This is a genomic window from Chryseobacterium sp. NG-CE01, assembly GCF_055695505.1.
In genome coordinates, this window is record NZ_CM146369.1 from 748,401 (window position 1) to 802,352 (window position 53,952).

70 protein-coding genes and 3 tRNA genes (2 of these 73 running past the window's edge) are annotated in these 53,952 nt (G+C 36.7%); 19 read left to right on the forward strand and 54 right to left on the reverse strand.

Annotated elements, in window-relative coordinates; all coding sequences use genetic code 11:
• The 3 genes in view from ACYT6F_RS03620 to ACYT6F_RS03630 are tightly spaced (at most 5 nt apart) and all read right to left on the reverse strand, a layout consistent with a single transcriptional unit that may run on beyond the window.
• Nucleotides 1–549: the 5' portion of a hypothetical protein gene (locus ACYT6F_RS03620; protein ID WP_472599935.1), read on the reverse strand. 96 nt of this gene lie to the left of the window's left edge; only the first 549 of its 645 coding nucleotides appear in the window; the start codon lies at nucleotides 547–549; the stop codon falls past the left edge of the window.
• A gap of 4 nt (nucleotides 550–553) precedes the next feature.
• Complete coding sequence (locus ACYT6F_RS03625) at nucleotides 554–1,309, reverse strand: hypothetical protein (RefSeq protein WP_472599936.1); 756 nt, start codon at nucleotides 1,307–1,309, stop codon at nucleotides 554–556.
• 5 nt (nucleotides 1,310–1,314) lie between these two features.
• Nucleotides 1,315–1,947, reverse strand: coding sequence for a response regulator (locus ACYT6F_RS03630; protein WP_472599937.1), 633 nt, complete (start codon nucleotides 1,945–1,947; stop codon nucleotides 1,315–1,317).
• Nucleotides 1,948–2,130: 183 nt separating this feature from the next.
• On the opposite strand from ACYT6F_RS03630, the gene ACYT6F_RS03635 reads away from it, so the two are divergent.
• On the forward strand, nucleotides 2,131–2,550 hold the full coding sequence (locus tag ACYT6F_RS03635; RefSeq protein ID WP_472599938.1) for a hypothetical protein: 420 nt from the start codon (nucleotides 2,131–2,133) through the stop codon (nucleotides 2,548–2,550).
• 54 nt (nucleotides 2,551–2,604) lie between these two features.
• On the opposite strand, the gene rplQ is transcribed toward ACYT6F_RS03635, so the two are convergent.
• From rplQ to rplC, 28 genes are all read right to left on the reverse strand, one after another.
• A complete protein-coding gene (gene rplQ, locus ACYT6F_RS03640) occupies nucleotides 2,605–3,129 on the reverse strand; it encodes a 50S ribosomal protein L17 (RefSeq protein WP_169231315.1) in 525 nt (174 codons plus the stop codon).
• A 6-nt stretch (nucleotides 3,130–3,135) separates the two neighbouring features.
• Nucleotides 3,136–4,131, reverse strand: coding sequence for a DNA-directed RNA polymerase subunit alpha (locus ACYT6F_RS03645; protein WP_169231316.1), 996 nt, complete (start codon nucleotides 4,129–4,131; stop codon nucleotides 3,136–3,138).
• Nucleotides 4,132–4,164: 33 nt separating this feature from the next.
• Entirely contained in the window at nucleotides 4,165–4,773 is a 609-nt protein-coding gene (gene rpsD, locus ACYT6F_RS03650) for a 30S ribosomal protein S4 (protein ID WP_169231317.1), read from the reverse strand.
• 19 nt (nucleotides 4,774–4,792) lie between these two features.
• Entirely contained in the window at nucleotides 4,793–5,182 is a 390-nt protein-coding gene (gene rpsK, locus ACYT6F_RS03655; RefSeq protein WP_002983263.1) for a 30S ribosomal protein S11, read from the reverse strand.
• A 12-nt stretch (nucleotides 5,183–5,194) separates the two neighbouring features.
• Complete coding sequence (gene rpsM, locus ACYT6F_RS03660) at nucleotides 5,195–5,572, reverse strand: 30S ribosomal protein S13 (RefSeq protein WP_027381318.1); 378 nt, start codon at nucleotides 5,570–5,572, stop codon at nucleotides 5,195–5,197.
• A gap of 9 nt (nucleotides 5,573–5,581) precedes the next feature.
• Nucleotides 5,582–5,698, reverse strand: coding sequence for a 50S ribosomal protein L36 (gene rpmJ, locus ACYT6F_RS03665; RefSeq protein ID WP_007839480.1), 117 nt, complete (start codon nucleotides 5,696–5,698; stop codon nucleotides 5,582–5,584).
• Between the two features lie 110 nt (nucleotides 5,699–5,808).
• Entirely contained in the window at nucleotides 5,809–6,024 is a 216-nt protein-coding gene (gene infA, locus ACYT6F_RS03670; protein WP_029297754.1) for a translation initiation factor IF-1, read from the reverse strand.
• Between the two features lie 3 nt (nucleotides 6,025–6,027).
• The gene (gene secY, locus ACYT6F_RS03675; RefSeq protein WP_066434454.1) at nucleotides 6,028–7,407 is read right to left on the reverse strand and encodes a preprotein translocase subunit SecY; all 1,380 of its coding nucleotides are present in this window, start codon (nucleotides 7,405–7,407) and stop codon (nucleotides 6,028–6,030) included.
• A gap of 9 nt (nucleotides 7,408–7,416) precedes the next feature.
• A complete protein-coding gene (gene rplO, locus ACYT6F_RS03680; protein ID WP_169231318.1) occupies nucleotides 7,417–7,866 on the reverse strand; it encodes a 50S ribosomal protein L15 in 450 nt (149 codons plus the stop codon).
• Between the two features lie 94 nt (nucleotides 7,867–7,960).
• Complete coding sequence (rpmD, locus tag ACYT6F_RS03685; protein WP_029297759.1) at nucleotides 7,961–8,137, reverse strand: 50S ribosomal protein L30; 177 nt, start codon at nucleotides 8,135–8,137, stop codon at nucleotides 7,961–7,963.
• 11 nt (nucleotides 8,138–8,148) lie between these two features.
• Entirely contained in the window at nucleotides 8,149–8,670 is a 522-nt protein-coding gene (gene rpsE, locus ACYT6F_RS03690; RefSeq protein ID WP_034712988.1) for a 30S ribosomal protein S5, read from the reverse strand.
• Nucleotides 8,671–8,688: 18 nt separating this feature from the next.
• Nucleotides 8,689–9,042 (reverse strand): 50S ribosomal protein L18, encoded by a 354-nt coding sequence (gene rplR, locus ACYT6F_RS03695; protein WP_169231319.1) that lies wholly within the window; start codon nucleotides 9,040–9,042, stop codon nucleotides 8,689–8,691.
• 15 nt (nucleotides 9,043–9,057) lie between these two features.
• On the reverse strand, nucleotides 9,058–9,603 hold the full coding sequence (rplF, locus tag ACYT6F_RS03700) for a 50S ribosomal protein L6 (RefSeq protein WP_169231320.1): 546 nt from the start codon (nucleotides 9,601–9,603) through the stop codon (nucleotides 9,058–9,060).
• Between the two features lie 17 nt (nucleotides 9,604–9,620).
• The gene (gene rpsH / locus ACYT6F_RS03705; RefSeq protein ID WP_029297768.1) at nucleotides 9,621–10,019 is read right to left on the reverse strand and encodes a 30S ribosomal protein S8; all 399 of its coding nucleotides are present in this window, start codon (nucleotides 10,017–10,019) and stop codon (nucleotides 9,621–9,623) included.
• 147 nt (nucleotides 10,020–10,166) lie between these two features.
• On the reverse strand, nucleotides 10,167–10,436 hold the full coding sequence (rpsN, locus tag ACYT6F_RS03710; RefSeq protein WP_029297771.1) for a 30S ribosomal protein S14: 270 nt from the start codon (nucleotides 10,434–10,436) through the stop codon (nucleotides 10,167–10,169).
• Nucleotides 10,437–10,439: 3 nt separating this feature from the next.
• Entirely contained in the window at nucleotides 10,440–10,991 is a 552-nt protein-coding gene (rplE, locus tag ACYT6F_RS03715) for a 50S ribosomal protein L5 (RefSeq protein WP_072883928.1), read from the reverse strand.
• A 13-nt stretch (nucleotides 10,992–11,004) separates the two neighbouring features.
• Nucleotides 11,005–11,331: a 50S ribosomal protein L24 gene (rplX, locus tag ACYT6F_RS03720; RefSeq protein WP_123852737.1), complete on the reverse strand. Its 327-nt coding sequence runs from the start codon at nucleotides 11,329–11,331 to the stop codon at nucleotides 11,005–11,007.
• Nucleotides 11,332–11,351: 20 nt separating this feature from the next.
• On the reverse strand, nucleotides 11,352–11,720 hold the full coding sequence (gene rplN / locus ACYT6F_RS03725) for a 50S ribosomal protein L14 (RefSeq protein WP_007839504.1): 369 nt from the start codon (nucleotides 11,718–11,720) through the stop codon (nucleotides 11,352–11,354).
• 2 nt (nucleotides 11,721–11,722) lie between these two features.
• On the reverse strand, nucleotides 11,723–11,977 hold the full coding sequence (rpsQ, locus tag ACYT6F_RS03730; RefSeq protein ID WP_029297775.1) for a 30S ribosomal protein S17: 255 nt from the start codon (nucleotides 11,975–11,977) through the stop codon (nucleotides 11,723–11,725).
• Nucleotides 11,978–11,989: 12 nt separating this feature from the next.
• Complete coding sequence (gene rpmC, locus ACYT6F_RS03735; protein ID WP_089999869.1) at nucleotides 11,990–12,175, reverse strand: 50S ribosomal protein L29; 186 nt, start codon at nucleotides 12,173–12,175, stop codon at nucleotides 11,990–11,992.
• A 12-nt stretch (nucleotides 12,176–12,187) separates the two neighbouring features.
• Complete coding sequence (rplP, locus tag ACYT6F_RS03740; protein WP_002983219.1) at nucleotides 12,188–12,613, reverse strand: 50S ribosomal protein L16; 426 nt, start codon at nucleotides 12,611–12,613, stop codon at nucleotides 12,188–12,190.
• Between the two features lie 97 nt (nucleotides 12,614–12,710).
• Nucleotides 12,711–13,463, reverse strand: coding sequence for a 30S ribosomal protein S3 (rpsC, locus tag ACYT6F_RS03745; protein ID WP_169231321.1), 753 nt, complete (start codon nucleotides 13,461–13,463; stop codon nucleotides 12,711–12,713).
• Nucleotides 13,464–13,470: 7 nt separating this feature from the next.
• Nucleotides 13,471–13,869 (reverse strand): 50S ribosomal protein L22, encoded by a 399-nt coding sequence (gene rplV / locus ACYT6F_RS03750; RefSeq protein WP_029297778.1) that lies wholly within the window; start codon nucleotides 13,867–13,869, stop codon nucleotides 13,471–13,473.
• Between the two features lie 2 nt (nucleotides 13,870–13,871).
• Entirely contained in the window at nucleotides 13,872–14,150 is a 279-nt protein-coding gene (rpsS, locus tag ACYT6F_RS03755; protein WP_002983209.1) for a 30S ribosomal protein S19, read from the reverse strand.
• A 2-nt stretch (nucleotides 14,151–14,152) separates the two neighbouring features.
• A complete protein-coding gene (gene rplB, locus ACYT6F_RS03760) occupies nucleotides 14,153–14,974 on the reverse strand; it encodes a 50S ribosomal protein L2 (protein ID WP_029297782.1) in 822 nt (273 codons plus the stop codon).
• A 21-nt stretch (nucleotides 14,975–14,995) separates the two neighbouring features.
• Nucleotides 14,996–15,286: a 50S ribosomal protein L23 gene (gene rplW, locus ACYT6F_RS03765; protein ID WP_472599940.1), complete on the reverse strand. Its 291-nt coding sequence runs from the start codon at nucleotides 15,284–15,286 to the stop codon at nucleotides 14,996–14,998.
• Nucleotides 15,287–15,289: 3 nt separating this feature from the next.
• Nucleotides 15,290–15,919 (reverse strand): 50S ribosomal protein L4, encoded by a 630-nt coding sequence (gene rplD / locus ACYT6F_RS03770; protein WP_029297786.1) that lies wholly within the window; start codon nucleotides 15,917–15,919, stop codon nucleotides 15,290–15,292.
• Nucleotides 15,910–16,536 (reverse strand): 50S ribosomal protein L3, encoded by a 627-nt coding sequence (gene rplC, locus ACYT6F_RS03775; protein ID WP_169231322.1) that lies wholly within the window; start codon nucleotides 16,534–16,536, stop codon nucleotides 15,910–15,912. The genes rplD and rplC overlap by 10 nt, the downstream gene beginning before the upstream one ends.
• A gap of 318 nt (nucleotides 16,537–16,854) precedes the next feature.
• Here rplC and ACYT6F_RS03780 point away from each other — a divergent pair, with 318 nt between their 5' ends.
• From ACYT6F_RS03780 to ACYT6F_RS03790, 3 genes are read left to right on the forward strand one after another with little or no spacing between them, the layout of a single operon-like run.
• Entirely contained in the window at nucleotides 16,855–16,995 is a 141-nt protein-coding gene (locus ACYT6F_RS03780; RefSeq protein ID WP_472599941.1) for a hypothetical protein, read from the forward strand.
• Nucleotides 16,995–17,972: a hypothetical protein gene (locus ACYT6F_RS03785; RefSeq protein ID WP_472599942.1), complete on the forward strand. Its 978-nt coding sequence runs from the start codon at nucleotides 16,995–16,997 to the stop codon at nucleotides 17,970–17,972. Before ACYT6F_RS03780 ends, ACYT6F_RS03785 begins: the two co-directional genes overlap by 1 nt.
• Nucleotides 17,973–18,011: 39 nt before the next feature.
• Nucleotides 18,012–20,717, forward strand: coding sequence for a hypothetical protein (locus ACYT6F_RS03790; RefSeq protein ID WP_472599943.1), 2,706 nt, complete (start codon nucleotides 18,012–18,014; stop codon nucleotides 20,715–20,717).
• Nucleotides 20,718–20,750: 33 nt separating this feature from the next.
• Here ACYT6F_RS03790 and ACYT6F_RS03795 read toward each other — a convergent pair whose 3' ends face one another.
• The 7 genes from ACYT6F_RS03795 to ACYT6F_RS03825 all read right to left on the reverse strand — a co-directional run bounded on the left by ACYT6F_RS03795 (nucleotide 20,751) and on the right by ACYT6F_RS03825 (nucleotide 27,443).
• On the reverse strand, nucleotides 20,751–21,254 hold the full coding sequence (locus tag ACYT6F_RS03795) for a low affinity iron permease family protein (RefSeq protein WP_472599944.1): 504 nt from the start codon (nucleotides 21,252–21,254) through the stop codon (nucleotides 20,751–20,753).
• 84 nt (nucleotides 21,255–21,338) lie between these two features.
• Nucleotides 21,339–22,166 (reverse strand): GLPGLI family protein, encoded by an 828-nt coding sequence (locus ACYT6F_RS03800; protein WP_472599945.1) that lies wholly within the window; start codon nucleotides 22,164–22,166, stop codon nucleotides 21,339–21,341.
• A 218-nt stretch (nucleotides 22,167–22,384) separates the two neighbouring features.
• Nucleotides 22,385–22,690 carry a 30S ribosomal protein S10 gene (rpsJ, locus tag ACYT6F_RS03805; RefSeq protein ID WP_002661363.1) on the reverse strand — a complete coding sequence of 102 codons (306 nt, stop codon included), beginning with the start codon at nucleotides 22,688–22,690 and terminating at the stop codon, nucleotides 22,385–22,387.
• Between the two features lie 17 nt (nucleotides 22,691–22,707).
• Complete coding sequence (fusA, locus tag ACYT6F_RS03810; RefSeq protein WP_248390145.1) at nucleotides 22,708–24,825, reverse strand: elongation factor G; 2,118 nt, start codon at nucleotides 24,823–24,825, stop codon at nucleotides 22,708–22,710.
• 6 nt (nucleotides 24,826–24,831) lie between these two features.
• On the reverse strand, nucleotides 24,832–25,308 hold the full coding sequence (gene rpsG / locus ACYT6F_RS03815) for a 30S ribosomal protein S7 (RefSeq protein WP_169231334.1): 477 nt from the start codon (nucleotides 25,306–25,308) through the stop codon (nucleotides 24,832–24,834).
• 22 nt (nucleotides 25,309–25,330) lie between these two features.
• Nucleotides 25,331–25,744 (reverse strand): 30S ribosomal protein S12, encoded by a 414-nt coding sequence (gene rpsL, locus ACYT6F_RS03820; protein ID WP_027381287.1) that lies wholly within the window; start codon nucleotides 25,742–25,744, stop codon nucleotides 25,331–25,333.
• A 103-nt stretch (nucleotides 25,745–25,847) separates the two neighbouring features.
• Nucleotides 25,848–27,443 (reverse strand): hypothetical protein, encoded by a 1,596-nt coding sequence (locus tag ACYT6F_RS03825; protein ID WP_472599946.1) that lies wholly within the window; start codon nucleotides 27,441–27,443, stop codon nucleotides 25,848–25,850.
• A 106-nt stretch (nucleotides 27,444–27,549) separates the two neighbouring features.
• On the opposite strand from ACYT6F_RS03825, the gene ACYT6F_RS03830 reads away from it, so the two are divergent.
• The 4 genes from ACYT6F_RS03830 to ACYT6F_RS03845 all read left to right on the forward strand — a co-directional run bounded on the left by ACYT6F_RS03830 (nucleotide 27,550) and on the right by ACYT6F_RS03845 (nucleotide 30,405).
• Nucleotides 27,550–28,026, forward strand: coding sequence for a Dps family protein (locus ACYT6F_RS03830; protein WP_472599947.1), 477 nt, complete (start codon nucleotides 27,550–27,552; stop codon nucleotides 28,024–28,026).
• Nucleotides 28,027–28,113: 87 nt separating this feature from the next.
• On the forward strand, nucleotides 28,114–29,292 hold the full coding sequence (gene pncB / locus ACYT6F_RS03835; RefSeq protein ID WP_472599948.1) for a nicotinate phosphoribosyltransferase: 1,179 nt from the start codon (nucleotides 28,114–28,116) through the stop codon (nucleotides 29,290–29,292).
• A 5-nt stretch (nucleotides 29,293–29,297) separates the two neighbouring features.
• A complete protein-coding gene (locus ACYT6F_RS03840; protein WP_472599949.1) occupies nucleotides 29,298–29,810 on the forward strand; it encodes a YciI family protein in 513 nt (170 codons plus the stop codon).
• Between the two features lie 4 nt (nucleotides 29,811–29,814).
• Complete coding sequence (locus ACYT6F_RS03845) at nucleotides 29,815–30,405, forward strand: hypothetical protein (RefSeq protein ID WP_472599950.1); 591 nt, start codon at nucleotides 29,815–29,817, stop codon at nucleotides 30,403–30,405.
• 32 nt (nucleotides 30,406–30,437) lie between these two features.
• Here ACYT6F_RS03845 and ACYT6F_RS03850 read toward each other — a convergent pair whose 3' ends face one another.
• Complete coding sequence (locus ACYT6F_RS03850; RefSeq protein WP_472599951.1) at nucleotides 30,438–31,097, reverse strand: SGNH/GDSL hydrolase family protein; 660 nt, start codon at nucleotides 31,095–31,097, stop codon at nucleotides 30,438–30,440.
• A gap of 170 nt (nucleotides 31,098–31,267) precedes the next feature.
• Between ACYT6F_RS03850 and ACYT6F_RS03855 the strand changes: the two genes are divergently transcribed.
• Complete coding sequence (locus ACYT6F_RS03855) at nucleotides 31,268–32,776, forward strand: DNA recombination protein RmuC (protein ID WP_472599952.1); 1,509 nt, start codon at nucleotides 31,268–31,270, stop codon at nucleotides 32,774–32,776.
• A gap of 101 nt (nucleotides 32,777–32,877) precedes the next feature.
• Nucleotides 32,878–33,642, forward strand: coding sequence for a TrmH family RNA methyltransferase (locus ACYT6F_RS03860; RefSeq protein WP_472599953.1), 765 nt, complete (start codon nucleotides 32,878–32,880; stop codon nucleotides 33,640–33,642).
• Between the two features lie 80 nt (nucleotides 33,643–33,722).
• Here the strand turns inward: ACYT6F_RS03860 and ACYT6F_RS03865 are convergent, their stop codons facing one another.
• Nucleotides 33,723–33,977, reverse strand: coding sequence for a hypothetical protein (locus tag ACYT6F_RS03865; protein ID WP_472599954.1), 255 nt, complete (start codon nucleotides 33,975–33,977; stop codon nucleotides 33,723–33,725).
• Nucleotides 33,978–34,161: 184 nt separating this feature from the next.
• Between ACYT6F_RS03865 and ACYT6F_RS03870 the strand changes: the two genes are divergently transcribed.
• Together ACYT6F_RS03870 and ACYT6F_RS03875 are read left to right on the forward strand one after the other, a co-directional pair.
• Complete coding sequence (locus ACYT6F_RS03870) at nucleotides 34,162–35,325, forward strand: hypothetical protein (protein ID WP_472599955.1); 1,164 nt, start codon at nucleotides 34,162–34,164, stop codon at nucleotides 35,323–35,325.
• Nucleotides 35,309–35,893 carry a hypothetical protein gene (locus ACYT6F_RS03875; protein WP_472599956.1) on the forward strand — a complete coding sequence of 195 codons (585 nt, stop codon included), beginning with the start codon at nucleotides 35,309–35,311 and terminating at the stop codon, nucleotides 35,891–35,893. The genes ACYT6F_RS03870 and ACYT6F_RS03875 overlap by 17 nt, the downstream gene beginning before the upstream one ends.
• Here the strand turns inward: ACYT6F_RS03875 and ACYT6F_RS03880 are convergent.
• Complete coding sequence (locus ACYT6F_RS03880; RefSeq protein ID WP_472599957.1) at nucleotides 35,839–36,417, reverse strand: 5-formyltetrahydrofolate cyclo-ligase; 579 nt, start codon at nucleotides 36,415–36,417, stop codon at nucleotides 35,839–35,841. The two genes, ACYT6F_RS03875 and ACYT6F_RS03880, sit on opposite strands and share 55 nt — an antisense overlap.
• Before the next feature lie 101 nt (nucleotides 36,418–36,518).
• The gene (gene trhO / locus ACYT6F_RS03885) at nucleotides 36,519–37,883 is read right to left on the reverse strand and encodes an oxygen-dependent tRNA uridine(34) hydroxylase TrhO (RefSeq protein WP_472599958.1); all 1,365 of its coding nucleotides are present in this window, start codon (nucleotides 37,881–37,883) and stop codon (nucleotides 36,519–36,521) included.
• A 359-nt stretch (nucleotides 37,884–38,242) separates the two neighbouring features.
• Between trhO and ACYT6F_RS03890 the strand changes: the two genes are divergently transcribed.
• A complete protein-coding gene (locus tag ACYT6F_RS03890) occupies nucleotides 38,243–39,775 on the forward strand; it encodes a trypsin-like peptidase domain-containing protein (protein WP_472599959.1) in 1,533 nt (510 codons plus the stop codon).
• Between the two features lie 46 nt (nucleotides 39,776–39,821).
• Here the strand turns inward: ACYT6F_RS03890 and ACYT6F_RS03895 are convergent, their stop codons facing one another.
• From ACYT6F_RS03895 to ACYT6F_RS03905, 3 genes are all read right to left on the reverse strand, one after another.
• The gene (locus ACYT6F_RS03895; protein WP_169231350.1) at nucleotides 39,822–40,274 is read right to left on the reverse strand and encodes a hypothetical protein; all 453 of its coding nucleotides are present in this window, start codon (nucleotides 40,272–40,274) and stop codon (nucleotides 39,822–39,824) included.
• Nucleotides 40,274–40,654: a RidA family protein gene (locus tag ACYT6F_RS03900; protein WP_374458624.1), complete on the reverse strand. Its 381-nt coding sequence runs from the start codon at nucleotides 40,652–40,654 to the stop codon at nucleotides 40,274–40,276. The genes ACYT6F_RS03895 and ACYT6F_RS03900 overlap by 1 nt, the downstream gene beginning before the upstream one ends.
• A 68-nt stretch (nucleotides 40,655–40,722) precedes the next feature.
• Nucleotides 40,723–43,311: a putative LPS assembly protein LptD gene (locus tag ACYT6F_RS03905; RefSeq protein WP_472599960.1), complete on the reverse strand. Its 2,589-nt coding sequence runs from the start codon at nucleotides 43,309–43,311 to the stop codon at nucleotides 40,723–40,725.
• Between the two features lie 66 nt (nucleotides 43,312–43,377).
• Between ACYT6F_RS03905 and ACYT6F_RS03910 the strand changes: the two genes are divergently transcribed.
• The 6 genes from ACYT6F_RS03910 (at nucleotide 43,378) to ACYT6F_RS03935 (ending at nucleotide 45,948) form a co-directional block, all read left to right on the forward strand.
• Complete coding sequence (locus tag ACYT6F_RS03910) at nucleotides 43,378–44,664, forward strand: N-acetylmuramoyl-L-alanine amidase family protein (protein WP_472599961.1); 1,287 nt, start codon at nucleotides 43,378–43,380, stop codon at nucleotides 44,662–44,664.
• Between the two features lie 56 nt (nucleotides 44,665–44,720).
• Nucleotides 44,721–44,792: transfer RNA gene (locus tag ACYT6F_RS03915), tRNA-Glu, on the forward strand.
• 264 nt (nucleotides 44,793–45,056) lie between these two features.
• A complete protein-coding gene (locus ACYT6F_RS03920) occupies nucleotides 45,057–45,377 on the forward strand; it encodes a hypothetical protein (RefSeq protein ID WP_472599962.1) in 321 nt (106 codons plus the stop codon).
• 67 nt (nucleotides 45,378–45,444) lie between these two features.
• The gene (gene rpsT, locus ACYT6F_RS03925) at nucleotides 45,445–45,699 is read left to right on the forward strand and encodes a 30S ribosomal protein S20 (protein ID WP_072883895.1); all 255 of its coding nucleotides are present in this window, start codon (nucleotides 45,445–45,447) and stop codon (nucleotides 45,697–45,699) included.
• Between the two features lie 11 nt (nucleotides 45,700–45,710).
• Nucleotides 45,711–45,782: transfer RNA gene (locus tag ACYT6F_RS03930), tRNA-Glu, on the forward strand.
• 94 nt (nucleotides 45,783–45,876) lie between these two features.
• A tRNA-Glu gene (locus ACYT6F_RS03935) sits at nucleotides 45,877–45,948 on the forward strand.
• Nucleotides 45,949–46,082: 134 nt separating this feature from the next.
• On the opposite strand, the gene ACYT6F_RS03940 is transcribed toward ACYT6F_RS03935, so the two are convergent.
• From ACYT6F_RS03940 to ACYT6F_RS03980, 9 genes are all read right to left on the reverse strand, one after another.
• Complete coding sequence (locus ACYT6F_RS03940) at nucleotides 46,083–47,024, reverse strand: transporter (protein WP_472599963.1); 942 nt, start codon at nucleotides 47,022–47,024, stop codon at nucleotides 46,083–46,085.
• A 6-nt stretch (nucleotides 47,025–47,030) separates the two neighbouring features.
• A complete protein-coding gene (locus tag ACYT6F_RS03945; protein ID WP_472599964.1) occupies nucleotides 47,031–48,029 on the reverse strand; it encodes a cytochrome-c peroxidase in 999 nt (332 codons plus the stop codon).
• Between the two features lie 73 nt (nucleotides 48,030–48,102).
• Nucleotides 48,103–48,930 (reverse strand): MbnP family protein, encoded by an 828-nt coding sequence (locus ACYT6F_RS03950; protein ID WP_472599965.1) that lies wholly within the window; start codon nucleotides 48,928–48,930, stop codon nucleotides 48,103–48,105.
• A 179-nt stretch (nucleotides 48,931–49,109) separates the two neighbouring features.
• On the reverse strand, nucleotides 49,110–49,478 hold the full coding sequence (locus ACYT6F_RS03955; protein ID WP_472599966.1) for a hypothetical protein: 369 nt from the start codon (nucleotides 49,476–49,478) through the stop codon (nucleotides 49,110–49,112).
• A 4-nt stretch (nucleotides 49,479–49,482) separates the two neighbouring features.
• The gene (locus ACYT6F_RS03960; protein ID WP_472599967.1) at nucleotides 49,483–50,157 is read right to left on the reverse strand and encodes a superoxide dismutase; all 675 of its coding nucleotides are present in this window, start codon (nucleotides 50,155–50,157) and stop codon (nucleotides 49,483–49,485) included.
• Nucleotides 50,158–50,270: 113 nt separating this feature from the next.
• On the reverse strand, nucleotides 50,271–50,951 hold the full coding sequence (locus ACYT6F_RS03965) for an SCO family protein (RefSeq protein WP_472599968.1): 681 nt from the start codon (nucleotides 50,949–50,951) through the stop codon (nucleotides 50,271–50,273).
• The gene (locus ACYT6F_RS03970) at nucleotides 50,938–51,213 is read right to left on the reverse strand and encodes a YHS domain-containing protein (protein ID WP_472599969.1); all 276 of its coding nucleotides are present in this window, start codon (nucleotides 51,211–51,213) and stop codon (nucleotides 50,938–50,940) included. Before ACYT6F_RS03970 ends, ACYT6F_RS03965 begins: the two co-directional genes overlap by 14 nt.
• Nucleotides 51,214–51,589: 376 nt before the next feature.
• Nucleotides 51,590–51,952 carry a hypothetical protein gene (locus ACYT6F_RS03975; protein WP_472599970.1) on the reverse strand — a complete coding sequence of 121 codons (363 nt, stop codon included), beginning with the start codon at nucleotides 51,950–51,952 and terminating at the stop codon, nucleotides 51,590–51,592.
• 528 nt (nucleotides 51,953–52,480) lie between these two features.
• Nucleotides 52,481–53,952: the 3' portion of a heavy metal translocating P-type ATPase gene (locus ACYT6F_RS03980; RefSeq protein WP_472599971.1), read on the reverse strand. It continues 487 nt past the right edge of the window; 1,472 of the gene's 1,959 nt are visible here — the last part of the coding sequence; its start codon lies off the right edge, out of view; the stop codon is at nucleotides 52,481–52,483.

Sequence of the window (53,952 nt, forward strand, 5' to 3'; positions counted from 1 at the left end):
AAAATTTAAAAACTCCCCGTCTTCTTTCGCAAAATAAAACATTGGAGTTACCCTAAAAAGAAAAAAACAACTCCACATCAGCAAGGCTGTAGAAATCCAGAATGTAGGGTCTTCTGTAATTTTACGTTCATTAAAAAAAGATATTTTATAATAAAACCATAGCAGTGAGATTGCAATATAAAAAAGGGTAATGGTGATGCCTATTCTATGGTCAAAGTCTTTGTCTGAAAAATTTGTATCTGCTAAAATATATCCCAATGACGAAATTGCAGTTAGCAGTAATATTCTCTTTGCAGTTCCAGAAAATAGTTTTAAAAAGTAAAAAGGAAAAAACAAGACACAAAATATGAAATAGAGATTATACTGTAAACCTACTTTAACATTCGGATCAATAATATTTCTTATGAACGATACGCACTCATTAGTGAAGGTAATCAATAAGTAGGTAAAAAGATAATTCTGGGCAGAAAAAGAATATCTTCTACCCAGAATGTATGCTTGCACAAGCGGAACAAGTAATACGAATTTATATACAATTCCGATGACCATGGTCTTATGGTTTTAGATCCCCTGCATCATACCCTTCATCTATTGATCCACCACTGTATACGGCATGAACAGCAAAAGAAATACGGTCATATTTATTAGCATATCTATTGTATTCACTGCCATTATCATCTTTAGCCTGGCAGAAGTAGATCATTTTGAATTCCAGACCAGAAATATTGTTTTTATCTTTTATAGTAAAATAATTATTAATGTCTTGTATTTTGTATAAAACACATTCGGTTGCGGGCTTACCGTTAAATCCGGTTTGTGCTGCTAATGAAGATTGATAAGACTTAATTTTTTCCTGCAGATTCACATCACTTTGAAATGTATTATTAATCAAAACAAACTTATCATCGGAACTAATATCTTTATAGTTATTGTTGTCTGAAAAAGCTACACCCAAATTCAGTTTAGAATTATTCGAATCTTGGATAAAATAAAACTTTGCATACATGTAGTTTGTATGTTTCTCAATTAATTCTTTAAAACTTGGGTAATCTAAAGTAAATTTATCAGTCAGATTTGGATGTTTTAATGCTGCCTGAGCAAACTTTGTAGTATACTGGCTTTCAATATGAGCCGGAATCATTTCAATAAAAATCGCAGCACTGTCCGTACTCTTAGGAATGGTATCAGCCGGCGCAGAGTTCGTACTATCGATATTACTATTAGTTGTCTCAGTTTTTTCTCCTTTTTTACAGCTCAACAATGCAAAACAAAATAGTATTGCAATGAATAAAGATTTTAAGATTTTCATAATTCTTAGTTTTTAAAATGGTTAAATTTATTAATCGCCTCCACTTTATTATTGACGTGGAGTTTTCTGTACGTATTTCCAACATGCTTTTTCACAGTATCGATAGTAATACATTTTTTGTCGGCAATTTCTTTATAGAGTAAACCCTGTGACAACAACTCAAGAATTTCTTTTTCTCTTTCCGTTAATTCATCAAAACCTTTAATTTCGGGAAGTTTTCTTTCGAAATGACTTAATACTTTCCTGGCGATTGAAAAGCTCATGGGAGCTCCGCCGTTGTACACATCGCGGATGGAAGAAAGAATCTTATCCATACTTTCACCCTTTACAAGATATCCCATAGCGCCGGCCTTCAAAGAATTGAAAACTTTTTCGTCATCTTCAAAACTTGTACACATAATAAATTGCGTACCGGGAAGTTGCTTTTTTAGTTTTTCAATGATTTCGATACCCAGCATATCCTGTAACTGTATATCCATCATTACAACGTCGGGAGCAATATCGCAGAGGTTTATCAATGCATCATTACCATCAAAAAACTGGGCGACAACTTTCATGTCATCCTGATAATTGATAACTTTTTTTAGGGCATTGTTGTAATTTTTTTCGTCTTCTACAATAGCTATGGATATGCTCATGTCATTAATGTATTTCAGGACAAATTTCACCAGAAAACAAAGAAAAGTCAATTACTCTTTTGGGTAATTTTAAAAGATTGAGTCCGTTCTGTTGGTTTAGTTTTTGTTTTTACTAAATTTAGTAAAAATTTATTGTAGTTATAAATTTATTTAACAATCAACAAATTAAAAAAAATTAACATCATGAAAAAGGGACTTTTCGCAGCATCTGCAGTCATTGCACTATCATTTATAAGCTGTAAAAAAAGTGAAAGCGGCAATAAGAGTGTGCTAAAATCAGACAGCTCAGGAGTAGTATTGGCGGATAATGGCAAAGCGGACTCTACCGTTCAGTACGAAACAGATGTCAACGGAAAAAAATATCTAAAGACAGATTTTGTTTATAAGGCAACCGACGGAAGCCTGGCGAAAGTAGTTTTTAATTACGAAGAAAAGACAATGAGTGTAAGAAGCAACAATAAAACATTTATTCTTAATAAAGTGGAATCAAAAGGCAATGAAACGACCTACGAAAAGATGGACATGAAAGCTACGGTAAAAGGAGACAGCCTGATTCTGGACCAAGGCAATAATATTATCGAGCTTGTAAAGACGAAAATATAAAGCATAAAAAAACCGTTCAGAATCTGAACGGTTTTTTTGTATCTGAAATGAATATTATTCTTCAGTTTTTTCCTCTGTAGAATCAGCAGCTTCAGCAGTTGGCTCAGCAGCTTTTTCTTCTACTACAGGAGCTTCAGCTACTACAGCTTCTTTTTTAGCTGTTGCAGATCTTCTGCTTCTTCTTGTTGTTTTCTTCTCTTCAGCATTAGGGTTGTAAAGCTCGTTGAAGTCTACCAATTCGATAAGAGCAGTATCGGCAGCATCACCAGGTCTGAAACCAGTTTTGATGATTCTTGTATACCCACCGTTTCTCTCAGCGATTTTAGGTGCTACAGTTCTGAACAATTCAGCAACCGCTTCTTTATTTTGAAGATATGAAAAAACAATTCTTCTATTGTGTGTAGTATCTTCTTTTGCTTTTGTTAACAGAGGCTCAACATATACTCTTAAAGCTTTTGCTTTAGCAACAGTAGTGTTGATTCTTTTATGCTCAATTAGAGAACAAGCCATATTAGAAAGTAAAGCACTTCTGTGAGAAGCTGTTCTTCCTAAGTGATTGAATTTTTTACCGTGTCTCATTATTAATTATTTATCAGCGTCTAACTTATATTTTGCAACGTCGAAACCGAAGTTAAGACCTTTTGAATGCACTAATTCTTCTAGTTCTGTCAAAGATTTTTTACCAAAATTTCTGAATTTCATCAAATCAGACTTACTGTAAGAAACCAATTCTCCAAGAGTTTCTACTTCAGCTGCTTTCAGACAGTTAAGGGCTCTTACGGAAAGATCCATATCTGCTAATTTAGACTTAAGGAGTTGTCTTGTATGAAGAGTTTCTTCATCATATTGAATAGATGCTTTTACAGCTTCAGTTTCCAGCGTGATTCTCTCATCAGAGAACAGCATGAAGTGATAAATTAATATCTTCGAAGCTTCTGTTAAAGCATTCTGAGGACTGATAGATCCGTCAGTTTCTATATCTAATACAAGTTTTTCGTAGTCTGTTTTTTGCTCTACACGATAATTTTCAATGCTATATTGTACTTTCTTGATTGGCGTGAAAATAGAGTCGATGGCAATGGTACCTATTGGCGCATTGTTTGACTTATTTTGTTCAGAAGGAACGTATCCTCTACCTTTTTCAATATTGAAAGTAATTTCGAAAGTTACATCACTGTTTAGGTTACAGATCACCAAATCCGGGTTAAGAACCTCAAATCCGTTGATAGATTTTCCTAAATCACCAGCAGTAATAATCGTCTGACCTGAAACTTTAGCAACAACCTGCTCATTAGACTGGTTTTCTGCCGTAGATTTTAGTCTTACCTGTTTAAGGTTAAGAATAATTTCGGTAACATCTTCGATTACTCCTGGAATAGTTGAAAATTCGTGCTCTACACCTTCTATTTTGATAGATGAAATAGCATAACCTTCCAGAGAAGAAAGCAACACTCTTCTCAAAGCATTACCGATTGTAAGCCCGAAACCTGGTTCTAGTGGTCTGAATTCAAATTGACCTCTAAATTCATCAGAGTTAAGTAAAATTACTTTATCGGGTTTTATGAATTGTAAAATTGCCATATTATTGGGTTGAGCAAAAATTTGATTAAAAAATTATTTAGAGTAAAGTTCGACGATAAGCTGTTCCTTGATGTCCTCCGGAATCTGGATTCTTTCAGGAGCAGAAACGAAAGTACCTTCTTTCTTCTCATCGTTGAATTGTAACCACTCATAATTTGCTTTAGAAGCCAATGCATTGGTAACTACTTCAAGAGATTTAGACTTTTCTCTTACAGCAATTACATCACCAGCTTTTACCAAATATGAAGGAATGTTCAGGATTTCCCCGTTCACAGTGATATGTCTGTGAGAAACCAATTGTCTAGCAGCAGATCTTGTTTTAGCAAAACCTAATCTGTATACTACGTTATCCAATCTGGATTCGCAAAGTTGTAATAGAACTTCACCTGTTACCCCTTTACTTCTGTGTGCTTTGTCGAATAAGTTAGCAAACTGTCTTTCTAAGATACCGTAAGTATATTTAGCCTTTTGTTTTTCAGCTAACTGAACTGCGTATTCAGATTTTTTAGCACCTCTTCTTTTGTTAGGACCATGTTGTCCCGGTGGTTGGTTTTTTCTTTTCTCGAAGTTTTTGTCATCTCCGTAGATTGCAGCACCAAACTTTCTCGCAATCTTAGTTTTTGGACCAATATATCTTGCCATAATGGATAAATTCTAAAAATTAAACTCTTCTTCTTTTTGGTGGTCTACATCCATTGTGTGGCATAGGAGTCACATCAATGATTTCGCTAACTTCAATTCCTGAATTGTGGATAGATCTGATGGCAGATTCTCTACCTGCACCAGGACCTTTCACAAACACCTTTACTCTTCTTAATCCAGCTTCGTGAGCTACAGCAGAGCAATTTTCAGCTGCCATCTGAGCAGCAAATGGAGTATTCTTTTTAGAACCTCTGAAACCCATTTTACCGGCAGAAGCCCAAGAGATAACCTCTCCGTTTTTATTTGTTAAAGAAATGATGATGTTATTGAAAGAAGCCTGAATATGCGCTTCCCCAATAGCCTCAACTTTTACTTTTCTTTTCTTAACTACTTTAGTTTGTTTTGCCATAATTCCTAACGATTATTTACTAGCTTTTTTCTTGTTAGCAACAGTTTTTCTCTTTCCTTTACGGGTTCTAGAGTTGTTTTTCGTTCTCTGGCCTCTTAAAGGTAATCCAAGTCTGTGACGTATTCCTCGTTGGCATCCTATGTCCATTAATCGCTTAATGTTCAATTGCACTTCAGATCTTAATTCTCCTTCTACTTTAATGTTTTCGGAGATATAGTTTCTGATTGCGGCCAATTCATCGTCATTCCATTCGTTGACTTTCTTGTCTTCGCTGATACCGGCAGCTTTAAGGATTTCTGAAGATGTACTTCTTCCAATTCCGTAGATGTAAGTTAAACCGATAACACCTCTTTTGTTTTTTGGTAAATCAATACCTGAAATTCTCGCCATAATTTAATTTTAGCCTTGTCTTTGTTTAAATTTTGGGTTCTTCTTGTTGATTACGAACAGTACACCTTTTCTGCGTACGATTTTGCAATCAGCACTTCTTTTTTTAATTGATGCTCTTACTTTCATTTGAAAATATTTATTTTTTTAACTGCCAAATGTAATCTTAAGATTTCATTTTGAGTATTTATTTTTAACAACAGCCAAATGGAACGGTTGCTCCATCTGGCAGATTGTTTTTAATATCTAAATGTAATTCTCCCCTTCGACAAATCGTAAGGAGACATTTCTAATTTTACCTTATCACCAGGTAATAACTTAATATAGTGCATACGCATTTTACCGGAGATATGAGCGATGAGTACATGCCCATTTTCCAGTTCAACACGGAACTGCGCATTCGAAAGTGCTTCCGTGATAACGCCGTCCTGTTCAATATGTTTTTGTTTTGCCATAAATTAATATCCAGTCGTTCTTGATAATTTAGACTGCATTAAGCCATCATAATGATGGTTCAGCAGATAGGTATTAATCTGTTGAACAGTATCTAAAATTACTCCCACCATAATCAATAGTGACGTTCCCCCGAAAAATAGGGCGAACGCATCTGTCTGAACAAAGCTTCCGTGTACAATTGCCGGAAGGACTGCAAAGATAGATAAAAAAATTGCACCTGGCAAGGTAATTTTTGATAAAATATCATCTAAATAATCAGCGGTCTCTTTTCCTGGTCTTACCTTCGGTACTAAACCTCCGTTTCTCTTCAAATCATCAGCCATCTGGTTTACCGGAATTGTGATCGCAGTATAGAAAAACGAGAAGATAATAATCAATAGCGCAAACAGCACATTGTACTGCCAGCTAAAAACATTCTTGAAGCCTGCAAGAAAAGTGTTTGACTCATCTACTTTTGTTAATAATCCCGGAACGAACATCAACGCCTGCGCGAAGATAATCGGCATTACACCGGCAGCATTTACTTTCAATGGAATCCACTGTCTTGCGCCCTGCATAAGATTTCTGTTTACACCTCCTCTTGCCTGAGCTCTGCTTACATACTGGATTGGTATTTTCCTCACAGCAACGGATAACACCACTGCTAAAAGAACCACCAACATCCAGAAAATTACTTCAATAAGGATCATGATAGATCCCATTCCTCCTTTTCCGTTCTGAACTGCCATTTCCTGTACGAATGCTTCCGGCAATCTTGAAAGGATCCCCACCATAATAAGGATAGAGATACCATTTCCGATACCTTTGTCGGTGATTTTCTCACCCAACCACATTGCGAATACTGAACCGGCAACCAAGATTACAATACTTGGCAACCAGAACATAATGGAATTTGGCTCTACATAATATGCAGACGAGAACTGAGCATACGGTAAGAATAATTGAGTAATAGAAGTTAAGTAAGAAGGCGCCTGTACAAGACAAACTCCGATTGTTAACCATCTAGTTATCTGATTCAATGTATTTCTACCTGACTCTCCATCTTTCTGAAGTTTCTGAAGATAAGGGATAGCCATCCCCATCAACTGAACAATAATAGAAGCAGAAATATAAGGCATGATCCCTAACGCCATTACGGAAGCGTGGCTGAAAGCTCCCCCCGTAAACGACGAAAGCAAGCCAAGGAGACCTGCTCCTTGCTTGTTACCGCCCTGATTTTTATAATGCTCTAAGAGATCTCCCACTTCTGCAAGGTTAATTGCAGGTAAAGAGATATAAGATGCGAATCTATACACAAGGATAATTCCTAAAGTAAAGATAATTTTATCTCTAAGTTCTTTAAGACTCCAAATATTTTTGAGGGTTTGTATAAATTCTTTCATTAGTAATTATTATAAGGTAATTGCTTTTCCACCTGCTTTAGCGATAAGCTCTTCAGCAGATTTAGTGAATTTGTCAGCTGAGATAGAAACCGCAGATTTCAATTCTCCTCTACCCATAATTTTCACTAATTCGTTTTTAGTTGCCAAACCGTTTGCTACCAAAACTTCTTTTGTAATATCTCCAGTGATAGATTTATTTTCAATTAAAGTCTGGATAGAATCAAGGTTAATAGCTCTAAACTCTTTTCTGTTTACGTTTTTGAATCCGAATTTAGGTAATCTTCTTTGTAAAGGCATCTGACCTCCTTCAAAACCGATTTTCTGAGAATATCCGGCTCTTGCTTTTTGTCCTTTGTGACCTTTTGTAGAAGTACCACCTTTTCCGCTACCCTGTCCTCTACCAATTCTTTTTGAATTGAAAGTTGATCCTGCAGCTGGTTGTATATTGTTTAAATTCATTTTTTATTGATTTAAAGATTAAATAAATTAAAGATTAAAAAATTCCGACTAAAATAGAAAGAATATTTTAATCTTTTAATCTTTGAATTTTTAATTATTTTTGAACTTCAAGTAAATGACTAACTGCAGCTATCATTCCTAAGATAGAAGGAGTAGCTTCGTGTTCTACAACTTGGTGAAGTTTCTTTAATCCTAATGCTTCAAGCGTTCTCTTTTGGGTTTTTGTTCTTCCAATAGCGCTTCTTACTTGTTTTACTTTGATTGTTGCCATTGTTTTATCTATTAACCGTTAAACACTTTACTTAGTGAAACTCCTCTCATTCTAGCAATTTCTTCTGGTCTTCTGATATCCAATAACGCTTTGAAAGTAGCTTTCACCACGTTGTGAGGGTTTGAAGATCCTTTAGATTTTGAAAGGATATCGTGAATACCAGCAGACTCCAATACCGCTCTTACCGCACCACCGGCGATAAGTCCTGTACCGTGAGAAGCAGGTCTTAAGAAGATATCAGCACCACCGTATCTTGCAGTAGTCTGGTGAGGGATGGTGTGGTTCATTACAGGAACTTTCACAAGGTTTTTCTTAGCGTCTTCAACTGCCTTAGCAATTGCAGAAGCAACCTCTTTAGATTTTCCCAAACCGTAACCGATAACTCCTTCTTCGTTCCCTACAACAACAATTGCAGAAAATCCGAAAGCTCTACCTCCTTTAGTTACTTTTGTTACTCTGTTTACAGCTACGAGACGATCTTTAAGTTCTAATCCTCCCGGTTTTACTCTTTCTATATTATCTAGTCCTAACATATTTCCGAAATTTAATGATTAGAATTTAAGTCCTCCTTCTCTCGCACCGTCAGCAAGAGCTTTAATTCTCCCGTGATATACGAATCCGTTTCTATCAAACACAATATTTTCGATTCCTGCAGCGATAGCTTTGGCAGCGATAGCCTTACCTACGGCAGCAGAAACTTCAGTCTTAGTTCCGTTAGCTTCAACGCCTTTCTCTCTTGAAGAAGCAGATGCTAAAGTTTTTCCACTGTTATCGTCGATTAACTGAGCGTAAATTTCCTTATTACTTTTGTATACAGATAATCTTGGCAATTCAGAAGATCCGGAGATTTTTCCTCTTACTCTTCTTTTGATTCTTATTCTTTTTTCTACTTTAGTTAATGCCATAATACTTATAATTTATTAAGCAGATTTACCAGCTTTACGTCTAACAATTTCTCCTACGAATCTTACCCCTTTCCCTTTGTATGGTTCAGGCTTTCTGAAAGAACGGATCTTTGCAGCTACCATTCCTAGAAGTTGGTTGTCATGAGACGTTAAAGTAATAATTGGGTTTTTACCTTTTTCAGTCAATGTATCTACTTTCACTTCGCTTGGAAGTTCTAATACGATACCGTGAGAGAATCCTAAAGCCAACTCAAGTTTTTGACCTGCGTGTGAAGCTCTGTATCCTACCCCTACTAATTCCAGTTTCTTTTCGAAACCTGTATTTACACCAACAATCATGTTGTTGATTAGCGCTCTGTATAAACCGTGAAGCGCTTTGTGTTGTTTAGTTTCAGATGGTCTGTTTACGTTCAGTTCACCATCTTTCTGTTCTATAGTAATTCCTGCTGTAAGCTCCTGAGAAAGTTCTCCTTTAGGACCTTTTACAGTTACCACACCATTGTTTTCAGTGATTGTAACTCCTGCTGGAACTGTTATAATTGCTTTACCAATTCTTGACATTTTCCTGTGATTAAAAATTAATAAACATAGCAGATTACTTCACCGCCTACTTTTTCTTCTCTAGCTTTCTTGTCAGTCATTACTCCTTTAGAAGTAGAGATGATAGAAATACCCAAACCGTTTAGTACTCTTGGAAGTTCTGTAGAACCTTTGTACTGTCTCAAACCTGGTCTAGAAGCTCTTTGGATAGACTTGATAGCTGGTTTGTTGGTTTGCTTATCGTACTTTAAAGCGATTTTGATCGTTCCCTGAACAGCGCTATCTTCAAACTTGTAGTTTAAGATATACCCCTGATCAAATAAGATCTTAGTAATCTCCTTTTTGATTTTCGATGCAGGAATTTCCACCACTTTGTGGCCTGCGCTTTGTGCGTTCCTTACTCTTGTTAGGAAATCTGAAATTGGATCTGTTACCATTTTTCTTTATAAATTATTGGTTAAAGAACAATCAGTATTGTAAGGACTTGAAGAGTAAAATATCAGACTTCAGAAATCTTCGGTCTGATATTTTTAATCTTTAGTATCCAGACAACTTAATTGTCCCGATTTTTTAATTAGTAATTACTACCAACTAGCTTTTTTAACTCCCGGGATAAGACCGTTGTTTGCCATTTCTCTGAAAGTTACTCTGGAAATACCGAACGTTCTCATGTATCCTCTTGGTCTTCCTGTCAGTTTACATCTGTTGTGTAATCTTACAGGAGAAGCATTTTTAGGCAATTTTTGAAGTCCTTCGTAATCACCAGCTTCTTTAAGAGCCTGTCTTTTAGCAGCGTATTTAGCAACCAGTGCTTCTCTTTTGCGCTCACGCGCTTTCATTGATTCTTTAGCCATTTCTTAGTTCTTTTTGAATGGTAAACCGAAGTGAGTTAATAATGCTTTAGCTTCTTTATCTGTTTTCGCAGTGGTAACGAAAGTGATGTCCATCCCCTGGATTTTTTTCACTTTGTCGATTACGATCTCAGGGAAAATGATTTGTTCAGTGATCCCTAAATTGTAGTTACCTCTACCATCAAATCCATCAGCTTTAATACCAGAGAAATCTCTGATTCGTGGCAATGCAGAAGAAGTAAGTCTGTCTAAGAACTCATACATTTTGTTAGCTCTCAAAGTAACTTTAGCTCCTACAGGCATTCCTTTTCTCAATTTGAAAGCAGCTTCGTCTTTCTTAGAGATAGTACCAACAGCCTTTTGACCAGTGATATTCGTTAATTCTTCAACAGCATAATCAATGATTTTCTTATCTGCAGTAGCATCACCTAAACCTTGAGACAATACAATTTTCTCTAATCTAGGTACCTGCATTACAGATTTGTATCCGAATTCTTCCATCATTGCAGGAACAATCGTTTCTTTATATGCTTTTTTGGGTCTTGCTATATATTCCATGTGTTATTTAAAATTATAAAGTTTCACCCGTTTTTTTGTTGATTCTTACTTTCTTATCTCCTTCAGTTTTATAACCTACTTTGATAGCTTTTCCGTCTTTTCCAACTAAAGCTACATTTGAGATATGAATAGAAGCTTCTTTCTCAGTGATTCCTCCTTGAGGGTTAGAAGCTGAAGGCTTAACGTGTTTTTTAACGATGTTAAGACCTGCAACGATAACTCTAGGGTCTCTTCCTTCTTTTTTGATCACTTCAATAACTTCACCAGTCTTACCTTTGATATCTTTCTTACCGGTAGTAATGATTACGTTATCTCCTCTTTTTATTTTTAACTTTGACATTTTTTTTAAAATTTTAAATATTAAAGTACTTCAGGAGCTAATGAAATGATTTTCATATATTCTTTGTCTCTCAACTCACGAGCAACTGGTCCGAAAACACGAGTTCCTCTCATTTCTCCCGCTGCGTTTAGCAATACACAAGCATTGTCTTCGAATTTGATGTATGAACCATCTTTTCTTCTAACTGCTTTTTTAGTTCTTACCACTACAGCTTTAGATACCTGACCTTTTTTAGCGTTTCCTGATGGTGTAGAATCTTTGATAGTAACAACGATTTTATCACCAACTGAAGCATATCTTCTTCTGGTTCCTCCCAGAACTCTGATAACCAATACTTCTTTAGCACCTGTGTTATCAGCAACTTTTAATCTTGATTCTGTTTGTAACATTATTACTTAGCTTTTTCAATGATTCTTACTAATCTCCATCTTTTGTTCTTGCTCAAAGGTCTAGTTTCCTGGATCAAAACTGTATCTCCTTCCGCGCATTCGTTGTTCTCGTCGTGTGCAGTATATTTTTTCGTTTTCAATACGAATTTACCATACATCGGGTGCTTTACTCTCGTAGTTTCACTAACAACAATAGTTTTTTCCATTTTATTGCTGGAAACCACTCCGATTCTTTCTTTTCTTAAATTTCTATCCATTGTAAAATGAAATTATTGTTTGTTAGTTAACTCAGTATTTAGTCTTGCGATTGTTTTTCTCAAATCTCTGATTTGGATTGGGTTTTCAATTGGGCTGATAGCATGAGCCAATTTCAATTTAGAATATTGAGCTTTTGCTTCAGTTAATTGGTTTTGAATATCACCCGCGCTTAAATTTTTAATATCAGCTTTTTTCATTGTATTCAAAGATTAAAGAGGTTTAACAAAATCGTTAGCAACTATAAATTTAGTAACAACTGGTAATTTTTGTGCTGCAAGTCTAAGGGCTTCTTTCGCTACTTCGTAAGGAACACCTCCTACTTCAAACATAATTTTACCTGGTTTTACTACAGCTACCCAATATTCCACGGCACCTTTACCTTTACCCATCCTTACTTCAGCTGGTTTTTTGGTAATTGGCTTATCCGGGAAGATTTTGATCCATAGCTGACCTTCTCTCTTCATATATCTTGTCGCAGCGATACGAGCAGCTTCAATCTGTCTTGCAGTGATCCAAGCACCTTCTGTCGCCTTGATTCCGAAAGTTCCATAAGCAAGTTGACTACCTCTCTGGGCATTCCCCTTCATCTTCATCTTATGTACTCTACGGAACTTGGTTCTTTTTGGTTGTAACATAATCTCTAAATTTTAGATTTTAGATTTTAGATTTTAGATTTTTTTTATTTTAAAAAAGTAACGGTAATTTAAAATTCAAAATTTCTAATCTAAAATTTTAATTATTATTGTTATTGTTGTTATTTTTTCTAGGTCTTCTGTTGTCTCTGTCTCCTCCTCTGTTATCTCTTCTGTCAGACTGACCTCCTTTTTTCTGCTGTCCCACTAATGGAGAAAGTTCTCTTTTACCGTAAACCTCCCCTTTCATGATCCAAACTTTTACCCCTAGTTTTCCGTACTGAGTTAATGCCTCACCGATGTGGTAATCGATATCTGCTCTGAAAGTAGACAAAGGAATTCTTCCGTCTTTGAAAGATTCTGATCTTGCCATTTCAGCACCGTTCAATCTACCAGAGATCTGAACTTTGATACCTTCTGCACCCATTCTCATTGTACCTGCCATCGCCATCTTAACAGCTCTTCTGTAAGAGATTCTGTTTTCGATCTGCTTAGCAATGCTGTCTGCAACTAATACTGCATCAAGCTCAGGTCTTTTGATTTCGAAGATGTTGATCTGAATATCCTTTTTAGTCAATTTTTTCAACTCTTCTTTCAGTTTATCAACTTCCTGACCTCCTTTACCGATGATAAGTCCTGGTCTTGCAGTAGTGATTGTAACTGTTACTAATTTTAATGTTCTTTCAATATAAATTCTTGAAATCCCACCTTTAGATAATCTAGCTTCAAGGTATCTTCTGATTTTGTAGTCTTCCGCGATTCTGTCTCCATAATCGTTTCCGCCAAACCAGTTAGAATCCCATCCTCTGATGATACCTAATCTGTTACCAATTGGATTTGTCTTCTGTCCCATACCTTGATTAATTTTCTTTATTACCTAAGATTAATGTAACGTGGTTAGATCTTTTTCTGATTCTGTACCCTCTACCTTGCGGCGCTGGTCTCAGTCTCTTCAATTGTCTTGCACTATCCACGAATATTTCTTTAACGATAAGGTTTGCTTCCTCGATGTCAGCACCTTCGTTTTTCACTTGCCAGTTGGCAATTGCAGAAAGAAGTAATTTTTCTAATTTATTAGAAGCTTCTTTCTTAGAATATTTAAGGATATAAAGAGCTTTATCTACTTGCTCTCCTCTAATGATATCAGCAACTAATCTCATTTTTCTAGGAGAAGATGGGCAGTTATTTAATGAAGCTTTTACAACGTCCTTGTTAGCTTCTTTTCTTGCGATTGAACTATCTTGTTTTCTTGATCCCATGATTATCTGCTTCCTTTGTTTTTGTTACCACCATGACCTCTGAAAGATCTTGTTGGAGAAAATTCGCCTAACTTGTGACCTACCATGTTTTCTGTAACGTAAACTGGGATAAAAGATTTCCCGTTGTGTACAGCAATAGTTTGTCCTACGAAGTCCGGAGAGATCATCGATGCTCTAGACCAAGTTTTGATAACTGTCTTCTTACCAGACTCTATATTTGCCTGAACCTTCTTATCTAAAGTATGATGAATGAACGGTCCTTTTTTAAGTGATCTTGCCATAATTATTTTCTTTTAGATACGATGTAACGGTTAGACACTTTGTTTTTCTTTCTAGTTTTGTAACCTTTAGACGGCATACCGTTTCTAGATCTTGGGTGACCTCCTGAAGAACGTCCTTCACCACCACCCATTGGGTGATCTACAGGGTTCATTACAACCGCTCTTGTTCTTGGTCTTCTACCTAACCATCTGCTTCTACCTGCTTTACCTGATACCGTTAACTGGTGATCTGAGTTCGAAACTGAACCGATCATTGCCATACATTCAGTAAGGATCATTCTTGATTCTCCTGAAGGCAATTTGATGATCGCATATTTTCCGTCTCTTGAAGTTAACTGAGCTGAAGAACCAGCACTTCTTGCTAAAATTGCACCTTGACCAGGCTTCATTTCAACACAAGAAATTACAGTACCCAATGGAATATTTCTCAATTTCATTGCGTTTCCTACGTTTGGTTCTACATTTTCTCCGGAAACTACTTTTTGGTCTACTTTGATACCGTTTGGAGCGATGATATATCTTTTCTCTCCGTCTGCGTACTCTAATAAAGCGATGAATGCAGTTCTGTTTGGATCGTATTCTACAGATTTTACTGTTGCTTCAACATCGAATTTGTTTCTTTTGAAGTCAATAATTCTGTATTTCTTTTTGTGTCCACCTCCGGTGTAACGCATGGTCATTTTACCTGTTTGGTTACGTCCACCTGACTTTTTAATACCAACTGTAAGAGATTTCTCTGGTTTGTTGGTAGTAATTTCCTCAAAATTGTTTACAATTCTGAATCTCTGTCCCGGGGTGATAGGTTTTAATTTTCTAACAGACATTACTATTATTTATAATTATAATTAATTTACAGCAAAAATATCGATAACCTCACCTTCAGCAAGTTTGATTACCGCTTTTTTCAATTTGTTTGTCTTTCCAACCTGAAGACCTTTCTTAGTATATTTCGCAGATACTCTAGGAGCATAAATCATTGTATTTACGTCTGCTACTTTTACACCGTAAGCTGCTTCCACAGCTTTTTTAATCTGGATCTTATTCGCTCTGGTATCTACCAAGAAAGAATAAGTACCTCTTAAATCCGTAAGGTAATTAGCCTTTTCTGAAATAACTGGTTTAATAATAACTGACATGATTTATTTCTTTAAATTTTCCTGGAATTTTTCAACTGCACCTTCAAAGAATACGATCTCACCTGCATTTACTAAATCGTAAGAACTTACTTCGTTGAAGTTCATTACTTTAGTTTTAGGTAAGTTTCTTGAAGATAAATACACATTCTTGTTAGCTTCAGGAAGAATGAACAAAGATTTTTTACCGTTTAATGTCAATGCATCTAATAAAGTAATGAAATCTTTAGTTTTAGGAGCGTTTAAGCTCACATCTTCTAAAACTCTGATGCTGTTGTCTCTCATTTTTTGAGATAAAACAGATTTTTTAGCTAATCTCTTAAGCGCTTTGTTCAATTTGAATCTGTAGTCTCTTGGTTTTGGTCCGAATACTCTACCCCCACCTCTGAAAGTTGGAGATTTAATATCACCATATCTAGCAGATCCAGATCCTTTTTGCTTCTTAAGCTTTTTAGTAGAAGCTGTAATTTCGCTTCTTTCTTTTGCTTTATGAGTTCCTTGTCTTTGTGCAGCAAGGTACTGTTTAACTTCTAAGTAAACCGCATGCTGATTTGGCTCAATTCCGAATACTGATTCGTCTAGAGTTACTTTTCTTCCGGTCTCTTTTCCTGATGTATTTAATACTACTAGTTCCATTTTCTGATAATTACATAAGAATTTTTAGCTCCCGGAACAGCACCTTTTACTACTAAAAGATTTTGTTCTTGATCCACTTTTAATACCTGAAGGTTTTGTACAGTTACCTGCTTACCTCCCATTCTTCCAGCCATTCTCATCCCTTTGAATACTCTTGAAGGGTCTGAACCAGCACCGATAGAACCTGGAGCTCTAAGTCTGTTGTGCTGACCATGAGTTGCCTGCATTACACCTCCAAAGCCGTGTCTTTTAACAACACCTTGGAAACCTTTACCTTTAGAAGTACCTGTTACATCAACGAATTCACCTTCAGCAAATAAGTCTACAGTTACCTCTTCTCCTACTTTTACTTCATCAACGAATTCTCTGTAGAATTCTACCAATTTAGCTTTAGGAGCAGAACCAGCCTTTTTAAAATGACCAGCTAACGCTTTACCAACGTTCTTCTCACTCTTGTCATCGAAACCTAATTGAACAGCTTTATAACCGTCTTTTTCTAAGGTTCTGACCTGTAAAACCGAGCATGGACCAGCTTGAATAACTGTACAAGGAATGTTTTTCCCTTCTTCGTTAAACAAAGATGTCATACCGATTTTTTTACCAATAATACCTGACATTGTTTATATTATAATAAAATTTATCCTTTATTTATCACTATTTTCAGGAAGTCTGAAGTAATTTCTACGTTTGATGTAGGCATACTACGCCCCTAAAATGAGTGTGCAAATTTATGAATATTTTTATAACTGACAAATATTTCACACAAAATATTTTGATTTTTAATCAATTAGACCTTTTTGATAAAATCATAAGGGGAAATTCCGAAGAATAATTTGTGAATAATAAAATTTCTTATTACGTACACTCTTTAATTTGTGTAATTACGGTTTGATTTTTGTTATGATAAAAATTATTGCTATAAATTTCCTCATGAGATGAAAAAGACATATAATCTACTTATCCCGCATCTGAAAGGTGCGTTTAATAATCCCTTTAATTTTTTTGAAAGGAATATAAGTACTGCCGTAGAAGCAATAAACTCTGCTTTCACTTTTGATATCGACTTTTATCAGTAATGAGAACATTCAGCTTCTTATGTCTTTTGCTCCTGATATTTTCATGCGGCAAGAAACAGGAACATGCTTACACCTTTTATTACTGGAAAACCAGGCTTGCTCTCAACTCTGAAGAAAAGAAAGCCCTTAATAAAGCCACTGTTCCGTATTTATACACCCGTTTTTTTGATGTAGATAAGTCCGGCAAAAAATTTCAGCCGGTAGGAGTCATTACAAAAGATAAGAGCTTCGAGGCTCATCAAAAGATAGTTCCTGTTGTGTTCATCACCAACCGGACTTTTCTATTTATTACAAAAGAAGAGATTGCTTTCCTTGCTCAGAATATCAGCGGGCTGATCCAAAAGAAAACAGCAGATTACCATCTGAATACAGCTAAGGAAATACAAATTGACTGCGACTGGACCTCAGGAACGCGGGATGATTATTTTATGTTTTTAAAGGAACTGAAAAGAATCTCAGGAAAAGAGATTACCTGCACACTTCGTCTCCATCAGGTAAGAGACAAAGCAGAAACAGGAATTCCGCCTGTGGAAAAAGTATATCTCATGTGCTACTCTACTTCTTCACCTTTAGAAAATTCTGATAAAAATTCTATTCTTGATGTTGCTATTCTGAAAAGCTATTTGGGGAATATTGACCAATATCCAATACAAAAAATTGTGGTTGCTCTCCCGATCTATTCGTGGGGAATAGTAACGAATTATTTAGGAAAACATAAACTGATTAATGCTTTATCTGAAAAAGATCTGCAAAATCCCGATTTCAAAAAGATTTCCGATCACGAAATTGAGATCTTAAAAGACGGTTTTTATTTCGGGAATTACATGAATAAAGGTTTCAGGATTAAAATTGAATCTATTTCCGACAGCCAGCTTTTAGAAGTTGTAGACTTTCTGGACAAAAAAATTTCTCATTACCCTATTATATATTATCAACTTGACAGTAAATTTGTTAAGAATCGCAATTTAGATTTTTAACTTCCATCAAAATCAACGATAACCCAACACCGCAATACAATGAAAAAATATCTTCTTTCACTCGCCGTTATTTCGCTGTTTTATACCAAATCGGAAGCGTGCGCATGGTCTGACCCGGATTATGAATACTTTAATCTGTTTACCCAGAGTATTATTAAAGATAAATCGTATCTGCCTTTTCTTCACAGCTATTCTACAAGGTTTTATACAGATTTTAAGCCTTCGATGATTCCCGATGAAAATATCGATTCATGGAAAAGATATTTTAATAATCAGCTGAGCTATGCCCAGACAGAGTACCTGGTGAACAAAATGAATATTAATGATCTCAATGCTTTAAAAAAGGGCAATCCAACTAACCAGCTTCTTATAACGCTTGGTCCTGGATTTTATCAGAAATATAGTGAAGGAATCGACTATCTGATTGAGGCCAAATATCTTGAGCCTTATATGAAAATCAATTATATTGAAAGCGGTGATTCATTTTATTACAGGGAGCCGGAAACAAGCGGAAAAAATGCAACAAATCTTGATTACAATAAAACTGTTTCTGCACTGACATCCTTATATAATGCTGCAAAAAACCCGGAGATCAAACAGCGATACGGTTACCAGCTTGTACGGTTTAATCATTACACAAGAAATTATGACGCCGCGGTAAAAGCATTTAAAAGTTATGTAGAACCTTTGAAACTGAAAGGAGCTCCTTACATCATGGCCCTTGACCAGCTTGCAGGAGCAGAGCGAGGCCTGGGAATGAACAGCGAGGCAAACTGGAACTTTTTCCAGGTTTTCCGGGAAAGCAAAAGCCGTAAAGAATCAGCTTTTGTCTCCATGAAGCTTTCGGATACCGCTTCTTTTAACAATATTCTAAAGCGTGCAGCAACGAATGAGGATAAAAATATGGCTTATTTCCTTTTAGGCTATGAAGATTTCAATAATCCGATTCCCGTAATGGAAAAGATGTTCGACATCAATCCCGATTCGGAAATCCTGAAAGTGATGGCGGTGAGAAGCATTAATGAATTAGAAAGAAGCTATCTTCCTATTTATTATTATACTGACGATAACAGTAATGCCGTTCAGAAAAACACAGCAGACAAAAGCACAAAGCAGGATACAACAGAAAGTGCAGAGCCTAAGAAGGAAGAGCTTTCATTCTGGCAGAAAATTGTGAGATTCTTTAAAAACCTTTTCAGCAGTAAAAAAGATAAGAGTTCTTCCGATGGAAAAGCTGATCAAAGTGATGATGAGCTTCTGGATAACCCCGACAGGATTCCGGTATTTACAAAAAATAATTACTGGTATGATGATAAAACCAAAGATTTTTTGGATGACCTGGAAGAATTCACCTCCAAAACAAAAGAAAAATCTAAAGATGAATACTGGCAGATTGCCGATGCCTATCTTAAATTCCTCAAAAAAGACTACAAGGCAAGCACAGAAATTCTTGAGAATATTAAAACTTCCAACCCGGAATATCAGGAAGAAATTAAAAGAATGAAAGTCTTGAATGACATTGTTTCCCAACCAAAGATTGATGCGGAATATGAAGATCATTTAATGAAAGACTATTCGGAATATTTTACAGAAAAGCCAGAAGTAAAAAAGGAGAGTACCGAAACAGACGAATATAGTTATTACGGTGAAGTTCCTTCTACAGCAGACTTCCTGAAAGATGTTCTTGCGAACCGCTATTTTCTTCAGGGTGAAGACGGCAAATCTTTCCTGATGAATAATAAGCTTTCCGATCTTCAGTATAATCCAAATTCAAGCCTGGTGAAAAGCGTGGAAGATTTTTACAGAAAGCCTGATAAAACCCAATTTGAACAACAGATTATTGCTAAAAACATTAATGATGTAGGAAATATTGAAGCATTCTTTGCCGTAATCTATGGTGACAGAGCAATGAGAAAGGCAGATTTTGAAAAAGCTAAATCTTACTATACCAAAGCTCAGGGCTTTTCGGGAATCCCTAGATCCGAATGGAATTATGACGAGAAAAAAGTTACTTCACTGAAATATCCTGCAGAAGCCTATAATGGATTCAGCAATATTTCTGATTATGTGTTTGGCCACAATGTATGGGAAAGCTACCAAAGTTCACCTGAAGAAAGCATGAAGAAAGAAGATTATTCTGCATTTCCATTTATTAAGCCTTCCATGAATAAACTGGAACTGGCGGAGGCATCAATTCAGCTGAAAAAGATCGGGAGCGGTAAAGATGAAAAATCTGCTGCGGCCAATCAGCTAATAGGAAATCTTTTGTACAATACTTCCATTCTGGGATACTACAGACAGCTTTTTGTAATGGATATTGATAATACAAACGGCGGAAAATACGACTTCCAAAGTACGGAGCGCAAGAATCCTTATCAGTATTACTATAAGAACTTCCTTAACAGAACCTATATTGAACCGGACAATTTTGATCTTGCGATTAATTATTACAAAAAGGCATTAAATGTTTCTGCTAATAAGGAACAGCAAGCAAGAATTCTTTTCCAGATGGCAAGCGCGGAACAAGGAAAATACTATCAGTATGAAGCTAAAAACCCTTCAAAAATTGATTATTCTGATCCGAAATGGAGTGAGAAAAGTGATGCATACCAAAAACAGCTTGATCAAATTAAAAATCAAAAATACAGGACGTACTTTGCTCTGTTAAAATCACAATATTCCGATACGGAAACTGCAAAAGACCTTATGGGAAGCTGCTCGTATTTCGGGTACTTCATGAAGTGATAATTTAGCAGCAATTCTAAATAAAAATCCGTCTCAGTGGTGAGACGGATTTTTGTTTTGTTGTTCATGCTGCCATTCTTCGTGCTTTCTCCTGAAAAGCTTATCTTTATAATCCTGATTCCGTTGAGCCGCGTCAATAGAATGTGAGGAATGAATATCATTGTCCTCTTCAGCAAAATCTGCAAGTTTTTCATAGTAGCAGTGCAACTGATCGAGTTCTTTTTCCGTAAGATCTTCAATATCCACAATTCGGTTGCTGGCTTTCTCGTTGGCAGCAATAAGCTCGTTAAGCTTTATCTGAATTGCTTTTGAATCTTTATTCTGTGCTTTCTGAATTAAAAATACCATCAAAAAAGTAATGATTGTAGTTCCGGTATTGATGACCAGCTGCCATGTTTCCGAATATTTAAAAACAGGCCCTAAAACAGCCCATCCTATTACTATAATTGTTGCTCCTATAAAGGCGTAAGAGCTTCCTGTAAATTTTGTTGCCCAATTTGAAAATCTTTCAAATATGCTTTGATCTGACTTTGACATATTGCTATATTTTTTTACGGTATAATAAGCAGCAAAAACTCCGCCGAAACAACAGAGTCCTGGTTTTGGTTAATTGGTATAAAGTTATTGATATTTTATCGCTTTACTAATTTCTATAGGATTGTTGCTTTTCTTAATATTCTTCTGCATCATTTCAGACAGCTCTTTGAACTGTTCAGGACTTCTTACTTCCACTCCCATCACCATAAAACGTGCGCCGGGATTGGCATTGTTTTTATAATGCTCTTTGAAGGTGTGTAGCGGATCGTTATAATAATCAAGCATCATCTTTTTAAGCCTGGATTCAGGAATTTTAATAGGATTCTGGCCACCGAATTTTTCAAGGATTTCAAGTGTTTCGTACGTCTTGGGAAGCTTATAGCTTTTTACCAAAGAAAATTTAAAGTTGTCTTTGTCATCGTAAATTTCAAAGATCATTCCTGGCAGACCTCTGAATTTATACGGACCTTCATTTAGGCTGATATCTTTTGTGAACCAGGCAGTCCAGTTTCTGCCTCCAAACTTCGCAGTCGCTTTCTGTACATTATAACCGCCAATGGTTTTGGTTTCATTATCAAGATTCCAGTCAATTTTATCGTTAGTTTCTACCATGAACATATTCTGAATCATGATATAATTTGAGTTTATGGTAGAGTTTCTCTTTCTCGTTAGCGCAGGAGTATCATCCCAGATTACATTATTTTCTCCTCTTGTTTTATTAATGGAATCGGTAACCACAAAATCATAGTTGTAGAACTTAACGTCTTCCGGATTCACATCCAACACCATACTTACTTTTCTTTTTTCAGCGGCTGTGGAATCGGTCTTAAAATGATACTCATAAATAAATCGGTGCGTTTGTGCTGTAAATGATATGCTAAACAAGATCATTACAAGTAGTAATTTTTTCATAGTAATTTTTTACAAATATACACATTAAATAGAACCTTGCAATACATAATACTAAATTTAAAATATTTTTCTGCTATTTTTATGAAATAAAAAAATCCCTCTTCTTTCGAAAAGGGATTTATTATCATAGCACGCTTTGACTAAGCTCAGCGTTTGGAAACTCAATTGTGAGGACCAGAAAATTTCCATCATCAGACTTCCATCTTCCAGCATATTTATCACACTTTAATTTCTACGTCTACACCAGAAGGAAGTTCTAATTTCATTAGAGCATCCACTGTTTTAGAAGAAGAAGAATATATATCCATCAATCTCTTGTGAGCTGATAACTGGAACTGCTCTCTTGCTTTCTTGTTTACGTGTGGAGATCTCAACACGGTGAAGATTCTCTTGTTTGTTGGCAATGGAATAGGTCCGTTTACAACAGCACCTGTAGCCTTTACCGTTTTTACGATTTTCTCTGCAGATTTATCTACCAAGTTGTAATCGTAAGATTTAAGTTTTATTCTGATTCTTTGTGACATTTTAATCTAATTTAATATTAACCTTTAGCCTTAGCGATTACTTCTTCAGCAACGTTACTAGGAGCAGCTTCATATTTCTCGAATTCCATAGAAGATGTTGCTCTACCTGAAGATAACGTTCTAAGAGAAGTTACATAACCAAACATTTCAGAAAGCGGAACGAAAGCTTTGATAACTTTAGCGTTATTTCTGTCATCCATACCGTTTACGGTACCTCTTCTTCTGTTAAGGTCACCTACGATGTCCCCCATGTATTCTTCAGGAGTTACTACTTCAAGCTTCATGATAGGTTCCATGATTACTGCTTTAGCAGCTCTACCCGCTTCTTTGAATCCCATTTTAGCAGCTAATTCGAAAGAAAGCTGATCGGAGTCAACCGCGTGGAAAGATCCGTCTTTAAGAACAATCTTCATTGCCTCAACTTCGAAACCAGCCAAAGGACCGTTCTTCATTGATTCTTTGAATCCTTTCTCAACAGCAGGAATAAATTCCCTAGGAATATTACCTCCTTTAATTTCGTTGATGAATTCAAGACCTGTTTTACCTTCGTCTGCAGGACCGATTTCGAATACGATATCTGCGAACTTACCTCTACCTCCGGATTGTTTTTTGTAAACTTCTCTGTGGTTAGCTTTTTGTGTAAGAGCTTCTTTGTATTCTACTTGCGGCTGACCTTGGTTAACCTCTACTTTGAACTCTCTTCTCATACGGTCTACGATGATATCCAAGTGAAGCTCACCCATACCGGAGATGATTGTTTGTCCTGAAGCCTCGTCAGTTTTAACCTGGAAAGTAGGATCTTCTTCAGCTAATTTAGCTAAAGCGTTACCCATTTTATCCTGGTCAGCTTTCGTTTTAGGCTCAACAGCGATACCGATTACCGGATCCGGGAAGATCATTGATTCAAGAACGATTGGGTTCTTTTCATCAGATAACGTATCTCCTGTTTTAATATCTTTAAATCCTACAGCTGCACCAATATCTCCAGCCTCGATATACTCAACCGGATTCTGCTTGTTTGCGTGCATCTGATAGATTCTTGAGATTCTTTCTTTGTTGTTTGAACGGGTGTTCAATACATAAGAACCTGCATCAAGTCTTCCTGAATAAGCTCTGAAGAATGCTAATCTACCTACGAACGGGTCAGTAGCAATTTTGAAAGCTAATGCAGCGAAAGGCTCATCTACAGATGGTTTTCTTTCAATATCAGCATCAGTTCTTGGGTCTGTTCCTTTGATATTATCCTTATCCAACGGAGAAGGAAGATATTTACAAACAGCATCAAGCATGAACTGTACTCCTTTGTTCTTGAAAGAAGAACCACAAGTCATTGGGATAATAGAAAGGTCGATAGTAGCTTTTCTAAGCGCTTCGTTGATTTCTTCTTCAGAAATTGAATCCGGATCTTCGAAGAATTTCTCCATCAAAGTCTCATCATAATCAGCTACCGCTTCTACTAATTTCTCTCTATATTCAAGAACTTCATCTTTCATATCTTCCGGAATTGGAACTACTTCATAAGTAGCACCCTGTCCAGCTTCATCCCAGATGATCGCTCTGTTTTTAATTAAGTCTACAACTCCTTTGAAATCTTCTTCAGCACCGATTGGCAAAACGATTGGAACTGCATTAGATCCTAACATTTCTTTTACTTGTTTTACAACGTTCAAGAAGTCAGCACCCTGTCTGTCCATTTTGTTTACGAATCCCATTCTCGCAACTTTGTAGTTGTCTGCAAGTCTCCAGTTTGTTTCAGACTGAGGCTCTACACCGTCTACGGCAGAGAAAAGGAATACCAAACCGTCTAATACTCTCAAAGATCTGTTTACTTCTACTGTGAAGTCAACGTGTCCCGGGGTATCGATAATGTTGAAGTGGTAAGGCATTGTTTCAGGTAATTTCTTACCTTGATCTGTTGGGAAATTCCAGTTACAAGTAGTTGCAGCAGAAGTAATGGTAATACCTCTTTCTGCTTCCTGTTCCATCCAGTCCATTGTAGAAGCACCATCGTGAACCTCCCCAATTTTGTGGTTTACACCTGTATAGAATAAAATCCTTTCTGTAGTGGTCGTCTTACCTGCATCAATGTGAGCAGCAATACCAATATTTCTTGTAAATTTAAGATCTCTTCCCATTTCAGATTAGAATTTGAAGTGTGAGAAAGCTTTGTTTGCTTCCGCCATTTTGTGAGTATCAGTTTTCTTTTTGAAAGCAGCACCTTCTTCTCTTGCAGCAGCTACTACTTCATTAGCCAATTTCAAAGCCATAGACTTATCATTTCTAGCTTTAGAATATTTGATTAACCATTTCATTGCCATAGAAATTTTTCTATCTGCTCTGATTGGCATCGGGATCTGGAAGTTAGCACCACCTACTCTTCTGGAACGTACTTCTACGTGAGGCATAACATTTGTTAATGCATCTTTCCAGATTTCAAGGGCTGTTTTTTCAGTATCTCCTTTTTTAGTTTCTACGATATCCAACGCATCATAGAAAATTTTGAATGCGATTGACTTTTTACCGTCAAGCATTAAGTTGTTTACGAATCTAGTTACCAACTGATCATTAAATTTCGGATCTGGTAACAACGGTCTTTTTTTAGCTTTCGTCTTTCTCATTGTCTTATTCCTTATTTAATGATTATTTTTTCTTTCCTTTAGCTGGTGCAGCTGGTGCCTGACCTGGTTTAGGTCTCTTAGCTCCATACTTTGATCTTCTCTGTGTTCTTCCATTTACACCAGCGGTGTCTAAAGCACCTCTTACGATGTGGTAACGTACTCCCGGTAGGTCTTTCACCCTTCCGCCTCTCACCAATACTATCGAGTGCTCTTGAAGATTATGTCCTTCGCCCGGGATGTAGGCGTTGACTTCTTTACCATTAGAAAGTCTTACCCTTGCAACTTTTCTTAGTGCAGAGTTCGGTTTCTTAGGAGTGGTAGTATATACTCTCGTACATACACCTCGTCTTTGTGGACAAGAATCAAGGGCAGCCGATTTGCTCTTCTTGGCAAGCGTGGCTCTTCCTTTTCTTACTAATTGTTGAATAGTAGGCATTTAATTGCTTTTTATTTTAGGGTGCAAAAATAATAATATTTTTTTAATTAACAAGCAGTTATATAGAAATAATATTTTTATTTAAATTTTAATTAACAGACACTTACGGTTGGGCCACGATTGTAACCTCAACATTTCTGTTCCATTTAAAGCTTCTGATATTTTCCTTAAGTTTTGTAAGGTTATTTTGATCCACAGCATAAATAGAGACCTTTTCTCTTGCTACGGCAATCGGGTTTTGGATTTTCAGTTCGGCAGCCTTTTTCCAGTTTTTTGGAATATGGTTTTGCAGCCAGGCATCGTAAATAACAGCAATATCATACCGGTTATTGATGGTATAATGACTCAGAAAATCTTCAAATTCAGCATCCGGGGATCTTTTATTTTTATTAAACCTAATAGTTTCTACAGAACCTAAGCCTGCGGTATCCAACAGATGAATATTCGTAAAATAAGTAATGGCTCCAATATCATTAGCCACAATTTTTGATTCATTATAATAGGTATGCAGAAACTTTGCCGACTGAATTTGCTGTTCATATATATTCTTTCCGCCGTTTTCCAGCATTTTATGAGCGAATGAACACTTATACATCAGTAGAAAAATATTTATCAATACAATTCCCGCAATTAATTTCTCTCTTTTAATATAGCTTCTGAAATTTTCGAAAAGCCCCTTCAGCTTAGGAATAAGAGCCATTGAAAAGCCAGTGAGAATATAAGCTTCATACCTGAACAAACCTTTAAGATCTGCAAACATTGAATGACAAATCATCAGCAATGAGATTACAATCAGCAGGAAATTGCTCCTGATGATCTCATGAAAACTTTTCGTTTTATAATCTCTCATAACGAAAATCACACTTAGCAAAATAGGAAAAAAGCCTATTTTATAAAAACTTACATTGAATAAAAGGTTATCCAAAAAAATTGTTTTTAAATGAATCGGTAAATTTGAATCCAGACTCAATGTTGTCCCCTTTACCATTACGGAATTCGGGAATAAATATCCATCGTGCTGATAATTAAACCAACAAAACAGCATGATCGGGATAAAACCTGTTAGCAACACCAGAAGAGCTTCTCTCCATTTTTTAATCAATGCAAACACAAAGGCAAGAATAATAAAATAAAACATACTTTCGAAACGCACCACTCCCATCAGCAATAATGAAAGGTAAAATCCTGCAAGTGAGTATTTATTTTGAAGGGTTGATAAACAGTATATGTTCAACACCAATAAAAAAACATGAAAAACATGCTCCATACCTGACAAAACCTGAAGATGCAACACTGAAAAAAATAACGCAAACAATATGGAAATAACAATATTTTTATTGTCACTGAATATTTCTGAAAAATACCGGCTCAGGACATATATTATCGCAAAGCCGAAAACAACATTAAAATACAGAGGAAGATAGTGATCATTTCCGAAAAGTTTGATTAGCGTGCTGATAACATAAGTGAAAAGCGGCGATGAAGAAGTTGACGAAAACTGGTATTTGGTAACTCCCCAAATATCATACAGCGCAAAATTCTTAGCTATTGCCAGATGAATATAGGCATCATCAATGGGATAAATATATTGTCCGTCCGTTTTTGAGACAGAAATAAGAAAATATCCTGCACTTATCACCGCAAAAACAATAGTAGAAATTAAAAACCCTTTTACAGCAAACTTTGGATTGCCCATCATATAAATTAATTCTAAGAATTTCAAAGATAAGTATCATCAATCACGATTTTAGCATTCCGGCATGATATTTACTTAAATTTATTGTAAAAAATAAACTATCTACAATATGAAAAATGCTAATATTATAGGACTGCAGGAAGAAGACTGCCAGAAAATAGCACAAAAGCTTAATGTACTTCTAGCCAATTACTCAATATTTTACCAGAACACCAGAGGCTCTCACTGGAATATTAAAGGAGATCAGTTTTTTACCCTACACCCGAAATTTGAAGAATTGTACAACAATCTGGTATTGAAAATAGACGAAATCGCAGAAAGAATACTCACCTTGGGCTCAACACCTGCCCATAATTATTCCGACTATCTTAAGGTGGCAACCATACAGGAAAGCCAGGAAGTGAGCGATGCAAATAAAAGTGTAGAAAACATTCTTAATTCTTTTAAGGTAGTGATCGACCTGCAGAGAGAGCTTCTTGACATTACGGATCAGGCCGGTGATGAAGGAACCAATTCTCAAATGAGCGACTACATTACTGAACAGGAAAAAGAAGTTTGGATGTATAATTCTTATCTGGGTAAATAATAAATTACACACCATAATTAAAAAAATCACCTTACATTTAGGTGATTTTATTTTTATTAATTATATTTGCGTATAAATTACACAAAAATGCACGACGTTCGACTGAATTCCATTTTAGACAATGATTTCTATAAAATTACCATGCAGAATGCAGTGGTAAAACTATTTCCAGGTTCTATCGTAAAATATGAGTTTATCAACAGGGGAAAACACCAGTTTCCGGCCGGTTTTGATATTGCTTTACGGGAAGCAGTTAATAAGATGGCGGAACTAAAGCTTACTAAAGAAGAAAAAAAATATATGGCGAGAACCTGTCCATATATCGATTTACCTTACCTTGATTTTCTGGAAGGATATCATTATGATCCTTCTGAAGTAAGAATACACCAGGAAGGAACAGAGCTTTCCGTTACCGTGGAAGGTCTTTGGTACAGGACGATTCTTTGGGAAGTGCCCTTGTTAGCCTTAATCAGTGAGCTTCATTATGAAATGAACCACATGGAAAGAGATTCTAATGAAGTGATCATGAACAGAACATTAGAAAAAGCTGCCACTTTGGAGAAACTCGGAGTTAATTTTGCTGAATTCGGAACAAGGAGAAGACATTCTCATAAAGTGCAGAATCTGGTAATGGAAGCATTGACCCAGAATAAAAATTCAACATTCATCGGGAGTTCCAATGTACATTTTGCCATGAAATATGGAGTTAAGCCCATCGGAACACATGCCCACGAATGGTTTATGTTCCACGCCGCAGAATACGGCTTTAAAATGGCCAACGAACTTGCCCTGGAACATTGGGTAGATGTATACAGAGGTGATCTCGGAGTCGCGCTTTCAGACACGTACACAACGGATGTTTTTTTCCGGCAGTTTGATAAGAAATTCGCCAAGCTTTTTGATGGAGTGCGCCATGACAGTGGAGATCCTCTTGAGTTTACAGACAAAACCATTGCTCATTATCAGAGACACGGCATTAATCCTTTATTTAAATATATCATTTTTTCCGACGGGCTGAATCTTGAAAAAGTGGAAGAAATCACCAACTACTGCAAAGGAAAAATCGGGGTATCTTTCGGAATTGGCACCAATCTTACTAATGATGTAGGCTTAAAACCTATGAACATTGTGATGAAATTAATAGGTGTTCAGGCTCCGAACAAAGAATGGATCCCTACCGTAAAACTTTCCGACGAACATGGAAAATATACCGGTGATCCTAAAATGATTGAACTGGCTAAGGAATTTCTAAGAATAAAAAATTAAACGCTATGAAAAAACTTTTATTACTACTGTTCCTGTGCACCTTTCTCCTTTCCTGTGTCATTACAAGAGGGAAAGACGGTGAACCGGGAAAACCCGGAAAAAACGCTTCAAACAAAACTTCCTCAACTACATTCAACCAGGAACTCGCCACAAAGCTTAGTGCTGATCAATATGGTATGAAGCCTTACGTTATCGTAATGCTCACTACCGGCTCTGCAAAAGTTGAGGATAAAACCAAAATGGGAGAATTAATGAAAGGACATTTAGCCAATATCAGGAAACTTTCCGACGAAGGGAAAATTGTTGTTGCAGGTCCTTTTTTAGAGAAAAATAAAGAAGACTATCGTGGTATGTTTATCTTCAACACTCAATCAAAAGAAGAAGCAGAACAATGGGTAAAAACTGATCCTGCTGTAATGGCCGGAGTTTTCAGTTATGAAATATTCCCGTGGTATGGATCGGCTGCGTTGCCGATGTATTTAAAGCATCATAAGGAAATTGCAAAAGAAAATCCGTAATCAAATGGGATTTTACACTAAGTTTTCAGAGCAAGATCTTATTGAGTCATATAAAAATCAAATTGATTACCAAGGTAAGCCAAGTAATGAGCTATTAGAAGAGATTAAAAAAAGAGGCTCTTTGGAAGAATTTCAGTTAAAAGTTGAAGATCAAAAAAAGACATTGGATGAAAGAAATAGAATTATTCGGGAAATTCATCAGCATTATATGAATAAATCTCCTGAACTGGAATGCCTTAGACAGATTGATTCTGATATATACACTAAAAAAGAAATCCGCTTAATGATTCATCAGAAGTATAATCACATCAGCCAGAATGTTGAAAATCTAAAAGTCGATTCGGACACTATTCTATTTAGCATATTAGGAATTATGATTTCAACGATTGCAAGTTCTGTCATTCTTTTACTATGCTTATACCAATTTGAATTCCTTGCAATATTTCATTTTTATCTGATTATCCCGGTCTATATCATCAATTATCTGATCATAAAATCTATAACACGGAAAACTAGGGATAATCTTGCAGTTTTCACAGCAACGTTTATCGCAACTGTTTTGAATGTGCTTATATTTATTCTCTTAATAAATTGATTCTGGCTTCCTCCAAAAATACATACTTGACTTTACTTCATTCCTAAGTTTTTCATAAGGATAGATTCCATCTTTTCATATCCTTTTGCAGTAGGATGAATTTCATCTTCCGTATAGATCTTATCCAGTCCGTTTCGTGAATCTTTCATCGCGGAATGATAATCCACGTAAGGAATATTGTGATTTTTTGCATAGCTCTCAATCATTGTATTGAGCTCGATCACCTTTTGCGCCGGATACATATTCTTTCTCCATCCAAAATCATATGCAGGAAGAACAGAACATAGTACAACTTTAATATTATTTGCTTTAGCAAGCTCTGCCATTGAAACAATATTTCCAAAAACTTTATCCAGCGAAATCGGACCCTGATTTTCAGCAATATCATTCGTTCCGGCAAGAATAATAACCCGTTTCGGTTTCAAATTAATAACATCCTGCCTGAATCTCAAAAGCATCTGTGAAGTTACCTGTCCACTGATTCCCCTCCCCACAAAATTATGTTTTGTAAAGAACAACGGATCTGTAGAAAACCACCCTTCTGTAATAGAATCTCCCATAAATACAGTGTTGGGAGCTATATTTTGCGACATGACTTCCTGATTTTGCTTTTCATATTTAGCATAGTTGGCAAAATCCTGCCCTGACAATACGGCTGAAAACATAATGGCTGCAATACTTAAGAATTTCATTAAAGAATGTTTTAAATTTAAAATGACAGAATAATGAATAATATTTACAAATATACGTTTTGAAATGATCTTAAACTTTACTACGTACTATATTTAAAAATTTTATTTTGAATTAAAAACTTACGGTTTCCCGGAAAAGAAATCATCTTTCCTTTTTGTAATTTTGAAAAATGGAGATCACATATTTAATAATCGGATGTATCGTCGGCGGATTTATCGGGGCGCTCATTCAGTATTTCGCCGTAAAGTCATCAATGATTTCAAGAAAATCTTTTGATGAACTCAATAATCTGTACATTAAAAGTAATTCTGACCTTGAAAATGCCAATCTCAAAATTCAGGAGCTTAATCAGCATATCATTACTGATAAAGAACTGAACCTGCAGCAAAGCGATCTGATGAATGATTTAAAAAACGAGTTTGCAAAAATTTCAGCAGAATACACTTCTCTGAATGCTCAGTTTCTGGAGCAAAAACAAGTGCACCTTAAGCAGTCTTCTCAAATTGAAAATCTTCTGACAGAAAAACAGGCTCTTTTTGCCAAGAATTCTGAACTTTCTGCCATGAATGAAAGCTTACATAAGTCGCTGGAAACCCAAAAACTGGAGATTACGAAAATCCAGGAAGAATCCAAACTGCAGTTTGAGAATCTTGCGAATAAGATTTTAGAGGAAAAAGCGGAAAAATTCACGACTTTAAATCAACATAATCTTAAAACCATTCTTGAGCCTTTTCAGGAAAAAATTACCGACCTCAAAAACCGTGTCAATGAAGCCTACGAAAAGGAAAACAAAGAGCGCTTTTCACTGGCAGAAAAGGTAAAAGAGCTTGCTGAACTGAATCAGCAGATCTCCGAAGATGCCAAAAAACTGACCCGCGCTTTAAAGGGCGAAAGCAAAACGCAGGGAAACTGGGGAGAAATGATACTGGAAAGCATCCTTGAAAAATCCGGACTGGTAAAAGGCAGGGAATATTTCCTGGAACATGAGCTCAGAGATGAAGACAACAAAGCATTGTTTTCGGAATTCTCGGGGAAGAAAATGCGTCCCGACGCGGTCGTAAAATATCCGGATGAAAGAAATGTGATCATTGATTCTAAAGTTTCTCTCACTGCTTTTACCGAGCTTGTAGATGAAACCGATCAGGATGTATATCGCATCAAACTGAACCAGCATTTGTCATCCATAAAAAATCACATTGCCCAGCTGAGCCAGAAAGCCTACGACGATTACGGAAAATCCCTTGATTTCGTGATGATGTTTATTCCCAGCGAACCGGCTTATATCGCCGCTATGCAGGCAGACCAAAACCTATGGAATTTTGCGTACGAAAAAAGAATTTTACTGCTCAATCCCAGCAATCTTATCACTTCTTTAAAACTGATTGCCGATCTCTGGAAACGTGAATACCAAAACCGGAACTCTATGGAAATTGCAGACCGCGGCGCCCGGCTGTACGATAAATTCGTCGGTTTTATAGATAATCTGGAAAAAGTAGGAAAGAATCTTGACATGGCCAAAAATACTTACAATGAAGCCTATAAACAGCTTTCTACAGGAAACGACAATCTGGTACTGCAAACCCAGAAACTGAAACAACTGGGCATAAAGAACAAAAAAGAACTTCCTCAGAGCCTTATCGAAAGTTCCCAGGCATACCTCGATCTTACGGGGGAATAAATATTTTTAATTTTAACAGCCTCAGGCTCCGGCCTTCGGCCGGAGCCTGAGGCTGTTAAAGATCATCCTTACATCTTAAAGATTTTACATAATTTTGCAGCATGGTAATAGAAAGCTTTCAGAACGAAAAAGTAAAATACATCACCAAACTGCTTACCGACAACAGGTTTCGTAAAAAGTCGGAAGTTTTTGCGGTGGAAGGACAGCAGGAAAATGACCGTGCCCAAAAATTCGGCTTTGAACCCGTAGAATTTTTCATCTGCGAAAATATCTTTCAGCAGGAAGTACCGAAAGGTAAAATTCATTCTGTAAGTGATAAAGTGTATGAAAAGATCGCTTACCGCGGAAGTTCGGAAGGAATCATCGGAGTATACAAAACAAAAGAAACCGATCTGTTTTCTTTTGAGCCTAAGGAAGACTCTACGATTATTGTAGTGGAAGGCGTTGAGAAACCCGGAAATCTGGGCGCCATTTTAAGGAGCTGTGAAGCTTTCGGTGTTGACGGACTTATTGTTTCCGATGGGAAAACGGATTTTTACAATCCCAATGTCATAAGATCCAGTGTAGGCTGTCTTTTCGGGATGAATGTCTTTCAGGCAGAAAATGAGCAGACCCTGGAATTTCTGAACAGAAATGGCTACAACATTTACACTACCATTATGGATGAAAGTTCACAGAATCTTTACCTAAGGGATTTCAGACAAAAATCAGCTGTTATTTTCGGGACCGAACATTCGGGACTTAGTGATTTCTGGTCTGGAAAAGGGCAAAACATCCTTATTCCGATGTCCGGAAGCATAGATTCACTCAATCTGAGTAATGCGGTAGCAATTACGTGTTATGAAACTTTGAGACAGAAAAGCTGATTTGTATCCCGTCTATTTTATAAGCATAAAAAAACCGCATCACTGGGTGAGCGGTTCTTTTATTTTAAAGCGTGCTTTAATTATTTTTTAGCAGCGTCAGCTTTTACTTCTTCTTTAGCTACGTTAGCATCAGCTTTAACTGAATCTTTAGCAGCATCAGCGTTAGCTTTTACTGTATCTACTGTAGCTTCTGCTGTAGAATCGATAGCTGTAGTAGCTGAATCAGCTGTAGCGTTTACTGAATCTGTAGCGTTTTCAGTAGAGTTAGCTTCAGTTTTTTTACAAGCAACTAGAGAGATAGCAGCGATAGCAGCTACGAATAATGACTTTTTCATAATAAATTAAATTTAATTTTGTTAATATTGTTTTATAAAATCTTTTCTCTGTTCGGTTATTTGAACGAGACAAAGGTATAGCAGATAGAAAATTTGTTTAAGAAAAATAATTGTAATACCTTTGTAAAATAGTTTTACAAATAAATATACCTGATAATCAATAATTTAATTATTTTAAAATAAATTGACTGATTTAGATTTATTACACTTTGAGCAGCTGAAAAAGGATGTACAGGCTCAATATCTGAAAGAACATACCCCTTCCTATGATGATATTTCTAAATGGAAGGGAATCGATATCATTTATTTTCAGGAAGACCTCCGCAAAAAAGCGAAAGGAAACATCAGCGAAAAATCTTTTTACACCTATTTTAAAAATTCTCCCGTTACCAAATTACCAAGAATTGACATGCTCAATTTATTGAGTATTTATGCAGGATACGACTCGTGGTACGGATTCAAGAAGCAGCATCTTTTTGCCGGAGAATTATTAAAAGATGACGAAGATATCAGCGATGAAGATCTTGCAGAAATGGAAAAAACAGTTTCGGGATCTCCTAATCTCCCGACACATGAAAATCCGGCACAAAAACAGCCTGAAAAAATAGCTAATATTGCCGATTTACAAAAATCTACTACTGAAAATCAATCTCTTAACAAAACAGAAGAAACAATAACAGTAAGTAAAACCAACGAGCTAAAACCTAAGAAAAATTTCATCAGAAAAAATGTCTGGGCCCTTGTAACGTCTGTTCTGGTTATTCTGACCGGTCTTTTAGGATTCAAAGATGTTCTTTTTTCACAAACATATAAGTACTGTTTTACGGATGCCGACCGAGGCGTCGGTGTTGTCAATACACTCGAAATAAAAGTGATTAAAGAAAATGAATCGCCGATTCTCTATAAAATAAAACCGGGAGAGTGTTTTTATTATTCGACCAAGGATAAAAACCTGAAAATGCAGATCAGCTCACCGTTCTATGAGTATCTGGAAATTAACAGGAGTCTTGAAAATGCTCCCGATGAAGAAATTATAGAGCTGAAACCTGACGATTATAAAATGGCGGCTTATTATTTCTCTATTAAAGACGCCAACGGCGATCCTGAAGAGCTTAAGAGAAAAAGAAACCAACTGGAAAGCTTAATCAGCAAAAATGCTGTTATCTACCAGATCTATGACAACAATATCTACGGAATAGAAAGACTGGACAAACAGAAATATATTACACTGGTCACCACACCGACGACTTCTTTAAAGAATTTGAGTGTAATAGAAATGAAAAAAGACAATAACGGAAAGATCATCTCCATCAAATTTAAAATTGCAACAGATGAAAAGAATAAATAACTTTTTAATTTTTACGGTATGGCTTCTTGCATTTGTTTCCTGTAACAACAAGAAAACAGAAATAAGTGATCTGGATAAGCTAAGAAACAGCAACAATACCAAAACCTATCCTGCGGTACAGATGGACAGCGCACAGGCGATCAATTATATCACGAAACAGAAAGTTCAGGAACTCCTGGATCTGTCGACACTTTATCTGTCGGGAAACAGAAACACGGAAATCGACACTGTAATCTATTCACAGATGCAGAGTTATTTCCATAAGCCGGACAGTCTCACCTTCAAAAATCTTTTCCATGAGCTGGACAGCCTAAAGGTAAAAGCAGTGAAGGTTAATAACCTGGAAGTCTATAAAGACATGCACAATAATGATACGCTGGATTTTGCGAAATTCAGTGTAGAATATTTCGACAATAAGAATAAATCTTTGGGGACATTTGAGAAAAATGCGCAGTACATCCTTGTTTCTACACCCAATACGAAGAAAGAATTCAAGTTTTTCTTCCTGAATTTTTATTCTAATCCATTACTGAAGAAAGACAGTACCTCGGTAGGAGTCACCAGATAGTCCAGGGGAATGTCATTTTCCCAGACATCATCGATATTTTCATCGGGGTTAAAATAATTAACTCCGATTTTTTTTGTCTTTTCAGAAAGTGTTTCAAAAAAGCCATCGTAGAAACCCTTTCCATAGCCTACTCTGTTTCCCTGGCTGTCGCAGTACAAAAGAGGTGTAATTACAAAATCAAAATCCAAAACTCCTGAATCTTCATCGGAAACCGGCTCGGAAATTCCCCAATTATTAAGTTCAAATTTTGAATCTGCAAATATTTCCACAGAAATCAGTTTTGTATCGACAATTTTTGGAACAAAGATCCTGATATCCCGACTTAAGAAGTAATCTATGAAAATCTGCGTATTAATTTCCTTAAATTTCTCAATCGGAATAAAAATATGTACTTTTTGACCTGAAAAAGGTTTAAAATAATCAACGAAATTTTTAAAAATATTTTCTGACAACAAGGCAACCTCATCAATGGACAAGGCTTTTCGCATTTCTAAATATCTTTTTCTAAGTTCAGACTTTTTCATAGCCAAATGTATAAAAAGATAGCGCTCCTACGGAGCGCCATTTATAAAATTGTAAACTACACAGATAAAATTTCTGCGGAATTGCTGTTATTTTACATCTATCAATCTAAAACCTTGTACAGTTTATCCGATAAACGTACTCTGAAGGGCAGTTCAAAAGTAATCTGATCTCCTTCTTTCGCCGTTTCACTGAAGTTTCCGTTAACAAAAATACTGGATATCACTACTTCCTGATCTCCTGTTGTAGGTCCGGAAATCAATACTTTATCTCCCACAGAAAGTCCATTATTTTCAATTAAAAACTGAGCAATTTTAGATTTTGAATAATAATGTTCTGCTTTCCCGATTAATGTTTTTTTAACTTTAATTTTCTGACGAATATCTTTTGTTTCGGCTTTTATTGCTTTTGCCAATGGCTTATCCGGCAAATCACCTGATTTCTTGAATTTCAAAGCTTCGGATTTCCCTTTTCTGAAGACCTTATTTCCCACCTGCAGACCTTTTCGCAGTTTCACCTGCTCTTCCCAAGGCAAATGAATGACTTCCTGGCATTCTGTTGAACAGCAGTTTTCCATTGCCGCTTTACATTCGTCACACTGGATAAACAGCAGATGACAGGCATCGTTTGCACAATTGGTATGATTGTCACAAGGTTTTCCGCACTGGTGGCATTGTGCAATAATATCGTCGGTAATTCTTTCTCCTAATCGGTGATCGAATACGAAGTTTTTACCGATAAACTTACTCTGGATTCCTTCTTCTTTGATCTGGCGGGTATATTCAATAATTCCACCTTCAAGCTGGAAAACATTCTTAAAGCCCTGGTGTTTGAAATATGCGCTTGCCTTTTCGCAACGGATTCCTCCGGTACAGTACATTAAAAGGTTTTTATCTTCTTTAAAATCCTGTAATTGTTCATTAATGATCGGCAGACTTTCCCTGAAGTTTTCCACATCAGGCGTAATGGCCCCTTCAAAATGTCCTACTTCACTTTCGTAATGATTTCTGAAATCTACGACAATCGTGTTCGGATCTTCAAGCAAACTATTAAATTCTTTTGCTTTTAAATGAACGCCTTTATTGGTAACATCAAAAGTTTCATCGTTCAGACCATCTGCTACGATTTTGTTTCTGACTTTGATGGTTAGTTTTAAAAATGAATGGTTATCCTGCTCCACCGCCACATTCAGACGAATACCTCTCATGAAATCATAGACTTCAAGCGTCTCGCGAAATGCCTCGAAATTGTCCGCCGGAACGCTCATCTGAGCATTGATTCCTTCATGAGCAACATAAATACGGCCCAGCGCATCAAGAGCATCCCAGGCTATAAATAAATCGTCACGGAATTTTTTAGGGTCTTCAATTTTGGCATACGCATAGAAAGATAATGTAAGGCGCTCTTTTCCGGCCTCATCTATAAGTCGAGCTCTTTCTTCTGCGCTTAAGGTGTTGTACAGTTGCATGCTATAAACGTTTTAAGTGAGAAAATTTTTGCAAAGATAATTATTTTTCAAAGATGGAAAAATATAACATTTGTCAGGTTCCGATGGTAATATTGGTATTCTTTTGGTGTTACTTAAGTGCAGAGATTATTTAACTTTATGACAATACGACATCAATATGTCAGAATGTCATTAAGATTTTTTTAAGGTTCGTTAATTACAATTTTAAATTTACGGGATGTTATATAAATTATTACAATTGCTGTTAAATTTTAGTTAAAATTGAAACAACGGATAACAAGTGCATACCTATTTAGCATTAAATTTGTTTACAATAAAACGAAAAAGTCTGTTTAATAATTAAATAAGAAAGATATATAATGAAGAGTACTTTAAAAAAACTATTACCATTTGCCGTAGTAGGAGTGATCTCAGGAGCTACTACCGTTGGAACATTACAATATTTTAATCACGACTCCAACAGTGCAGACCAGTCGTACTTTACGAAATCTGCTTCTGATGTAACGTTTGCAGGGATGAATTCTTCTGCTGTAGGCGATGATTTCGTGAAAGCAGCAAAGACGACTGTTCCTGCCGTTGTTACGATTAAAAATTATCAATCCCGATCTGCAAACCGCGCTTCCGAACAGGATCTTTTTGATTTCTTTTTCGGGGACCCTTTTGGAGGAAGAGGCCAGCAAAGACAACGACAACAACAGCAGGTTCCGGACAACATGCCTTCCGGAATGGGTTCTGGGGTAATCATTTCTCCCGACGGTTATATCATTTCAAACAATCACGTTGTGGCAGGAGCTAATAAACTGGAAGTGGTTTTAAGCAACAAAAAATCTTATATCGCAACATTGGTTGGCACTGACCCGAACACCGATATTTCCTTGCTGAAAATCGAAGAAAAAGGACTTCCATACCTGAACTTTGCAAATTCAGATAATATTGAAGTTGGCCAATGGGTACTTGCCGTAGGAAATCCGCTTGGTTTGAACTCTACGGTTACAGCAGGAATTGTTTCTGCAAAAGGAAGAGGTATCGGAATTTTAAGCTCACAAGGTAAAGCGGCCAATCCGATCGAAAGCTTTATCCAGACTGACGCAGCGATCAATCCCGGAAACTCAGGAGGTGCTTTAGTAAATACAAATGGTGAACTTATCGGTATTAACTCAGCCATTCAATCTACCACAGGTTATTACCAGGGATACGGATTTGCAGTTCCTTCTAATTTAGCCAGAAAAATTGTCGAAGATATTAAGAAATTCGGTATTGTACAGAGAGGTTTCCTTGGAGTACAATCTTTAGATTTATCCAACGATATGCAGGTGGCTGCTTATAACAAGGAGAAGAAGTCCAATATCAAAGCTGGTTCCGGAGTGTATGTAACCGGTTTCGGAGATAACAGCGGCGCTGAAGATGCAGGATTAAAAGTAGGTGACGTTATCACAAAAATTGATAATACGGCAGTAACTGATTTTGCAGATCTATCGATTGCTATCGGAAGCAAACGTCCGGGTGATAAAGTAGCCGTAACCTATTTAAGAAACGGTAAAGAAAACACTACTACTGTAACTCTGAAAGACCAGAAAGGCGGAACCTCAACGAGAACAAAAGCTGATTTGAGCGTTACTGAAAAAATCGGCGCCGAATTCGATCCTCTAAGCGAAAGATTCAAAACAGACTACGGATTGAACAGCGGTGTGGTTGCTAAAAATGTAACAGAAGGAAGTGAAATTGCCAAAATAGGAATCGTAGACAATTATATTGTTATCGAGATCAACGGGAAGCCTGTAAATTCACAGAAAGATGTAGAAAAGATTCTTGATAAATACTCAGGAAATGTATCGGTAAAATTTGTGGATGCTTACGGACAGATTTATACAAGAGGATTTAAAATGCCTTAATATCATTTAGCATATATCTAAAAACGCTGCCAATGGCAGCGTTTTTTTATGATTGATTTACCTTTTCGGAGATTCTTTTTTTGTTTTTGCGTTCATAAATAATTTCTACAATCTTTCCGCCTATCCAGGAAAACGGGAAGAACGTCAGGAAAATAGAAATTTTATAAAAGGTAGGATGATAAGGAAAAACAATAACATCCAGCATAGCCAGAAATAGCATGATAAAGCCAATAAGTATTGCATAAGCCACCTTGGCATATTTAACGATCATTGCAGTAGCAACTCCTCCCACTGTTGTTCCCAGTCCTGAAATAAACAAAAGAAAGCCAAAAAATGCATCATCATTCTGCATGCTTTGAAGAAATCTCTGCCAGTGCTCAAACGGAGCAAAAGCTTCGAAAGTAACCCATTGCGGAAACACTCTTATACCAAGAGTAATGATGAGCCCGGCAATTCCAAGGCCTACAATAACCGCAATTGTATTTCTTATAAAGTTCATTAATCCTGATGAGCGATCATAGAAATTTCGATATCCACATTTTTCGGCAGGCATGAAACCTGTACTGTTTCACGGGCCGGGAAGCTTTCTGCATCAAGGTACGATGCATAAATATCATTCATTACTGCAAAATCATCCATATTTTTAAGAAAGATCGTTGCCTTAACAACATTCTTAAATGTCATTCCTGCTTCCGTAAGAATAGCTTCCAGATTTTTCATTACCTGATGTGTTTCTTTTTCAATCCCTTCCACCAATTTACCTGTTGCAGGATCTACAGGAATCTGACCCGAAATATACAAAACCCCGTTTGCCATATTGGCCTGCGAATAAGGCCCGATTGCTGCAGGAGCATTTACAGTGTTGATTATTTTTTTCATTAGAATTTATTTTGGGTGCAAATATAAAATTTATATTCTATTTCTATAATCAAATATCAAATCTAATGCTAAAATGGTGCATTCGGCTGTGTAAAACTTCTGTCTTTGTATTTCAGGGCATCACTTAAGATATTGGCTTTGATACCGATAAAGAAATCATACACCTTATACTGCCCGAAAGGGACCCAGTTGAAATTAATGGTAAAACTTCGCTGATCTCTGGCAAAACCGATTCTCGTATAAGCCAATTGCTTGGTCACCATATCATAATGTGTACTTGCATTGATATTCCAGAACGGAGTGAGCTTAATGCTGCCATCAAGACCTACCGAAGCCAGCCTGGTAGGAGTTCTTGAAGCGTAGCTTTTGGTGTAGGCATAATTGGCATTTACATTCAGGGTCCAGGCCTGGTCAAAATGAGCATAATTATCGTCATCAAAATAATAATTTTCGTTTCTCACCTCACCTTTCGACTGATATTTTTTGGAATAATCTGTTTTCTCCCCGAATATTTCGCTGCTTAAAGGATAAGAAAGCTGTACATTGAATCCCTGTACACTGAAACCTCCCAGTTCTTCCGTTCTGATTCCCACATCCTGACCAGGAAGATAAATGATTTTATAGGGATCTAATGATAAACTTGTGTTTACGCTTAATTTATTATCAAAGAACGAAGACTGCCCATTGATCGTAATGATGGAAAAAGGGTGATCTTTTGCAGCAAAATTGTAATTTCCTGCCAGGTTTAAAGATTCAAAAAGTTTTACTTTTTTTACTCCCGTAGAGTCTTTTTTAGATCTCACCTTCATTTCAACATTATTTCCGATATTGAATCCTAGTGCACCAACCATTCCGCTGCTCGGCGTTCCTACAATCCCTCCTTCAAAGATAGAATAAGGCGTTAAAGCTCCGTTGGCATCATAATAATTTTTGTAATATCCGAAACCTGCACCGCCGAAATCAGGAGAATAGGTAAATCCGACACTCGGTGTAATCATGTGCCTGATGGCTTCAATGGCAGAGCCTTTCTTGAAGTTTGCCTGTCCGTATAAGGTCGTCTGAATACTTGCCGTGGTCGAAAACGTAGAATATCCCGCGATTCCTTTATCAGTGGCTGTTACAGGTTTATTGGCTATAGGATCGTAATATTTTTTAATAGTTTTGGTCGTTAGGGCGTTATCAATATTTGCTCCTAAACTGAAAGTGAAATATTTAGCAATTGTAGTATTGGTTCCCAAAGCAATATTATTTTTAAGGCCGGTCTGCATTTTATCCCACATCGCCGCAGTAAAAAGCTCTCCTTCATTGGTCTGTACGAAGTTGGTAAGGTTAAGCCCTGTATTTACAGTAATATTCTCAAGCAAACCGGTTCTTGTTCCGGTTTTAGATCCGAAGAGATAAAACTGATTGATCGCTACGTTCATCTGCGGAAGACGGAGATCTGCCAGTCCGGTAGCAAAGTTCTGGGAATAAGATGCTGTTGCCGTAATGGTTGCCGGCAGTCTCAAAAATCTCTTGGTAACAGTTACCGTTGAGTTTTGCTGGGTATTTAATACGTTCTGATTTAAAATATAATTATTGTTCAGGGTATTGTTGTAAAACTTCGTACTTACAATGTCCACAGATGCAGAAAAATTAAGAAACGGATTTGATTTCGCATCCTGCGTATGTCTCCAGGCGATTCTGTAGGTACTTGTTTTTCCGTAATCGTCCAGCCCTTTGATTCCTCGCACTGCTGTTCCTATATCTGCCGAGAAATTCCCTGAATAACGGTACTTTTTAACGTAATTCATTTCCGGGCGTAAGTTCCAGCTTCCTTTTGTATAGATATCAGCAAGAACTTTAAGGTCAAAATGTTCTCCGATGGGCTGATAATATCCTATCCCATTCAGGAAAAACCCTACATCCTGTCTTTCCCCGAAACTGGGAATCAGGATACCTGCCGATCTTTTATCCGAAAAAGGCAAAATAGCAAAAGGCATGATAAGCGGCGTCGGAACCTGCTCGATATACATCTGGATTGGTCCGGAGATAATAGAAGATTTGTTTTTGGTTTTAACCAGTTTTATATTTGATGCCCGCAAATGATAATCTGCTGCGGTATCTTTCTTTTTAATAAAATAGTCGTCGGTTGTATAGTTTGCCCGTCTCATAGCGAAAACGGAATCGTTGTACTTTTTTGTTTTCTCAGCGACAATTACACCTTCATTTTCTTCGGTTCTGGCATTAAATGCAACGGCTTTTTTCGTTTTTGTGTTGTACTGAAATTCGTCTGTTTCATACTTCTTCCCTGCCTGTGTGATTACAGCAGGTTCTATGTATCTTCCTAAAGAATCCTGCTTTCCGCGTGCATACATAAGGCTTTTGCCCTCATCGATGGAAATATAATCTGCATCGATCTGAACATCCTGGTATTTTACCTGAGCATTTTTATTCAGATAAATCATTTTTTTCTGAAAATCCCTGCGGTTATAGTCTGCTTTAGTCTGTAGAACACTTTCCAGGGGTTCTTTTTTCAGAACGATCGTATCTTGCTTGGGGATAGTGTCATTAACCGTATTCTTAGTCAATTTTTCAGGACCTTGCTGTGCTAAAAAACTGTTAAAAATTAGGATAATTAAAATTTGTAATATATTTTTGGAGACGGTTTTGGCCAATTTATTTGTTATATTTATTTATATACAATTAAGGCTCAAAATTAATATAATTTTTAAAACTGTAGGATGCACAACGTAAATTTTAAAATAATTTTATCATTTCTCCTTCTTCTTTCGGTCAACTTTATTTTTTCACAAAAGAAATTCACCATTGTTCTGGATGCAGGACATGGGGGAAATGATCACGGAGCCAACAGAACCTATGATGATATAGGCAGAATTGCTGAAAAAGATATTACTCTTGCCATTACTTTAAAAGTAGGAGCAATGCTTGAAAAAAACAAAGATTTCAAGGTAATTTACACAAGAAAAATAGACGAATATCCTTCTCTATCAGACAGAACCAATCTTGCCAACCGAAGCAAAGCCGATCTTTTTATTTCCATTCACTGTAATTCGTCAAAAAAGCCAACGGCTTACGGAACCGAAACTTTTGTACAGGGACCGGACCAGAACGATACGAACCTGGAAGTTGCCAAAAGGGAAAATGATGTGATCTTCCTGGATGAAAAAGATAAACAGACCTTTGGTTCTTATGATGCAAGTTCCCCGGAATCTTTAATTGCCCTAAAGCTCCAGCAAAGTAAGTATCTTGAATCGAGCCTTCTCCTGGGAGGGCTGGTGGAAAATAATTTTGTGAATAAAGACAAGAGAAGTTCCCGCGGTGTTTTCCAGAAAAACCTGCACGTTCTCCGTATGAATGCGATGCCTTCGGTACTGATCGAAACAGGATTCATCAACCATCCGGAAGAAAGCCATTACCTGGCTTCCGAGAAAGGCCAGGATGAAATTGCAGAGAGTATTTATAAAGCAGTTATTGATTATAAAAAAGCCGTCGACCGTAAATCAGGATATGTTGCGTCTACGAAAAAACCGGAGCCGGAAAAACCAGTGGAAGTTGCCCTGAAAAACGATTTCAGAATTTTACTGCTAAGTTCTCCTACAAAATATAATGATGGGGACCCTGCCCTGAAAGGATTAAATTATATCCTTCCTATTAAAGAAAACGGACAGTACAAATATTATTACGGCGTGACCAATCTGGCTTCTGTGAGAGACATCAACATTAAAACAGCTAAAGATGCAGGATTCCGCAATGCATATGCAGTAGGTTTTATGCCGAACCAGAAACTAAACAGCGGCTATTACACTATTGAAGTCTACACCGGAGATAAACTGAACGGAAATTCATTCATTCTTCAGACCCTGAAAGATGTAGAGAGAAACAAGGAAAGCGGTGTTTTCTATTATACTTACGGAAAAGTACAAACCCTGGAAGATGCGGTAAAACTTCAGAAAGATCTTGAAGCCAAAGGCATTAAGAATACGGTCATTCAAAAAGTAGCTAAATAAAGCAATATAATTTTGAAGTTAAAAAGTTAATGATTACTTTTGCAACCTCAAAATTTGGCCTATTCGTCTAGTGGTCAGGACTCAAGATTTTCATTCTTGCAACAGGGGTTCGATTCCCCTATAGGCTACGGAATACAAGAACTATCCCTGATCTGTAAAGTTCAGGGATTTTTTTTATTTTGAAATATAAATTTTGAACACCTATATCTCAACCCGTTTATTTTCCTGTTTTGAACAAACATTATGTTAAAAAAATCATGCACATTGTGAGGTTTTTATCTCAAAAAGCATCTTAAAATATACAGAGGCATTTTGTTTGAAAGAAAAAAATATTATCTTTGCACCGCTTTAAAGAAGAATGTTTTTCTTTATAAAAGCCACAAATGTATATCATGCCGGATTTAAAAATACAGGAAGCAAAATTGCTTTTCAAAAAAATCCACTCTAACCCAAAAAGTTACGATTTAAGAATCAATGAAGACGGGATTACAGGCAGTGATGATGAAATAAGTTTCAGACTTTACAGGAGAGAAGAAAGAGTCGATTTTGCAGTAACGATTGACGGACTTACCTTCACCAATACCACTGGAGAATGGAACAACGCGATGGCCATGCTTACGGCAACCATCAAAAAATTAGAAAGAGAAGAAGAGAATATTAAAATAGAACAGGCAATAGGAAAACTCCGAAAATATTTATCAGAAGAAAATTAAAAATTTTTAAAGATAAATTTGGCAGATAAAAAAAAAGTTTTTACTTTTGCACTCACATTTGAACGATATGGCAAATCATAAATCAGCATTAAAAAGAATTAGACAAAACGAAGTAAGAAGACTTCGTAACAGATACTACCACAAGACTGCTAGAACAGCAATGAAGGTGTTAAGAAATGAAGAAAACAAAGCTGCTGCTACAGAGCAATTGCCAAAAGTTATCGCTTTGTTGGATAAATTAGCTAAGAAAAATATTATCCACAAAAACAAAGCTGCTAACTTAAAAAGCAAATTAACTAAGCACGTTAACAAACTAGCTTAATAAGTATAGTTGGCCCGTTCGTCTATCGGTTAGGACCTCAGATTTTCATTCTGGTAAGAGGGGTTCGATTCCCCTACGGGCTACAAAATTTAATTACTATTCTAACCTGGTAATTAATAAGAGTTGATACTTATAAAAACAAAAAAACTAACATACTGGTAACAGTAGAAGATAGCTGGCCCGTTCGTCTATCGGTTAGGACCTCAGATTTTCATTCTGGTAAGAGGGGTTCGATTCCCCTACGGGCTACTTAAAGAGAGATTCAAATTTTGAGTCTCTTTTTTATTTTTCTACTGACTCCTATCTACTTTATTGATTCAAAACTGATATTATAAAACCTTCACCATAAGATGAAGGTTATAAATTTATAAGTCTTGCTGAATCTAAATCCCAACATTCAGAAAAATACTGAACCTTGATTTCGCTTCAATGTCACCTCCGGCAAGATTGGTATAAGCAGGAAGCATCACTTCACTACCCAAACTGAATTTTTTATATGAGGCTTCAAAACCTAGCTTTCCGTACAAAGCACTTCCGGCGGTTTTGGGTATTACTTCACCAAACTGCCTGTTCCAGTCGTAGGCTTCTCCCTGCATTCCGACTTTCCCTGAAAAAATGCTGTTCTTATTTTTCCAGAGCCTGTAAAATCCTGTTGCAGCATAATTCCACTGGTTCCCGAAACGGTAATATTTCTTATTTTCAGTTTTCAAAGTATAGTCTGTGTTCAGCAGCACTGCCAGTTTATCCTTTTGAAATTTATAATTCAAAACCATCTGATAATCCCAGCTTCCTGTTCCCAACTGAAAGCTCGGATTTACTCCTGACATTCCTTTTTCATCAAATTTTCCGATCGGTATTTTCACTCCCAAGCCTCCGTTCAGCTGATGGGAAGAATCTTTGGAATCCAGGAACTGATAAATTCCCATAATATTCGCATCTCCGATTCCTTCAATTCTGATATCTCCCTGCAACGTTTTTTTGGTATGAAACTGAAACGGAACACTTGCATACATGCTTACATTTTTAGCAACCGGAATTTTCCCCCAGAGCTGGAGTGTATTGAAATACTGATCCTGCGTAAGATCATTGACAAATAAATTTTCTTTCGCCCGGTAATGCTGTGCAAAGTATTTAACTCCGATGAACTGAGGATTCAGTAAAGATTCAAAGCCGGAAGATCCGTTTCCTGCGGCACAGCCACATGCATCACAATCATCAAAAAAAATTGGGCTGAGTTCTTTAGGAACCAATAAGCTGTCATGGATTTCTTTCGCCTGGCCAAAAAAGCATCCGGCGAAACCCAAGGTTAAAAATATCTTCTTCATGATTTATTATTCTGCAAATTTTGGGTTCATTATAAAGTTTTTATCACTTAAAGTTTTTAGAAAAGTGATGATGTTCTGTTTTTCTAAAGACGTCATTGGGATTCCGATGTGTCCGTTTTGTTTCAGCAGCGGATCGAGATTAGGCTGGTTTTCTACATTTTCAGAATAAAAGTTCATGACCGCTTCTAAACTGTAAAATCTTCCGTCATGCATATACGGAGCGGTATATTCTACATTTCTGAGACTTGGAACCCGAAATTTCATATTGTCATTCCAATCCAGTGTTACCCGATATCTTCCTCTGTCATCTAATTGCGGATTATAATACATTCCCGTATTCCGATAGCTTTCATCGGTAAACAGATCTCCGGAATGGCAAGACGCACATTTATTTTGAAACAGAGCCATTCCCTGACTTTCTTCAGCATTAAAAACTGCGTTCCCTTTTTTCATCCGGTCATACTTTGAATCCGCAGAAATCATGGTTACCATAAACTGGGAAATCGCTTTGAGAATTTTTTCACCGGTAATATTTTCATCCCCGAATGCTGCCATAAACATTTTTTTGTAATTCGCATCAGCATTTAGCTTGGCTACGGCTTCAGGAAGAGAACTGTCCATCTCAAAATCAGTCGTGATGGGAACTAAGGATCTTTCATCAAGGTTATGACTTACCCCGTCCCAGGTATAATTTTTCAGAAATGCCATATTCTGTATCGGCGGGGCATTTCGGATCCCTAACCTGTCATCAATTCCATGACTTACTGTATGACCGTGATGGGTAAAGGCATATTCCTGAATATGGCAGAATCCGCATGAGATGGTATTGTTTCGGGATAATTTTCCTTCATAAAAAAGTTTTTTCCCCAGTGCCACGCCATTCACCGTGACCGGATTTCCTGTAATATCAAATATCATTTCCGGAAATCCTGAAGGTTTTTCAAGTTGGTATGTTTCATCTTTTGATAAAGGTTCGATAATTTCACTTTCTCCTGTACATGACATGAACAAACAGGCTATAAAAGCCAGAAAAACCCAGATAGCGCCTGGTTGTTCTTTTTTGGGTTGCTTAAAACAATTAATCATTGTGAACGTGATCTACTTTAAACATTTTTGAAATATTGTTTGTTACATTCACCAGATGCTGGTTCGATCCCATTGCCATGTCGTTGGAATTATCCAGTGTTAAAGCGGTCTGTCCGCTGAGATACTGATTTAGATCTGCCAGAATATGAACAGAAGGTGTAATTTCTTTTGAAACTCTTGCTGTTGTAGGAAAATCAAGGGTAATTTCACGATAAAGATCCGGTGTATTGTTGGCTGAGGTATTGCCTATGTTTCCGCAATGGTTCATAAATTCTGTTGCTGCCGAAGAAGTTCCGTATTTTCCTTCCAGTTTTGTGAAAATGTATCCTGCAGCCCAGGACCAAGCCATTCCCGCGGTTTTTGCTTTCTGCCAGAAAATTCCCTGTCCGTTCTGTCCCAAAAGATAAGCGGACTGACTGACGCCTAAACCGATTCTTACTTTTTTGTAATTATTTTTAGGAATTTCTTTCAGGTTGATGTAATTGATTCCGGCAACGGCTTCTGCCTGATCTACAATAAATGCTCCATTGTCGGGATCGTTGTAATGGTATCTGAATTCTCCCCCGTTCTCATCAATTAAGGTGATGTTGCTGATTATATATTTCAGGGTGGAAAACTGATGCTTTTGCCCGTTAACAGAAGTTTGGATGGTTTGGTTCAAAACGATATCTCCCAGATTATTGAATCCGTTTTCGATTTTTAGCTGAAGATTTCCCGGAGTGGAATCTGTCACCTCATCCTCGTCATTGTTTCGGCATGATGAAAGGGTAAATAAAGTGATGGCAATAAAGAATAGTGATAAAAATTTATAGATTTTCATTGTTGATTTTTTAGTGATAAAATATGTTGATATGCCCCATCGCGATAGGGATGGAAGCGGTTATCCTTTTTTTGGATTCTGACGAAGGCAGAATCTAAAAAAAGATAGTAGCGGACAGCCCGACCCGTGCAGCAGGAAAAGCCTGGGAAAGGGGATCGCCCAAAAAGATAAAATATACACTAAAAAACCGGTGGCCGGAAAATAGGTTTTGAAAACAGAAAGGCATACGCGTTTTCGTACAGAAAGTCGGAATTTGAAAAGAATGTATTTTCTGTGGTATAGATCTTGGTGATTTCAGGAAGAACATAAATATCCAGCAATTTCTGTCCTGAATTTTTTGTTTTGTTTAAAGGTGAAGAACTGTTGTCATTGGTTTTAGCAATTTCTTTAGTCAGATAACATTTTCCTTTACAGTGAATTTCGGAATTGTTTTTATTGATACACAATACTTCTGAGATATAATCATAATTTACAGCATATTCCACCAATGGTACCAGAGGCCTGAATACCACAAATAGTGTGAGAAATATGCTGCAAACTACGTTCACTGAATTATTTTTTGCTGGTTGCTTCTTCGTATCTTCTGCTGATTTCTTTCCAGTTGGTTACGTTCCAGATCGCTGTGAGATAATCTGCTCTTTTGTTCTGATATTTCAGATAATACGCATGTTCCCATACATCAATTCCGAAGATTGGTGTTCCTTTTTCTTCTACCACATCCATTAAAGGGTTATCCTGATTAGGAGTAGATGAAACGAATAATTTACCGTTTTTGTCCACAGAAAGCCATGCCCATCCCGATCCGAAACGGTCTGCCCCTGCTTTTGCCATCTTTGTTTTAAAAGCATCCATACTTCCAAAGGCATCATTGATTGCTTTTGCCAGTTTTGCTGAAGGCTGTGTATTTTTTTCTGGAGTTAAAACGGTCCAGAACAGTTCATGGTTGTAGTGTCCTCCTGCATTATTTCTCACGGCAGCCGGTAATTTTGAAGCATTCGACATGATCTCGAATAAGGTCTGTTTTTCCTGAGGCGTTCCGGCGATTGCCTTATTCAGATTTGCAACATACGCTGCCGCATGCTTGGAATAATGGATTTCCATGGTCTGCGCATCGATGTTTCCTTCCAACGCATTGTAGGCGTACGGAAGTGGAGTCTGCTTAAACTGAGCCATTGCAAACTGTGCCGCAAATACTGCACTTAAGGCAGCCATTTTCATAATTTTCATACTTTTTTATTTTAGGTGGTTTTATATTTTGGCTGGGAGTCGGAAGTTTGAAGCAGGAAGCTGTTTACATACCACATAAAACTTCCAGCCTTTAACTTCCATCTTCCCAACCTCTATTTCAACAATTTTTTAATATCTTCTATTAATATCTCGCGGTCCGGATGATATATCCCATTCAGCTTTGGCACTTTTCCTTCCGGATCTTCATAATTAAATCCTGAATAATAGAGAATCGGCATATTGTCCTTATTATACCGGCATCTGATATTTCCTTCTTTATCAACCAAGGCAATCATTCCGCTGTGGTTCAGGCTTTCACTTTCATCTTCCTTATCTCCGACATAAATATTAAACTCATCAGCAATTTTACCGATATAATCCCTGCTTCCTGTAAGAAAATGCCAGTTTGGAGATTTTACACCGATTCTTTCGGCATGTTCTTTCAAAGTTTGAGGTGTGTCGTTTTCAGGATCAATGCTGATGGAAATTATTCCGAATTCAGGATCATTGATTTCATCTTCGATGGCTCTCATATTGGTATTCATTACCGGACAAATCGTGGGACATCTGCTGAAGAAAAACTCCACCAGATATACTTTTCCCAACATATCTTTATCGGTTATTTTTTTATTGTTCTGATCGGTGAGCTCAAAGGCGGGGACTTTCATTACCGTATACAGATTTTTTTTGAAATAGCCCATTCCGATCCCGATCCCGAGGAAAAGTAAAGCAATGACCGCAATCGGAACAATTACTTTGCTTTTGGAGTTATTGGTATTTCTATTTTTGGACATATTTCTCAGGATTCTTTTTGAATTCGTCTTTGCAATAGGCACTGCAAAAACCGTACGTTTTATTTTTATAAACAGCGGTATCTTTCATGTCGGCATCAGTCGGCATATTACAGATCGGGTCTACTGCGTTGGCAAATTTCACCGGTTTTGCATCGGATTTTACTACTGTTTTTGCCTTTTTATGTTTTACTTTAGGTGTTTCCTGGGCACATGCCATTAATGAAACAGACAATAATGCTGTTAAAATAACTTTTGATTTCATTTTTATTTAAATTGAAAGTAATAATGATTTGAATGGATCGATTTTTAAACTAACCTTAATCATGAATTCCTTGCTTATCCTTAATTAATCATAATGTCTTCTAACGCAAAGATCACAAAGATTTTTTTATAAACTTACTGTTTTTAAGTTCGCAAAGGCGTTTCACTCAACAAAGAGCCCAAAGATTTTTATGACGACAAATTACGGATAACTACAATGAATCTAATTTAATGCTAAGCTCGCAAGTTTTTTGTAAACTTAATGTTTACGGGTTCGCAAGGGTACTTCGACAGGCTCAGCATAAACTAAGCACTCAGCAATTGATAGCTAAGTTTATTTCAACATCAAATTCAACTAAGATTTAGCTGAAATAATTTTAAGCTACAGGAGGATGGAATATTCTGGAACAATATTCTGAAGTACGGAAATTGAGGTAATCCGATTCTGATTTTTTGTTTAAAACATCAAACAGGTTGTTGTCCGAAAAAGAAAGAATTTCATGGGATATAAAAACATCAATTCCTGAAATTTTTACTGTCTGATTGTTGTTGGACTGTTTTTCTGTTTTTGCGAGTTCTTTGGCAACATAACATTTCCCTTTACAGGTAGATTGAGGAATGCTTCTGTTTTCGCAGAGATTCTTTACAATATATTCATAGTTGACCGCATAATTGATCAATGGCAGAACCGGACGTAATGCAATGGTGAAAATAATAAATATGGAAATGAAAAACTTCAATTTTCTTTTGTTACTACAAATATACTACTGAAATTTGATTTTATAGTTGATTATGATGAAAGTCAGCTTGAGTAATTATTAACTGTACATGGTTTAGTTCCCACGGATTTCTCAGATCACACAGCTTTAAATGAACAAATAACTTAAAGCATTAAAAATCTGCGGGAGTTTTTGCATTTCTCAACCACGGATTGCATGGACTTTCACAGATGAATAAAAAAACTTTATTATGAAGCTAAAGAATCTGTGTAATTTGTGAAAATCTGTGGGAAATTTCTCACGCTGATTTTGGAGATAACACTGATTATTATTTTACCACGAATTTTCACAAATGAATACAATGCTTTATTATGAAACTAAAAAGAATCGGCGGAACCTGTGGAAGAAAAATAAATTCTGGCTAAAGCCAAATTGAAAAAATTATTCTTGCAAACGGGCTAAAGCCCGTTCCTATTGATGACTAAAGTTATTTTGATAATATAGGCGCAATACAATAAACTTCTCATCTTAGTTCCTTCTTCCAGCTTATTAAAACTTCATCCGTTGAATTCTAACCGCATTTAAAATGGCAAGTAACGCTACTCCGACATCAGCGAAAACCGCTTCCCACATCGTTGCCAGACCTCCTGCACCCAAAATAAGGACAGCAGCTTTAATAGTAAAAGCCAACATGATATTCTGCCAGACAATCTTCCTGGTCTGTTTCCCGATGTTGATCGCCATTGGTATTTTACTAGGCATATCATCCTGGATAACAACATCGGCTGTTTCGATTGTAGCATCACTTCCCAGTCCGCCCATAGCGATCCCAACATCACTGAGTGCTACAACAGGAGCATCATTTACCCCATCACCAACAAAGGCAACGGATTCCTTTCCTGCTTTTATCTCTTTTACTTTATTAACCTTATCTTCCGGAAGAAGATCGCCATAAGCGTTCGGAATCCCCAATTGGGCAGCAACATGTTTTACAACAGAGGCTTTATCTCCGCTGAGCATAGTTATTTTTATGTTTAATGCCTTTAACCGGCTTATAGCCGATGGTGCGTCTTGTTTAACGGTATCGGCAATGGTGAGATATCCCGCAAATTTTTTATCGTAAGCAACTGCTATCAGTGTATACACTATATTTTCAGAATCGAGATTGTATTTAATATTGAACTGATCCATCAGTTTGAGGTTTCCAACCAATAGTTCTTTATCATTAATATTGGCTTTCAGGCCGTGCCCTGCAATTTCCTCAATATTTTCCAGCGGAATGGAATGATCTATTTCTCCCACATATTCATGGATAGCAGTTGCCACAGGATGCGAACTTTTGCTTTCCAACGCATTAATGAGCTTTAAAATTTCATCTTTATTAAAATCATTATTAAATTGAATTTCCTGAACTTTAAAAACACCTTCTGTTAACGTTCCGGTTTTATCCATTACCACATGCTGAATATTAGCCAAAACATCTAAAAAATTACTTCCTTTGAATAAAATCCCATTTCTGCTTCCGGCACCAATTCCTCCGAAATAGCCCAAAGGAATAGAAATCACCAAAGCACATGGGCAGGAAATCACCAGGAATACTAACGCCCGGTACAGCCAGTCTCTGAATTGATAGTTTTCAACAAAGAAATAGGGCAAAAATGTAATTCCAATGGCAAGAAACACCACAATCGGAGTATAAATCTTAGCAAATTTTCTGATGAATAACTCTGTAGGTGCTTTTTGAGCTGTTGCATTCTGAACGAGTTCTAAAATTTTGCTCAGTTTACTGTCCTGGTAAGCCGTTGTCACTTTTACTTCACTCACCGTATTTAGATTTATCATTCCTGCTAATACGGTTTCTCCTTTTGTTTTTGTATCCGGCTTGCTTTCTCCTGTTAGCGCAGAGGTATTGAAAGAAGCGGTTTCGGAAAGCAATTCTCCATCTAATGCGAGTTTTTCCCCGGATTTCAGCTGAATGATTTCCCCGATACTTACTTTTTGTGCTTTCACGGTCTGAGGTT

Excerpts from the sequence above, each read along its gene's own strand:
- ACYT6F_RS03940 (WP_472599963.1), bottom strand. The coding sequence starts at position 47,024 with ATGAAGAAGATATTTTTAACCTTGGGTTTCGCCGGATGCTTTTTTGGC.
- rplN (WP_007839504.1), bottom strand. The coding sequence starts at position 11,720 with ATGTTACAAACAGAATCAAGATTAAAAGTTGCTGATAACACAGGTGCT.
- ACYT6F_RS03890 (WP_472599959.1), top strand. The coding sequence starts at position 38,243 with ATGAAGAGTACTTTAAAAAAACTATTACCATTTGCCGTAGTAGGAGTG.
- ACYT6F_RS03900 (WP_374458624.1), bottom strand. The coding sequence starts at position 40,654 with ATGAAAAAAATAATCAACACTGTAAATGCTCCTGCAGCAATCGGGCCT.
- rplD (WP_029297786.1), bottom strand. The coding sequence starts at position 15,919 with ATGGAACTAGTAGTATTAAATACATCAGGAAAAGAGACCGGAAGAAAA.
- rpsT (WP_072883895.1), top strand. The coding sequence starts at position 45,445 with ATGGCAAATCATAAATCAGCATTAAAAAGAATTAGACAAAACGAAGTA.
- rplE (WP_072883928.1), bottom strand. The coding sequence starts at position 10,991 with ATGGAATATATAGCAAGACCCAAAAAAGCATATAAAGAAACGATTGTT.
- ACYT6F_RS03840 (WP_472599949.1), top strand. The coding sequence starts at position 29,298 with ATGAAAAAACTTTTATTACTACTGTTCCTGTGCACCTTTCTCCTTTCC.
- rpmD (WP_029297759.1), bottom strand. The coding sequence starts at position 8,137 with ATGGCAACAATCAAAGTAAAACAAGTAAGAAGCGCTATTGGAAGAACA.
- rpsC (WP_169231321.1), bottom strand. The coding sequence starts at position 13,463 with ATGGGACAGAAGACAAATCCAATTGGTAACAGATTAGGTATCATCAGA.
- ACYT6F_RS03960 (WP_472599967.1), bottom strand. The coding sequence starts at position 50,157 with ATGAAAATTATGAAAATGGCTGCCTTAAGTGCAGTATTTGCGGCACAG.
- rplX (WP_123852737.1), bottom strand. The coding sequence starts at position 11,331 with ATGTCAAAGTTAAAAATAAAAAGAGGAGATAACGTAATCATTACTACC.
- fusA (WP_248390145.1), bottom strand. The coding sequence starts at position 24,825 with ATGGGAAGAGATCTTAAATTTACAAGAAATATTGGTATTGCTGCTCAC.
- rpsK (WP_002983263.1), bottom strand. The coding sequence starts at position 5,182 with ATGGCAAAACAAACTAAAGTAGTTAAGAAAAGAAAAGTAAAAGTTGAG.
- rpsJ (WP_002661363.1), bottom strand. The coding sequence starts at position 22,690 with ATGTCACAAAGAATCAGAATAAAACTTAAATCTTACGATTACAACTTG.
- ACYT6F_RS03945 (WP_472599964.1), bottom strand. The coding sequence starts at position 48,029 with ATGTCATGTACAGGAGAAAGTGAAATTATCGAACCTTTATCAAAAGAT.
- ACYT6F_RS03785 (WP_472599942.1), top strand. The coding sequence starts at position 16,995 with ATGAGAACATTCAGCTTCTTATGTCTTTTGCTCCTGATATTTTCATGC.
- ACYT6F_RS03965 (WP_472599968.1), bottom strand. The coding sequence starts at position 50,951 with ATGTCCAAAAATAGAAATACCAATAACTCCAAAAGCAAAGTAATTGTT.
- rpsG (WP_169231334.1), bottom strand. The coding sequence starts at position 25,308 with ATGAGAAAGACGAAAGCTAAAAAAAGACCGTTGTTACCAGATCCGAAA.
- ACYT6F_RS03795 (WP_472599944.1), bottom strand. The coding sequence starts at position 21,254 with ATGTCAAAGTCAGATCAAAGCATATTTGAAAGATTTTCAAATTGGGCA.
- rpsD (WP_169231317.1), bottom strand. The coding sequence starts at position 4,773 with ATGGCAAGATATATTGGTCCAAAAACTAAGATTGCGAGAAAGTTTGGT.
- secY (WP_066434454.1), bottom strand. The coding sequence starts at position 7,407 with ATGAAAGAATTTATACAAACCCTCAAAAATATTTGGAGTCTTAAAGAA.
- rplP (WP_002983219.1), bottom strand. The coding sequence starts at position 12,613 with ATGTTACAACCAAAAAGAACCAAGTTCCGTAGAGTACATAAGATGAAG.
- rplC (WP_169231322.1), bottom strand. The coding sequence starts at position 16,536 with ATGTCAGGTATTATTGGTAAAAAAATCGGTATGACATCTTTGTTTAAC.
- ACYT6F_RS03860 (WP_472599953.1), top strand. The coding sequence starts at position 32,878 with ATGGTAATAGAAAGCTTTCAGAACGAAAAAGTAAAATACATCACCAAA.
- ACYT6F_RS03910 (WP_472599961.1), top strand. The coding sequence starts at position 43,378 with ATGCACAACGTAAATTTTAAAATAATTTTATCATTTCTCCTTCTTCTT.
- rpsN (WP_029297771.1), bottom strand. The coding sequence starts at position 10,436 with ATGGCTAAAGAATCAATGAAAGCGCGTGAGCGCAAAAGAGAAGCACTG.
- rplW (WP_472599940.1), bottom strand. The coding sequence starts at position 15,286 with ATGTCAGTTATTATTAAACCAGTTATTTCAGAAAAGGCTAATTACCTT.
- ACYT6F_RS03635 (WP_472599938.1), top strand. The coding sequence starts at position 2,131 with ATGAAAAAGGGACTTTTCGCAGCATCTGCAGTCATTGCACTATCATTT.
- rplQ (WP_169231315.1), bottom strand. The coding sequence starts at position 3,129 with ATGAGACACGGTAAAAAATTCAATCACTTAGGAAGAACAGCTTCTCAC.
- ACYT6F_RS03630 (WP_472599937.1), bottom strand. The coding sequence starts at position 1,947 with ATGAGCATATCCATAGCTATTGTAGAAGACGAAAAAAATTACAACAAT.
- pncB (WP_472599948.1), top strand. The coding sequence starts at position 28,114 with ATGCACGACGTTCGACTGAATTCCATTTTAGACAATGATTTCTATAAA.
- rplB (WP_029297782.1), bottom strand. The coding sequence starts at position 14,974 with ATGTCTGTTAGAAAATTAAAACCTATCACCCCGGGACAGAGATTCAGA.
- ACYT6F_RS03855 (WP_472599952.1), top strand. The coding sequence starts at position 31,268 with ATGGAGATCACATATTTAATAATCGGATGTATCGTCGGCGGATTTATC.
- rpsQ (WP_029297775.1), bottom strand. The coding sequence starts at position 11,977 with ATGGATAGAAATTTAAGAAAAGAAAGAATCGGAGTGGTTTCCAGCAAT.
- rpsL (WP_027381287.1), bottom strand. The coding sequence starts at position 25,744 with ATGCCTACTATTCAACAATTAGTAAGAAAAGGAAGAGCCACGCTTGCC.
- rplR (WP_169231319.1), bottom strand. The coding sequence starts at position 9,042 with ATGGCATTAACTAAAGTAGAAAAAAGAATAAGAATCAAAAGAAGAGTA.
- trhO (WP_472599958.1), bottom strand. The coding sequence starts at position 37,883 with ATGCAACTGTACAACACCTTAAGCGCAGAAGAAAGAGCTCGACTTATA.
- ACYT6F_RS03645 (WP_169231316.1), bottom strand. The coding sequence starts at position 4,131 with ATGGCAATTTTACAATTCATAAAACCCGATAAAGTAATTTTACTTAAC.
- ACYT6F_RS03950 (WP_472599965.1), bottom strand. The coding sequence starts at position 48,930 with ATGAAAATCTATAAATTTTTATCACTATTCTTTATTGCCATCACTTTA.
- ACYT6F_RS03920 (WP_472599962.1), top strand. The coding sequence starts at position 45,057 with ATGCCGGATTTAAAAATACAGGAAGCAAAATTGCTTTTCAAAAAAATC.
- ACYT6F_RS03790 (WP_472599943.1), top strand. The coding sequence starts at position 18,012 with ATGAAAAAATATCTTCTTTCACTCGCCGTTATTTCGCTGTTTTATACC.
- rpsS (WP_002983209.1), bottom strand. The coding sequence starts at position 14,150 with ATGGCAAGATCACTTAAAAAAGGACCGTTCATTCATCATACTTTAGAT.
- rpsM (WP_027381318.1), bottom strand. The coding sequence starts at position 5,572 with ATGGCGAGAATTTCAGGTATTGATTTACCAAAAAACAAAAGAGGTGTT.
- ACYT6F_RS03875 (WP_472599956.1), top strand. The coding sequence starts at position 35,309 with ATGAAAAGAATAAATAACTTTTTAATTTTTACGGTATGGCTTCTTGCA.
- ACYT6F_RS03625 (WP_472599936.1), bottom strand. The coding sequence starts at position 1,309 with ATGAAAATCTTAAAATCTTTATTCATTGCAATACTATTTTGTTTTGCA.
- ACYT6F_RS03800 (WP_472599945.1), bottom strand. The coding sequence starts at position 22,166 with ATGAAAAAATTACTACTTGTAATGATCTTGTTTAGCATATCATTTACA.
- rpsH (WP_029297768.1), bottom strand. The coding sequence starts at position 10,019 with ATGGTAACAGATCCAATTTCAGATTTCCTAACAAGAGTAAGGAACGCA.
- rpmC (WP_089999869.1), bottom strand. The coding sequence starts at position 12,175 with ATGAAAAAAGCTGATATTAAAAATTTAAGCGCGGGTGATATTCAAAAC.
- rplO (WP_169231318.1), bottom strand. The coding sequence starts at position 7,866 with ATGAATTTAAACAATATACAACCAGCTGCAGGATCAACTTTCAATTCA.
- infA (WP_029297754.1), bottom strand. The coding sequence starts at position 6,024 with ATGGCAAAACAAAAACATATTGAACAGGACGGCGTTATCACGGAAGCA.
- rplF (WP_169231320.1), bottom strand. The coding sequence starts at position 9,603 with ATGTCAAGAATTGGTAAAGCAATTATAACAGTTCCAGCAGGAGTTACA.
- ACYT6F_RS03850 (WP_472599951.1), bottom strand. The coding sequence starts at position 31,097 with ATGAAATTCTTAAGTATTGCAGCCATTATGTTTTCAGCCGTATTGTCA.
- ACYT6F_RS03970 (WP_472599969.1), bottom strand. The coding sequence starts at position 51,213 with ATGAAATCAAAAGTTATTTTAACAGCATTATTGTCTGTTTCATTAATG.
- rpsE (WP_034712988.1), bottom strand. The coding sequence starts at position 8,670 with ATGTTAGGACTAGATAATATAGAAAGAGTAAAACCGGGAGGATTAGAA.
- ACYT6F_RS03865 (WP_472599954.1), bottom strand. The coding sequence starts at position 33,977 with ATGAAAAAGTCATTATTCGTAGCTGCTATCGCTGCTATCTCTCTAGTT.
- ACYT6F_RS03780 (WP_472599941.1), top strand. The coding sequence starts at position 16,855 with ATGAAAAAGACATATAATCTACTTATCCCGCATCTGAAAGGTGCGTTT.
- ACYT6F_RS03880 (WP_472599957.1), bottom strand. The coding sequence starts at position 36,417 with ATGAAAAAGTCTGAACTTAGAAAAAGATATTTAGAAATGCGAAAAGCC.
- rpmJ (WP_007839480.1), bottom strand. The coding sequence starts at position 5,698 with ATGAAAGTAAGAGCATCAATTAAAAAAAGAAGTGCTGATTGCAAAATC.
- ACYT6F_RS03825 (WP_472599946.1), bottom strand. The coding sequence starts at position 27,443 with ATGATGGGCAATCCAAAGTTTGCTGTAAAAGGGTTTTTAATTTCTACT.
- ACYT6F_RS03830 (WP_472599947.1), top strand. The coding sequence starts at position 27,550 with ATGAAAAATGCTAATATTATAGGACTGCAGGAAGAAGACTGCCAGAAA.
- rplV (WP_029297778.1), bottom strand. The coding sequence starts at position 13,869 with ATGGGATCAAGAAAACAAGATAGTTCAATCGCAAGAAAAGAAGCTAAC.
- ACYT6F_RS03845 (WP_472599950.1), top strand. The coding sequence starts at position 29,815 with ATGGGATTTTACACTAAGTTTTCAGAGCAAGATCTTATTGAGTCATAT.
- ACYT6F_RS03895 (WP_169231350.1), bottom strand. The coding sequence starts at position 40,274 with ATGAACTTTATAAGAAATACAATTGCGGTTATTGTAGGCCTTGGAATT.